Raw genomic sequence first — 57671 nt, 5'->3', positions numbered from 1 at the left:
ATCACGTCCCCAGAGAACGCGGGTCTCATCGCCAAAGATAACGTTGGTCTGTTTTTTGTTCACGTTCTGGCAGATGCTCGCCACATGCGGAATGGCTTCACGGATACTGCCAATCCATTCGTCTTTGTACGGAATGTCTCGACCATTCGTAACCAGAACAAGCATCATCTCGCCTGTACGGAACGCCTTCTTCACAACCACATGGCGCAGCAGGCCGCGACCTGTCTCTTCGTTATAGGCACTGATTCCAAAATGACTGCCGATCTCTTTCACCTTCGCAACCACTTCGTCATTGTGCTCATGCTGAATAAGACAGCTCTCCATATCGATGATCCGATGGCTTCCTTTAGCGTAAAATCCACCTACCAAGCCACCCTCGGCTGCACCGATAGGTACCTGTGCCTTATTCCGATAGCGCCATGGCTCGTCCATGCCCATTGTTGGCAGTACACGAATGCCCTGCTCCGTATCTTCTTCGTTCATGACACCTTCGAGCCGAAGGCGAATACGATTGCTGCCAATCATTTGCACTTCAGAAGTAGCCTGTCCAGTTGTTTGATTCGCATCACCAACTGAAGCGTCATCCTGCACCCGTTGTTCGGCGCCCTCTTTATCATCCTGCTTGTTGGATGCCAACGTCTCCGCATCCTCCACCATCACATTCAACTTGCCAATCCGCTGCAAATTATCGACCACCAACTGGCGTTTCCACGCAAGCTGTCCAGCATAGCTCATATGCTGGATCTGACAGCCGCCGCACTGATCGTAGATTGGGCATGGCGCAGACACACGATCCGGGCTTGCCTTCACGATCTCCAGCATTTTGGCATAGCCATACTGCTTCTTGGTCTTCAATACGCGCACACGTACGGTTTCACCTGGAAGCGCACCCTGCACAAAGAGCGTGTATCCATTCGCACGACCTACACCCTCACCGTCATGGTTCATGCCAATGATGTCGATGACGGTCTCTTCATTTTTGCTAACGGGCAGACCTTCGATTGGTGCAGATTCACGCGCTCTCCCCTTAGGACGAACGGCAGAAAGAGATGCGCCTTGTGGCCGCACCTCTTTTCCTTGCTGACGTGGTGATGGACGAGATGATTGACTTGGCTGACGGGACGCTGAAGCGTTCCCTTGCCCCTGAGAGGCAGCCGAATTCCGGCGGTTTTTTCCACGACCGCTGCGGTTCGTATTAGACAACGTACATTCACTTCTTTCTTCTTATATGGTATCACATCAAAAATAACGTTCCGAATTTCTAATGAACTTCAGAAACGTTATAACATCCTCGGATGGTGTTTTACGACCTTATTAGATCATTTCCTCCAAAATAACGACGTTGAAATTCGTTAGATTCGCAGCTTAGGCGATTTAGCCACATTAAGGCTTCCTGAGTTCGTTAAGCTCAGACGCATGTTGCCACATGAGATTATACGCGATCCCACCATACACGGCAACTGGAAAATCCACTTCCATCTCACCTTACCGCAGAGCTGAATCCAACTCTCCTCAACAGTTATGCGATACTGTGCAACCACCGCTGCAGCATCATAGCTTTTCTGAAGCGATCAACATTGCTTTTCGCAAGCGACCCACACTGCCCCCAGCACCCACATTTTCAACGATACAATTGCAGATGATGCTTGAGGTTCGTAAATGTGGCTGGCAGCGTGCCGCCCAACTCTCCATCAAGGTTCAGTTGCACATAGCCTGGCGAGGTAACTTCCATATGACTCGTCTGGAAATGAACCACTTTCTTGTCGTTCAGATGCTCCCCACGCAGCGCGAGCGTTACGAGTCGGATCATGTCAGCCAGATTACATTTGCGGACACCGATCACATCGAACAGACCATCGTCAATGGTTGCACCTGGAGCCAACTTCTCAAAGCCTCCAACTGAATTGGTATTGGCGATGAGGAATAACATGAATTCATCATGAATCTCTTCCTGACCGTCGGCGCGAATAATCAGCTCCTGAGGAGACAGGCTCGCCATTTTCTCAATACCCTTCATATAATAGGCCAGTTGCCCAATCATCGTTTTCAGACGACTCGGTACTTCGTAGGTCAGTTCAGTTAATGATCCGCCACCGGCGATGTTGATAAAATATTTATCATTCGCTTTGCCCAGATCGAGCGGACGAAGCTGCTGGTTAATGACCAGATCCACGTAATCTTCCCACTGTCTCGGAATGCCGAGTGCACGCGCAAAATCATTCGTTGTTCCCAAAGGAAACACACCCAGCGGAGGACGGTTCTCCCGTTCGGCCATACCGTTGATCACTTCGTACAACGTACCATCGCCACCAGCAGCAATAATCATGTCATAGCCGCGTTCAATCGCGAGTTCAGCTTCGCGGGTTGCATCACCTTCACCTGTTGTTGCATGACATGAAGCTTCAATACCACCTTGATCCAAACGCTGCAAAATATCAGCCAGACGTTTCTTCATTTCTTCCCGGCCTGAGGTCGGATTATATATTAAGCGAGCTTTTTTCATCTCATACGCCACCTATTCCACATTATCCATGAGTCTATATGACCTCATAATCTTACCTTGCATCAGTCCACCAAAGGGCATATTTTTAACACAACAATGAACTTCCGTTCATTCTGCTCTAATCTTTCGTCTTACTTATATCTATGCATCAGGAATTCCGTCTCATTCCAAAGCCTTTATCTCCTATCATATCATCAAATGTAAAGATGTCCTAGCCTTTGACACTCCCATCCCTAAAGGGGCAAGATCACTAAAGTGATTGGGATTCTTAGCTAAGCTTAACGTCCTCATTTCATTTCTGCTTTGGACAGATGCTAAGATTAGGGTATGCCATTACCCCTCCTAAGACAGTGCATATAGCACCTTAGGCTGATTGACTGTTACCGCCAATCACAGTTGCGTAGCGAATATTCATCGCCCCAACGATATCACGATGTTTTTTGAATCCACATGGGCACTTATATCTTCTATCTTGCGCCTTGTTCTTTTTTGAACATTCTGGACAGGTTTGACTTGAATATGCAGGGTTCACATATTCCACTTTGATCCCTGCCATATTTGCTTTGTATTCAATGAATTGTGCCAAACGGTAGAATGACCAACTGTGTAGATTCTTTTCGTTTTTACGACTTGTTCTTGTCGTCTGCCTTATATTCGTTAGTTGCTCTAAGCGAATGACAGAAGTCTTATTTTCGACTGCGAAATTAACGATTTCACGACTGACTTTGTGGTCTTTGTCTTTCATCCATCGTTGTTCTTTATCATCTAACTTGCGAATAGCGTCCACTTTCTTTTGTTTTCCTAGCTTTTGACGAACACTACGAAACTTCCGTTTCTTGTATTTGTTTTCTCGCCCATTCCCAAAGAAGCGAGCGTGATCATTATCTGTGATGGCTACGGCAGGGACTTTCAGCCCTAAATCAACGCCCAAAATCCGCATACCCGTTTTTTCAGTTGTTGGCATGGTGACAGCAATTTGGGCTATCCACTTACCTGAGCTTTTCGTGACACGGAGCGTACCAAGTTTATGCTTCAAAAGGTCAACGTTTCGATGATCTTTGTCGATGAACAATGCACGAATTTTTAAACGCTTAGATTTTCCCTCTACCATGAATGGAATGGAAATGTGCGTGAAGTCAAGAGAATAGTTTTGGTTATTCCATACGCAAATCGGTTTCTTTAGGATCGGTATGATTGCGTATTTACTTTTCTTAACTTTGTTAGAGAAGACACTATTCGCATCTTTAATCGCTTGATTTTTTACTGCACTTGGTAGATTAGCAGGAATGTCTTTTGTTGTCTTCTTCAACCTTTTCTTTTCTTCTACCATCTCGGCTACGAGTGTATTAACAACTCGGATATATTCATGACTACTTTGTTGCAATAGTTGGATCTGCTCTTTAGTCGGCAGCAGCTTTACCTTAACCGTTAGGGTCTGAGACATATACTTCACCCCCTTGTCTTTTGTTGTTCAACATAACGCTTAATGGTCTCACTTGATACATTTCCAGCGGTAGAAACAAAATAGGAACGTGTCCACAAACTGGGCAAATGCAGAAGGTGTGGAAACTCTTCTCGTAGTTTTTTTGATGTGACTCCTTTTATTTTTGCCATGATATCAGCAGGGCTTAATGTTGGAAGTGCATTGAGAAACATATGTGTATGGTCTTTGTCGCACTCCATGGCAACAATCACAATTTTAAGCTCTGCACATACCTCATGCACCAGTTCCTTGAAGCGCTGTTCTACCTCTAATTTGAGAAATATCTTTCTTCTGTATCGTGGGCAGAACACAAAATGATAGTTCAACAAAGATACGGTTGTGTTTGTTCTTCTATATTCATTCATATCTATATTGTATCAGTTCAATAGATGAATTGAAACAAGCTGAAAAAATTAAGAACGCAGACATTTCGGATACTTGAAGCATCACAATAGTGATACTCCGTATCCGACCTCACTTTCATCCCACATCTAAAGAATTGGGCTTTCTCGTTCGGGAATTCTGTAATCTATAAGTATATTTTTTCATATATGTATTCACTAAACCATCCATTACCCAATAAACCTCACGCACCGATCCTGAATCTTCCCCACTACCTTTTATGTAAAATAGTCTCATTAATCAACCATTCTGCCCGCTTGGACAGGAATTAGTCTTCGATTTTGATGATCTTCATATGATTATGACATAGATATGCTACAAATTTACAAATCTTAAGATGAAAAGATAATTAACATAAACCTTTTTCCAATATAGTTTTAGTGAACCCTCAACTTAGCACCACATCATACCCTTGAAGGAGAAGTGTAAATGAAAAAAATCGTGTTAATGCTCCTGGTCTTTCTTATGGCATGTATTCCTTGGGTCACCGTTGTTGAAGCAGCAGAAATTAACCATGATCAGGTTGTCGGATTTCAGGAAGTCTCCCCAGTTACCGTGACACAACAAGCAACCAAGCGTTTTCAGCCTTTTCTAAAAGTCTATCATGGTTGTGTGCCTTTCCCCGCAGTGGATCAACAGGGCAATACCAGTGCTGGCTTGAATACGTCCGGGTCATCGAATGGAAACTGTAGCTCAAGTACAGGGCAGATTTACTCCCGTTCCGCCTGGCACAATGGGGTGTGGGCTATCATGTATTCGTGGTATTTCCCCAAAGACTCCCCTTCCTCTGGACTCGGCCATCGTCATGATTGGGAAGGAATCGTCGTGTGGGTCGATAATCCGGCAGCTGTCAATTCCAAAATCCTCTCTATCGCATATTCCGGTCACGGCCAGTTCACCAACGTCACGCCGAGCAATACCAATACACAAGGTAACCATCCGTTGATCTCCTATAATAGTACCTGGCCGCTAAACCATGAGCTTAGCGTTACCAGCGCTGTTGGCGGAACTCAGCCTTTGATCGGATGGGACGATCTGACTTCTGCGGCACGAAATGCACTCAACACGACAAACTTCGGTAGCGCCAACGTGCCTTTCAACGATAACAATTTCACCAACAATTTAAATAAGGCCTGGTTCAGATAAAGAAAATCCCCTTCAAGTGAACAACTCACTTGAGGGGGATTTCGTTATAAAGTTATCGTAGTATCCCGGATACCTGTATCACTTCTTCAGCCAACCTCAAAATCCGATTTTTCTGCCTGCACGCATCTGTTTGTACCAGAAATAGACGGTACAGCCTACACAATAACCCAGCAGTGCCGCGCTTGCAGCCGCGAGAAGCATAACGGAGAATACATAACCTGCGGCTACCCAGCCAAGCGAGAACGAGATGAGTGCCAGAGTCAGGAAGAGCACCGCCAGAATATTGTTGAATCGCTGCAGCTCCACCGCCTGCGTCAATGTCCCTTTACCAGTCAACACAGCTTTCCCAATCTGCACAAACAGATTAAGCTTGCCACCAGAAGCCAGCCCAACTACCTGAATGATCCACAGCAAGCCCAGAACTACCAGCGGATTGAACACAAACGAGAGTAAAACAAACAATACAATACCGACCTGATTCGCTTTCACATAACGCATGGGCACTTCCCGCATCTGTATATCTCCTTATCCCCATTTTATTAGTTGGTTTTATTGTAGTCGGTATTGGGTTAATGAGCAACACTTCATTTAAGGATAGTAAAATCTCTTTTCAGCACGTCCCAATGGGGAGTCGGGATGCCTGTTGTCTTTTTCCAATCCGTGAATGCGTTACTTAGGGCTTCAATTTCACCAAAAGAACCCGCGACCAGCTTATGAACCGGAAGCATGCTATAGATTTTTAACAGGAGGTACAACGTCCGTTGATGCTTGCGAATCATTTTAGCCTGAATCTCCGGTATAATCGTTATGCCCATAGCCTCAAGCACGCTGAAGCCCTCATCCATTGCCCTAATCATATGTTGGATTTGCTTTCTGTTCCCGTCCAACTTGATCAATTCACGCTTCTCATTAAAACTCACTGCATTAAGCATCAGAATGGGGATGATATGGCTTTTCAGCCAGGCATCAATATCACTCAGAACATTTAACTTGTATTTCACATGTTGGAAAGCTTGATCCAGCAAAGGTTTAAAGCCTATTTCACCGTCCAGACTACCGATCACCATTTGTCCGTTGCCTCCACCGACCGATAACATGCGGTCCTTTTCCCGCTTCCCTGCACTCACATGGAATCCAAACGCGACCTGTTTTGCTACCCTGCTGTTTTCCTCCAAAAAGTTTTGCATGCTTCGCGCATCTGCGTTGTTTCCCACAATCACAATATTGCTACTCTGATTCTCTGCCAGAATAGGTAACACTGAAGAAAAATCGTTATATTTCATGACAACAAAAATCAGATCATATTGGTCATCCACTTCCAACGTTCTGGCTACCCGAACCTGATCAACTGTCGTTTTGAATTGAAAAAAATGCCGGATGACGATTCCATCCTTCTCCAGCTCCTCTGCCCGCTTCCCTCTAGCCAGAATAGTAACATCATTGCCGCCGCGCACCAGAATGTGCGCCAGTTGACTGCCCAAAACCCCCGCACCATACACTAATATCTTCATTGGTTATCCCTCAATTTCATAGTTTATAAAAAATCGTTGTTTTATCAACATTTGTTGATAAAATAAGATTAACAAAGCACCTACTGTGCTTTCAATCGTTAAAATATCCGTTTTTGTTGAATAATCAACGAATGATTCCTTATTGTTGAAAACCATCATAGGAGGGGCCATGGACAGACGAGTACTCAAGACACGAAAGGCAATAATTGAAGCTTTTGTGGGGTTACTGGAGGAACAGAATTTCGAGCAAATTACGATAAACGATATTGCTGATCGGGCTAATGTAAACCGAGGAACAATCTATTTGCATTACGCTGACAAGTTCGACCTGTTGGATCAATGCATTGAGACCTATTTGCAGCGGTTGTTGGATGCCTGTATGATCGAAAGCCCTACTACAACACCCGTTACGGCCAAGGATGCGTTGCTCCGAACCTTCTGCTATCTGGAACAACATGCCTCTACCTATACCACACTTCTTACTAAAAAAGGTATTCCGGCATTCCGTAGTAAGTTGATGACATTGTTGGTCCAGGGAGTACAGGATCAAATGGATGCTTGTGGAATCCAGGAAGGTATGAAAAAAGAGATTACCATACAGTTTCTTGCTTCCGCTGCAGTCGGAATCCTGGAGTGGTGGATTATGAATTCCATGCCTTATCCGGCCGAGGAGATCGTTGACCAATTAATAGGTTTACTGCAGCTACATCTGCAATTGCACGCACCCATTAATGGATAAACTAATCCTCGCTCAAGTGATCTACAACAAACAAAAACCACGTCCTGAGGACGTGGCTTCGTTTTTTTGGCAAACCGATCAGATCGCTCCGCGAACACGCATCGCGGCCAGTGAAGAGAGTTATTATAGGTTAACAGAAATACATATTCTTCAGGCTCTAATTATGCAACGAAGCTTTCTTGGGTCTAAAAATGATAAAACTGATCGCGGCCAAAATCCAGACTCCGATACCGCCATAGAGCATCACCAAACCAAAGCCATGCACAAGAGCTGCATGGACGATTGCTCCGGCTGTATCCAGAGAGGTAATATTTAGTGAATCCAACTGGAGAGATGATGTGTTGCCGCCAGCTATTTTTTCCGCCAAAGACCTCAATTGCACTTCATCAATGGTCCCAGATAGCACATCCTTCAGATAAGACAAGATACCTTCCTGCAAAATATATCCCATCAATGCGATATTGATAGCTAGGCTGATTAATCTGGCACTCGTGTCTATGCCGGAAGCCATGCCTGAACGAGTGCTCGGAACCGAGCCGGTGGTCGTGTTGGTTACAGGCGTGTTGGTTAAGCCAAGCCCTATACCAGCCAATAGGGAACCGGGGAGCATGGTCAACCAACTAGCATGATCGCTGCTGCTGCCTAATTTCATCCATAAGAAGCCGGTTCCGATAATAAACAGACCCATTGGGATGATTATGCGCGACTGATAGCGAAGCGAAAGACGCTCTGCTAGTGGAGGGATTACCAAGGTGGGCAGTGTATAAGCCAAGAGAGACAACCCTGCTGGCACAATGCCGTAACCAAGACCACTCTGGAAATAAATCGGCAGATAGATCATGAATGGCCAGAAACTGAAATTCATTCCGATGGAGCCTAAAAGAGCGCCAGAAAAATTTCGTATCCTGAATACGGAAAAATCGAACATCGGATGGGTGCTGAGTTTTTCTGCAAACCAAAAAATAGTGAAGCATATTGCGGTTGCAACAAGGATACTGATGGCCGTCGCGCTGGTAAAGCCGAGTTCAGGCCCTTGCGTGATAAAGTATACTAGCCCAAAAACCGTCAACGATAGCGTGATGATGCCGATGATGTCCAGCTTTTTCGCCTGCCGATCTCTGGAATCCTCCACACCGGCTATAACCAAGATCAACGTGAGGATGGTCAGTGGGACGTGGACTAGGAAAACCCAATGCCAGTTCGAAAACGACACGATCATCCCCCCGATGATGGGTCCAAAACCAAGACCGATGCCGAACACGATACCCCATACGCCAAAAGCTTTACTCCGTTCTTTTCCTTCCCGAAACTGTTGCGAAAGAATTGCTATCTGGCAGATGAGCATCGCGCCAGCACCCACGCCTTGAAGAAATCGGCTGACGATCAGAACTATCGTGCTTTGCGCCAAGCCACAAATCAAGGATGTAATACCGAACAAGATGAGACTGACAATAAAAATACGCTTCCTTCCATACCGGTCAGCCAGCGTTCCAACAGCCATCAGAACAGTTGTACTAGCAATGGTGTAGGCACTCATAATCCATTGCATATCCTTGAGATTTCCATGCAATACCTTTTCCAGTGTTGGCAGTATCACTGGCACACTGGAAATTTCGAGTCCGAACATTAGCGTGGACAAACATATAGCAGCTAATGCGATTATATTTTTGACCTTATCCATTCGTGCCTTAAAATCTTCTGTACCTACCTTATTGGAGTCGTATTTACTCAATGATGCCATCCTCTCTCTCCCTTTTCATATATAATCATTTTATTGCTGTAGATTATTTTATAATTAAAGTCATTGATTTTACATATCACATTCAAACGCATATAATGAAAATGCAAATTAATTAAAGAAGTTTTGTACAAAACGCCTTAAATTTAAAGGAGGAAATTGAAAGTGGATCATGTAGACAAACAAATCCTCTTATATCTTCAAAATCAGGCAAGGATTTCAATGACTGAGCTGGGTAAAAGCGTGGGGTTATCTCAACCTGCTGTAACGGAACGAGTTAAAAGAATGGAAGAAAGCGGAGTTATTCAGGAGTATCGCACCGTCATCTCTCCTGAAAAAATCGGAAAGCATACGGCAGCCTATATGTTGTTTCGGACTAGAGACTGTCTGGCATTTCTTGATTTTGTCCATGCATCTCCCCATGTTGCCGAGTGTCACCGTATAAGCGGCGAACACAGTTACTTATTAAAGATTGTTACCGAATCCACACGAGCTCTCGAAGAGTTTAGTAATCAGTGTGACAAGTATGGAACCTATACGAGCCTGATTGTCATGTCTTCACCGATCGATCACAGACTTCTCATTCATTCTCTCCCTAATTAACTCAGATAAAAGAAAAATATAGATTCCCTCTCCCCTCATATACATATACAAAAAGGAATTTGCCTTCAGGCTAATGAATAGCCTTAGGGAAAATTCCTTTGATGTGGGATGACTCATTCAACTTTCAGAGATCGTAGAAAATTTAATCATTATCCGAATCAATTTGGATGAGCTTGCGCGGTTCTTGTTCTTTTCCACCGTACCAGACCAAAACAGCGGCGAACAAATTCAGTGTACTTGGGCGTACACCTCAATGAATACCACGGACTAAGCCAAGGTTCGTTAAATGAGCCCCTCCATAACGAAAAAAGCCATCACATGAGGTGATGACTTTTTTCGTTATGGAGCCTAAGCGGATCGAACCCCTGACCGCATCGCTACCAGCGATGCGCTCAGCCATGAGCGCTAAGGCCCTTTTCAAGAAGAAGCTTCAACTTCGGCCTTATCTTCATTGCATCTTTCCAGCAAAAACTGGATCTGGCGCTCCATCCACTGCCCTAACAACGGATGTGGAAGAAACGTCTCACCGCTATACGCGTAATTCAATTCCTTAAGTCGACCCGGGATAACGTTCCTCGTGAAATAACCGGCACTCAAAAACAGCGGCGCCACAATGACTCGGTTCCCCCGCACTTCGCTCCAGTACTTCACTTTGTCGTACACACTCTCCGGATTCAGCAATGCATAATCCGTATGGGCTACACCACTAACTTCCTGCACACGCTCTGTAAGAGAAGAAATTCCAGCTTCCCAACGCTCGCGAAAACCGTCATGAATACTACCATGGCCCACCAGCAGAATCGTTTCCTTCTCTGGTTGCTGCGACAACAATCGGACTTTGTCCCACACCATCACGGCAATATCCGGATCGTTATCCACTGGATAACCGAAGTGAACCCGAGCCTTCACATCGAACGGTTCCAGATCCGTTTCGCGATCAGGTGTTTCCTTTGCACCAATGGCATATTCAATTTCATCCACATGTGTACTCCCGGACGAAACAAATAGAGGTACGACCAGAATATCGGTTACGCCTTGTGCTTCCAGTCGGTCGATACCGTCCTGGATCAGGCGTCCTTCCACAAGTTCAAGAAAACCGGCTTCAACCGATAATGGAACAGGCAGATTCAACCGGGAGATCGCGTCATCGACGGATTCCACCCAGGTCTGCTCCTGTGAACCGTGACTGATGATGAGTACACCCGGCTTCTTCATGTTAGCGTCCCAGGCGTTCCAGCGTCATTTTATAACCATCATTGCCGTAATTCAGACAGCGTTTCACACGTGAAATTGTAGCTGTACTCGCACCTGTCTCTGCTTCAATCTGGTTATACGTATTGCCTTTACCCAACATACGAGCCACTTCCAGCCGCTGGGACATGGATTGGATCTCGTTTACGGTGCAGAGGTCATCAAAGAAAACATAACACTCTTCAATATCTTTTAGCGTCAAAATAGCCTCGAATAGTTGTTCAATGCTTTTATCATTTAGCTTTTTCAGCTGCATTTCATCATCATCCCCTAGCGGTTACTGTGTACCTACATTGTACTCACCCTGAGTTGGTATTTCAAGCGTTACCGATTTCACGCACTACAGAATAAAAATACATGTTACCGCTTACAAAAGGTACTATTGTCCTCCCCTCACGCACATCGGGCGAAATTCCCGCGCTTTTTCCCAGTTTTCACCTGTATATATCCGATTACTTATGTAGGATTTCAATCCTCTTAAATGTGACAATTTTGTGTCTAAACTGCATTTTACTCTTCGTGGACCTGCCATCTTACATGCGCCCAAATCCGCAAATATCCCGTTTTCCGGGATACCCGCCTACGCCGTCTCTCCGCGAATGACATACAGTATAACAAAAGGGAGTTCCACAAGGGTCTATGATGTACATCTGTCATGCAACTCATGGAACGCAATTCCGAAATCCAATAGAAGGAACGTGATTGTTCATGCCACAGCATTATTATCACCGCCAGCCAGCACCAGGGCAGCGTCCGTCTTCTCATGCTCATCGGCAGGCACATACTTCTGCCTATATGCCGCCCGGTGTGGTTCCGCGGTCTTTAAATGAAACCCAGATTCAACCGATGTATCCTGGCGTAGAACCACACTACCCGGGCTTTGGTGAAGTCGAAGCTTCTGCAGTCGTACCCTATGGGCAGGGTGTGGCTGGCGGGAACTTTTATGGAGGTGCAGCTCAGATTGTTCCCCCAGCTCCGGTACAGGTGCCTGCTGCTACAGGCAGTTCCGGGTTTTCGTTAGCCAACATCGGTGAGTTAAAAGGAATGATCGACCGCTTCGGCGGTATTGATGGAATCATGACTGGAATAGGCAAAATGCAAAAGGTCGTCGGTGGTATCCAGCAGATGGCTCCGATGATGAAGCTCGTTATGGGCATTCTGCCTTTTGGAAAAGGAAAATCGAATAACAGCGCGGCCGATGCAGACTATGAAGAATATAAGCCGTCCCGAAAACGTAAAAACAAACGCCGGAATAAAACAACGAATGTGCCACGTCGCCGCAATACAACTCCAGTCCGTCGCAAATCCAATTCCACAAAGCGCCGTCCCAAAAGTCGCAAAGGTTAAAAAAATTCAGGCACCCCCTTACAGAAGGTGGGTGCCTGAACACCGTTCACCCGTATACAAATAAATTTCAGGAACTTACGTTCTTATTTCTGTAATTTGAGGTATACTGGATAGTAACTAAAGGAGGCGGACCATGGAACTTTTCAAAGACAAATACACTCCCGCATTAATCGATCGGACCGGCGAACAGTTGCGTCAATTCTACCCTAAGCTGGATACACAGCAATTTCATGAATTGGTTTTCGCTGAAGGCTGGGAACAGTTGGAATTCAAAGCGCGCATTCGCAGAATCACACTGGCTTTGACCCAGGTACTGCCGGACAATTATGAGGAAGCATTACATATTATCGAACAAGCCGCCCCTACGATGAGAGGCGTTGAATATCTGTTTGTACCGGATTTTATCGAAGTGAACGGACTTGACCCGGAGGATTACGAGTTATCCATGAAGTATCTGACCCTCTTCACACCTTATTCCAGCTCGGAGTTCGCGGTACGCCCGTTTATTGAACATTATCCAATTCAAACGATGAAACATATGATGGCGTGGGCAGAGAGCAACAACGAGCATATCCGCAGACTTGCCAGTGAGGGCAGCCGGCCACGTTTGCCATGGGGTGCGAAACTCCAGAACTTTATCACTGATCCAACACCTGTACTTCCGATTCTGCATGCATTGAAACAGGACGAGTCCCTCTATGTTCGCAAAAGTGTCGCCAATCATCTGAATGACATCTCCAAGGACCACCCTGAACTGGTTATGGATCTGGCCACGACCTGGTACGGACAACATGCACACACAGACTGGATTGTCCGGCATGCCAGCAGGTCATTACTGAAGAAAGGACATAACAAAGCACTGAGTCTTTTTGGTTATAACGAGCAGGATTCGATTCACATTGAGCAGCTTCAGCTTGTCCAGGATACGATTAGCATTGGCGAGGATCTCCATTTTTCGTTCGATGTCGTTAATGAGAGCGGCGAGTCCCAGATGCTGCGAATTGAATATGAGATGGGTTATATGAAGGCAAACGGCAAGCAGGCCCCCAAACGGTTCAAATGCTCCGATAAAATGTACCCGACAGGCAGAACCAAGGTAGCCACCAAACAATCCTTCAAAGTCATCACAACGAGAAAATACTATGCCGGTCTGCATACGCTTACCATTCTTGTGAATGGCAAAGAAGCAGCTACAACTTCTTTTGTTCTTGAAATGGAGTAAAAGGAAGTCATCATAAGTTATACACAGCTTGTTGAAGCGGAATAGTTATTCACATGTGGATACATTTTTTCAAAACTTCTAATAGAAGAATCAGAAAGGCCACCTGGCAAACATCATCTCCCGACAGTTATTGCTGCCTGAGACCCTTGTCCAGTGGCCCTTTTCATATGTAACAAACGTTGCTTCAGCTATGCAATCTTCTTCTGATGATCTGCTCGCAAGAGCGTGCGCTTATCACCGAAAGATGGAACTGTATACGGAGCAGTAAGGCGTAACATTTTCTACTTAAACCAACCGCGCTTCACAAACCAGGCGACCATGCTTCCGCCAAGTACAAACATTAACAGCAGCACCGTACCATACCCAAACTTCCATTGAAGCTCAGGCATATAGGCAAAGTTCATGCCATAAATACCCGCGATTAGTGTGAGCGGCATAAATACAGTCGTAATCACCGTGAGTGTCTTCATGATCTGATTCATCCGGTTGGAGTTCAGGGAAATATAACTGTCGCGCAGGTCAGCGGTCATCTCCCGATCGGCTTCAATCATGTCCGTCAGCTTCAACAAGTGGTCATAGATATCGGTAAAATAAGCCGTATGTTCACCTGTTCGCTGCACATGCTGGGAGTTCACCACCCGATAGAGCAGATCCCGCATCGGTACTACGGTTCTTCTAAGCTTCAGCAATCGAGTCCGCAGATCAAACACCTGGTTCATCAAGTCTTCAACCGACTCTTGTCCACCCCGGTTCTCCAGTTCAGCCAGTTCATCCTCAATCGCAAATAGAGACGGGAAATAATGATCGACCAGCTTGTCCATCACCGTATAGGCTGCTGCCACCGGACCTCGCGCCCAGATGGTTCGTTCATGTGCATGGTGCAACAAGCGTTCCCACGCTTCATCCACTTCCTCCAATACGCCATGATGAAAAGACACTAGGAAGTTTGATCCGAGAAACAAGTCAACCTCCTCGGCTTCCAGTGTAGACGGGTTCAGTGCATGCAGCACAAGAAACTGCAGATTATCATAATAATCGAGCTTGGGCCGTTGCAATACATGCAGACAGTCCTCTATGGCTAATGGATGAAAATGAAAATATGTATCCAGCAAACGGCTTTCCTCTTCCGTTGGCTGGTTAAAATCGGCCCATACCCAGGCGTAATCGTTCAGATCCAGCTGTGTAAGTGGTACGTTAACGGAGACTTGATGTTCTCGTGTAATGGCGAGTGTACGAATCATAAATTAGACCACGTCCTTGTCCTGTATCTTTACGTCATTGTACAACTTTAACCATAGGTACGTCTCCCACGTGTCCAAAATATCCACAGACGCATTCAAACTCGACAACAAAAAAAGCCAACCCTGTTGGCTTCTCTCATTTCCCTATCCACAGTTCCCTGTATCCACAGGAATATCTTCTTTTGGTTTATCATTCCACGGATGGCTATCCACATATCCAGCCTGTCCACACGTTCATGCACAGGCGTCTCTTGATTTTGGTTGTATATTTATCCACATATCCCGATATTCACACAGTTATGAACAGATTGTCTGGTAACTCCGAATTCGTTCGGGATAACTTCTCTTTTTAGAAAATAATCCAGTACAATAATCCTGCCAGTGCCCCAGTAATCGGAATCGTAATGAACCACGTAATAATAATACGTCCAGCAAGTCCCCATTTCACCGCAGAGAAACGTTTCGCGGAGCCAACACCCAGAATAGCTGATGTGATCGCGTGCGTTGTACTCACTGGAAGGTGAAGCAACGTTGCTGTGAAAATAACGGATGCAGCTGACAGATCCGCGGCAAAACCGTTAATCGGTTCAATTTTAAAGATTTTGGTACCCATCGTTTTGATGATTTTCCAACCACCAATGGATGTACCCAGAGCCATCGCCGTTGCTGCTGAGATTTTAACCCACAGCGGAACATCCAGATTATCCTGCACACCTGCTGCAACCAAAGCAAACGTAATAATACCCATCGCTTTCTGTGCATCATTCGTACCATGCGTGAATGCTTGCAGTGCTGCCGTGAAAATCTGTACCGTACGGAAACCTTTGTTCACGTTATGCGGACTGCGTTTGGCGAAAATATATTTGAGAATCGTCATGACCACATAACCGATGGCAAACGCGATCAGAGGTGATAATAGCAAACCTCCGACGATATCAATGAATCCGCTCCATTTCACTTTATCAGATCCTGCGCCAACGAGCACGGCACCTGCAAGGGCTCCAATAAGTGCATGTGAGGAAGAAGACGGAATACCAAACCACCATGTAACCAGGTTCCAGATAATCGCTGATATCAAGGTGACTATGACGACCTCTATCCCGTTATCCAGCGTGGTGGGGTCGGTCACACTCCCCCCAATCGTCTTCGCAACGCCTGTGAACATCATCGCACCGACAAAGTTCATCACCGCTGCCATAAGAATAGCTCGACGCGGCGTCAGTGCTCGGGTTGAGACCGAAGTCGCAATGGCATTGGCCGTGTCGTGAAAACCGTTGATGAAGTCAAACGCCAGTGCAAGGAAGACGACTATACCCAATACCCAAATCGTTGTTTCCATTATTCTCTGGCTCCTTAAGAATTACGCATAATGATGGATTCAAGCACGTTCGCCACGTCTTCACAAGCATCCGTTGTTGTCTCAAGACGTTCGTAAATTTCCTTACGCTTGATCAGTTCAATCGGATCAGACACGGTAGCGAAGAGATGTTTGATACACATGCGCAGCACTTCGTCGCCTTGGTTTTCCAGATCATTCAAACGAATGGTGTACTCACGGATCGCGAGCAATTTTTTCTGGGACAGCAGATGGATCGCCTTCTGAATTTCGTAAGCCGATTGGCGCAAAATTTCAGCAAACTGTATGACGAACTCATCATCTGGATCTGTCAGTTGGTACATATAGAAACGGGAAGCCGTTGCTTCGAGTCCGTCCAATACGTCATCAAGTGTTGTTGTCAGCTCCATAATATCATCGCGTTCGATCGGCGTGATAAATGTTTTGTTGAGTTCTGTAATGATCGTATGCACATAATCATCACATTTCGACTCGTACTTCTTCATTTCATTAGCAAAAAGAGTCACATCCTGAAGGTTGGAAACATGCTGGGAGAAATAATCTGCCGCTTGAACAACCGTATCTGCCATATTCTCCAGTGTCTCAAAAAATATATCCTTCTTCTTCTTAAGCTTCATAGCTCTATCCCCTTTACGAGAAAAATTGCCGACAACCGATGAAACATGAAATGACAACCTTTGATATCTTATCATATTTGTTTCATGGTTTGTACAAAAGGTGTGATCCTTTTTTATATTCTTATCACATTAATCTGAAATGAATCTTAATTATTTGGAATAATGGTAAATTCAAGTCAAGATTTTACACTGCGTTTACAATTCGACATCAAAATTCAAAATCGACACGATTCTACTTTTCACGCTAAAGACAAATATAATGCCATTTCGACGACAAAATGAGTACATGTTTCATTGTTTTCTTTCATTACATCCTTTTATTGCTGCACAGCCAGCTTCACATGACTGGAAAATTCAGGTTGGTTAGGAACAATGCTGATAAAGGTTTTACCCGGCACAAGAGCAACTTCACTGCCACCCTGAACAAACCGTATAATGTCCCCCTGCTTCTTCACCCACTGCCCACGAATCATCTTGCCCTTTTGAAAAAGCATGGCTTCCCCGCCCTGTTCCAAATTAACGGACAACCGACCTACACTATCGAGCACCTTGTGATCTGCACCTGCCACAATGATGTTCGCTGCACCAAGTTGAGTCCCATTATCCAGATCCTGATCTGCCTTGCCATTCACCATTCTCATATATCGTCCGCTAACTTCATCATAATCATACGTCACCCGGTAACTATCCAATAAATAATGGATATCGAATTGCTTCACTGCCTCTCCTGCGGATGTCGCGCCTTCTTCGTTATAGTTGTATACCGGCGACTTGAAATCATGGCTATAACCCTTGATGTCTGACCCTTCTCTCAGCTTGTCCGCTGAAGTATACAGATTATGTGGGGCTTTACGATCCGAGGAACGCCAGAAGTAAGGTCCACCATTCGAGATTTCATCCATATGCTGTTTCTGCTGCCTTTGCAAAATGGAATACGCCTCCGGACTGCCTCCGGCGTGAACAAGTACCCCATCATAACTCTCGCCGAGCTCAATTAGATATGGACGTATACTGCGAACGGGTCCAACCGTCTCCGCACCGCCTCCACTCTGGAAGATGGCTATGAAACGGGTAATGCCTCCCTCAGCGAGAACTTCAAGAATGATATCGGCTGAACTTAGACCCGATTGGGGCCGAGCTGCGGGTGCATTATTAATCATTACGGCGAGTGGTCGACGCGTAATCGCTTCATCTACAGGCAGACCCGTCAGAGGTGCTGTATAGAGAGACGTGTTGGATTCCTCCACGTGTTCTTCTTGTACAGGTGCAGGTGTCGGTTCTGGCTGAACTGGCATCTGTGCCACCTCCTGGTTTTGGCAGGCAACAAGACTTAATGAGAGAATAAACAGAGATGCAGCCGATGCTGCTTTGTTCCATTTAAAAAGCTTCAATATAGGACCTCCTGAACGATATGGCCTGGTTCTAAGTTGTGATATATGTCTCATGTGGGCAACCATTTCACGTATTTCTTTCCATTTAATCACACCCTATCCGATTTGTCTCCGCCTAGAAGGCCTTGATACAGCTTGAAATTCACATTTGAAACAGCATATAGCTAGAAAAATATGTCCTAAATGTGAACTTCTCAAACCTTACTTAAAATTTGAACTAGATTGTGATTTTAATCACAAACAAAACGACTTTTGAACTATACAATAAAGACATCAAAGGTGATCACTTAGAAAAAACAAAAACAACACACACTAGATTCCATGAAGGAGTGGTTCATATGTTCAGCACAAACCAATGGCTTAGAGAAAACAAAGTAGCAATGTGGATTTTGACAGTACTTCGGGTGTATATCGGTTATGATTGGATGACTCACGGATGGAGCAAATTGACTGGCGGATTCGAAGCTGGCGGGTTCCTTGCAGGGGCATTGGAAAAAACAACGGGTGATCATCCAGCAGTTCAAGCATGGTGGGGAACGTTCCTTGAGAAATTCGCAGTACCAAACGCAGGACTCTTCGACTTCGTTATCCCATTGGGTGAATTCCTTGTAGGTTTGGGTCTCATCCTCGGTTGCTTCACTACACTAGCAGCACTGATGGCTATGGTCATGAACTTCGCGTTCCTCTTCTCGGGGACAGTAAGCACGAATGCTCAACTGGTTGTAATGGAAATCTTCCTTGTCGTTGCTGGTGCAAATGCAGGTAAAATCGGTCTGGATCACTGGGTACTGCCTTACCTTCGCGGATTGTTCACTCGTAACAACAAAGGAAATCTTCCTAAAGACACACCAACGATTAGCCCTACTCAAAAAACAGCTTAAACAATCATTCATAGAATTCTCGGCCCTGCTCCCAATCCCCCTGGAGAGCAGGGCTTTTTACTTTTCAAAATCAGCCCGAATGCCCGACTGACTTGCCCATCCACAGAAAATCGTATTATGATGAAATAAAGTTGAACTTCAAAGGAGTACACGATATGCCGACCCAGCGACGTCTCGAGACCGATGCGGACTTCCAGGAAGCCATGAATATGAAGTATAAGGTTCGAGTTTTTAAAGATAATCACCAGATTGACTCCGGTGGCATCATTATCCGTTTTGACAGCAACACCGTAGTAGTACAATCCAGTGTCAGTGAGCTCGCTTATCATTCGCGTACAGACTGTGAATTGTTCGAAATCCGCAAATAAAGATCTATTGCATGAATAAGTCCTCATATTGAAAAAAGGTTACTGTAGCCCTTCAAGGGTGTACAGTAACCTTCTTTTGTTTATATATTGTAATTGTATGCATTAATACACGTTATGTTATGCGTACCAAACTGGCTTCAAGCACCATAATCAGGCTGTTGTCTGTTCCAAGTTACACGCCGTCTCCAAACTGCCAGCAGTTCAAACTGAGCGTTCCGTAAGGGTAAGACTGGAATAGACGCTTCGCTGATCGGGACATATCCGCTGTACCCATGGCGTAGAACAAAGGTGCAATGTGTTCTGTACCATACGACGGAACTGCCGTGCGTGCATGAGGGGCTTTTTTCTCATATTGAAACAGTTCTCTTGTGTTCCAATGCTGCAAGCGCTCCCCGATCCAGTTATCAAATTCCACCGCCCACTCTTGCGGTTCATCCGTATTGCCCAGCAATCGCAAATTGTGAACCGTTCCACCGCTGCCAATGATTAACACATCATCATGCCGCAGCTGTTCCAGCATTCGGCCAATATCATACTGTTCCTGCGGCGTACGCAGCGAGTCTACAGATACAGCAATCACAGGGATATTAGCCTCGGGATACATATGGAGCAACGGTACCCATACGCCATGATCCAACCCTCGGCCACGAATCGGCTGATGTGCCAGATTGCTGCGGGTGAACAAAGCACATATCTCGTTCGCTAAATCTGGCTGCCCAGATGCAGAGTATTCCATCGTATACATCGTAGAAGGAAATCCGTAAAAATCATGCAAGGTCTGATGTGTATCATCCATCGTCACGGACGGTTCAGGACAATCCCAATGCGCCGTAAATACGACAATGGCTTTCGGAGCCGGCAGCCTGTCTCCAAGCTGGTTCAAGAAGTGAGTGTAGTCATTGCTCTCCACCGCCAGAGCGGGAGAACCATGCGCAATGAAAAGTGCGGGTAATGTCATTGCTGCCAACCTCCAGACACGAATAGAATGCTTACTCCTCTATTTTACCCTTAAGAAGGCGCTTTTCCAAGCTGACATCCCCAAACAGTTGTAATCCTGCCACTTATATCATCCAGTGCTGCCAATCCTGCTCGATCTTCTGACGTTCGCCCAGCCACTCTCTGGTACGCGTAATTAGCTGTTCCCGCTCTTTACCTGAAGAGAAGGTGTGATCGCCCTGGAAGATGATCTCCTTGTCACAGCGGCCCTCTTGGCGCATCCAGAATACCTTTTGATACAGGAATGCGTAGTCTACAGGAATAATCTCATCTGACGTGCCATGCACGACGAGTACATCTCCGCTAAACTTAACTGCTTCCTGGAATGGCTGTTGTTCAGCAAGAGACTCGAAGAACGTCGGTGTGAATTTGTATCCCAGATAATCAGCCGCACCCAGCTTCACGCCTTCATCGTATACTTCCCGTCCCGTAATCTTCACGATATCATTGAATGGATAACCCACGGAGGACCACATAACCAGGTTTTTGACACGTTTGTCACGTACAGCAGTTAGCAATGCAACGGCACCACCCAGACTATGACCAATCAGCGTAACACGCGTAGGATCTACATCACTGCAATTCACCGCGTAGTCCAGCACCGAACGGGTCTGCAGCACCATGGACTCCAGTCCCTCCGCTCCGTACTCCCCGCTGCTCTCTCCGCAACCGATATAATCGAAACGCAGGACCAGATAACCGTCTTCAGCCAGCTCCCGTGCAGTCTTTACAAACAAACGGTCCACGCCGATCCGGCTACCAACGAAGCCGTGGCAGATGACTGCCAGAGGTACTCGCTGCTGACTCTTCTCCTCCTTGATATCTTTCACGACCGGATAATGAATCGTGGCTGTTAATTCTTCCTGTCCATGACGGATACTGATCTGACGTTCCATACCGATTTCCCCTTTCCACGCTTAGCCTGTTAACTTCCATTTATTAAATATATATAATCCGATAAGTTTAGTGTGTATTAAGATGTTATTCATATATTATCATCCCGTAACCTTCAAGTCAACGTAAGTAAGAACCCTTTCTACGTCGACTACCAATCTACATTTTATCGGATAATAAGCACAAAAAAATGAGCCACGCTGATGACAGCTGGCCCGGATATCATTTGGAATTCAAACCAAGTGTTGCAGGATCGTTATTCGTAGCTTCTACGGAACATCTCGTGGGTCTCCACCCGTCCATTCCACTCATGCTCATGACCCGAATCACTATTGTCCCAGAAACTTCTTCCCTTCAAATTGCCATCTGTCAGTTCTTCTGCATACTCCGTATCCTCCAGGTTCTCTTCAAAGGATACAACCTCGTCCACGACTCCACGGGAGTTGCTGTTCAGTAACAGCTTCCGCGTCAATTCTGTTTGTTTATCCATAACAAGCACACTCCAATCTTGGATTTCTGTTGGAAATGCTACTATTGTGATGGAATCGGCTGCTCTTTATGCATACTTCACACAATCGTTAGATCTGGGAGGCGTGAGGGTATTTTTTCACATGAACGGGGGAAAATAAACGAACAAACATAGGTAGCATATGCCTCGGAATCCTTCTGCCGAAAGGAATGAATTCATGGAACATCTACTGGAATGGATTCAACATCACGGTAAACTGGTGCTGTTATGCACCTGTGTTATACTGGCCTGTGTATGGATATGGGTCCACCATGAGCAGCTTTTTTATAAGGAATGACTTTGCGAAACGAGAGCCCTTCCCGTATACTAAAATACCGTCAGGGTCTTCAGTCAATTGGAAGATCAGAACGTGTGTAGACAGGGGGAGCAATCATTGGGGATTTCCTATAAGAAGCTTAAAGAAATACAGAATCGGCAAATAACTGAGATGAGTCGAATGACACCTGAACATGTGAAACTGTATGACGAGATCAGCACAATTGCACGTCATGCGCCAGCGGACGAGAGAACACAGGAAGAGTGGATACTCTCCGCAGGAAGAGCGATCGTACAGGCTCAGCGGGATAACAAATCTGCTCGCGAGTTATACGGACCTGATCTGGAACAAGACATCCATGCACAGCTCGGGATTACAAATACAGCACCGGAGAAGACGGCTGCCGTTGAGGTGGGTAAATCAAGCCCAACCCGTGGTAATAGTTCAACAGCTTCATCGAAAAAGAATGCCAACGCTGTAGAACCACAGCTAACTGAGAATCCAGAGCCTGTGAAACGGACACCAAAGTGGTATGCCATGATCGCTTGGGCGGCTTTGTCTTTTGTCATGTTGATTCAAGGATGTGTGGGATTGTTCGTGGGCTGGACTGGCGGAGATACGGAGCCGTTCCAACACATCAGTCTGTTCTCTCTGCTCGTTGCGGCAGTTGGCGGGATTGCATTGGTGGAGATGCTGCGCCGCCTTGCTGAGCGACCGGACGATGAAGGAGCGGACAAGAACACCGTACCTAAAGTTAACCTTAAGGGAATCATCATCTACATCGTCATCGTGGTCCTTGTGCTGTTTGTAGGGTATCCACTGCGTGATAAACTTCCGGTATTTGCACTGGCTCCGTGGGTGAGTGCAGTGATCGGAGTTGTGGGACTTGCAACGGTAAGGCCTTTATTTGGACAAAAGAAAACTGCATAACACGTTATAAAATCGATTAAGGGGCCTTGAGGGTCCCTTTTTCATGTTCTGACGAATTTAAACCCTTCTGATATTAGGTACACGTGACATGGGCACAGGAACGCTCACGAATTCGTGAGGTCTTTTTCCATTTGGAGCTGGTTCCGATGTTTGATTCCTTTACCCGGTGTCTCTCCAAACTCCCGCTTGAACATCCGGATAAAATAGTTCACTTCCATCCCTACGGTCTCTGCCGCCTCTCGCACACTTGCTCGTGGATGCTTGTCCATCCAGTCCGAAGCCTTCTGCAAACGTAATCGTTGCATATATTGATGTCCTGTCACGCCATAATGATGATGAAATAATCGATTGAGATGCTGAACCGAATAGCCCACTGCGTCAGCAACATGCTTCAATAACAGGTCATCCTGGTAGTGCGTATGCATCAATGCTACTGCTCGGACGAGTGCATCCTTGCTCGGATCGGACTCCCGATTAGAGTGTTTTACAGTGCCATCCTGTGCCCTAGATGATCCAATACCTCCTATGCCGACATCAGATGAAATTTTCAATTGTGCTATATCCAAAATGAGCTGGTAGATCAGGGTTGATGTGTTCCACATCTCCGTTGCTCCTTGATCCAGCGCGTGCCAGAGATTGGTCATGCGTGACCAGATGATTTCAAAACCCGAGATATGGTACGGCTCTTTCTGAAGCAAACCCGCGGATTGTAGTACCGATCCAGCCGATGCACCGCCAATACCGATATAACCCAGTTCCCCTTTGGATTTGGAATGAGGCACATACTCATGCGCAACCTCGGGTTCCACGATGAATAACTGCCCTGCTCCCATCGTCCATGTCCCTTTTCCCGTTACCTTGAACTGCCCTTCACCATCGCGTGACAAAAACAACTGATACACCGGAAATCCATCCGGTCTATGCAGAACTTTCTCTTCCTGCGTCCCCACACAATACAGGTACAGTGGCAACCGGGAATCCGGCAGGCCCGTCAAACGAAACGCAAGCATTCCATCATTCCTTTCGGCTCATAGGCTTTTACATAAGGTAACCTAAAGATATTTACACTGTCCACTCCGTTTCATGTAAATATTTAGTTCAATCTATATAGCCAACTTCCCTTTATTATCCATTATTTGTTCCCGATGTAACAATGGTCTTAGGAACCTTTTTGACGACAAGATTTTCAAAAAGCGAGTTTGAAATTCACGCCAGACGATTGTCGTTCATACATAACTCGAACACCCTTTCCGAATGGAAAGGGTGTTCGAGTTTGTTTCAGTGTAAATTTTTACATTCACTCCTGTGGAGGTGTTTGCCCCTCACTTGAGGCTGGTGGATTGGTAGTAGACGTCTGCTCCTGTGTAGGCGTAGGCTGAGCTTTTTCAAGCTTGAATGTATCCGATGGGCCTGAAAGTGTATGTTTATTCGTTGTTGTATTTGCAGCAACTGAAAGAATATACACCTTGTACTCGCCTCCTTCCACCAGATTGGCTCCAGTTGAATCTATAGCTGATTTCGTTAAAGTAACTTCAACCGCTGCAGGATTTCCAATTGGGTAGCTAGTGTTAGAGCTTGCTGTAGTAATATCCAAATTATCTGTTCCTTTAACAATAAAGAGTCGGTATGCAGAAATCCCAGTTTCAGAAGTTGGTTTAGTAAAGCTAAGCTTATAACTCGCTTCGGTTACAGTACTTGTATTTTGAAGGCCTGTAATAGTAGCAGTTTGAACCGCAGTTGCTTGTGTAAAGATATTAAACTCATTGGAAGCAGAGGACAGATTGGAAACACGTGATGTACTGTCCGAAACGGACAAGACAAATACTCTGTATTTCTGTCCAGCTACAAGGACACTACCATTAATATCTCGATGTCCACCGTTTAGTACTACCGGACTGCCTGCATTGTTTTTGTTGATTTCAATAAAAGAATTAATTCCAAGAGCAGAACTTGTATTGAATCCACTCACTTGGTTAGCAGGCACAATCAAGATACGATAATTGGAGATATTGGTTTCGTTAGTTGCCTTATTAAAGGTTATTGTTACATCCGAAGGCGTTCCAGACTGTCCTTGATCTTTAACGGTTGCATTCACATTACTGGCCACTGCTACAGCGGAATTTGAAGTCAGTGTGGCTATACCGGAGGCTGACGATATCGCATTCGCTAAAGACGTGTTATTATTAACAGCCATCACGTACACTCGATAGCCTACATCATTACGGATCAAGTCACCATCCACTGTTCTCGAACCATTAGATAAAGTAATCGTCTGGTTGCTTCCAGTTCTACTTACATACGTATAATTCGAGCTATTCACTGTATTGGCTACGTTCAGATTGAAGCTGCCTGCATTTGCATTTTTCACTACAAACACCCGATAGTGATTCACATTTGTCTCATCTGCGGATTTAGTGAACGTTACACGCAGATCACGTCCATCTCCAGTATCCCCAATATCAGTTGCAACCACATTGCTCGGAACCGTTACAGCTGCATTCTGTGCCAACGTAATTTGGGAAGAGTAACCAGACAAAGCATTTTGACTGGAGTTTCCGTTGTTATTCACTGACAGCACGAATACCCGATAAGCAACGTTATTGGTAATGGTGTAACCATTGGTATCTACCGCATAGTTTGGAAGCGTAACGGACAGGTTACCACCCGTTTTGCTCACCTGCGTATAGTTGTTTGACGCATTAGCTGCGCTTAGTGTGAAGCTGCCCACATTAGCGGAACGAACTACATATACTCGGTAGGCAGAGATTCTGGATTCATCCGCGGCCTTGTTGAAAGAAATCCGTAGATCACGTCCATCACCGTAGTCACTAATATCAGCAACAGCCAGGTTACTAATGACTCCCGCGTTACCGGTCGTTGTAAGTCTCAGCACAGTGGAGGAAGCTGACAGCGCATTGGTGTATCCATTTTGCTGGTTGCCCACCGCCATCACAAAGATGCGATAATCTTGCAGATTCGTTACATTATAACCGCTTGTGTCCTTCATGGATGAAGGCAAAGTCGTTGTAATGTTGTTACCTGTTTTATTTACCGTATAGTACAGACTGGAGGACAGGTTACTTGCCGTTGTCAGATTGAAGTTGCTGGCAACCGAGTTACGCACCACGAAGACGCGATAATTCGCCACCTTGGACTCATCCGATGAACGGTTGAAGCTCACCTGAATATCACGACCATCTCCATAATCCGAGTTATCCTTCACCTGCGTAATTACTGGAGACGTTGCTGTGTTCACGGACAGCGTAAGTGAAGAGGATGCCGCGGACAGCTTGCTGTCTGTTGTTGTATTAGTGCTTACCGACAAGATGTAGACCACATACGCGGTGCCGCTTTTAATCATCTCGCCAGACGTATCCCGTGTCGAAGAAGTCAGCTGGCTTTTCACTGCGGTACTGTTTCCTTTGTATATGATCGTGGAGTTTGCACTGGACACTTTGTTCGCTGCAGCCAGATTGAACGCAGAAGAGTCCTTCGCTTTAACAACAAAAGCACGATAATACGTAATGTTCGATGTTGTGCTCGGCTGCGTGAAGTTAATCTCCAGATCGCGGCCATCGCCATAGTCACTAATATCTGCGGCACGCAGACTTGTAACTGCCTGTACTGTGGATTTCACATTATTGAGCTTCAATGCTTGGGAAGACCAGTTCAATGCATTTTTATAATTATTACTGCTGTTACCAACAGTCAGTACATACAGGCGATACGTTTCATTGCTGTTAAGCAGATCCCCGTTTACGTCACGCGTCTGTGCATTAAGTGTCAGTTTCGGGTTACTGCCATTTGGTGTAACGGATGTATAGTTCGCAGAAGGTACGGCAGTTGCTGAGGACTCCGTGAAGCTATTCACATCACGAGTTTTCACCAGCATAATCCGGTAAGCTGATACCGCCTTCTCTGAAGTTGGACGTGTGAAGCTCACGGTCAAGTCACGACCATCTCCGTTACTTCCGGATACCGAACCATAGATGTTCCATGCAGCATATTGTGTCTCATCTACTGGAGGTGTTGCTGTTGTCTTGATATCTACACGCTGATTGCGTGAGTTCCAGAATACTTTTTCTCCAAAAGCTTCACTGACAAAACGAATCGGAACCATCGTGTTGCCCTTAATCGTGTTCGCAGGTACATCCAGCGATATCGCTTCCCCGTTGATGTATGCCGTTTTGGAACCAAGTGTCAAAGTAACTTCCTGATCGTCGCGAGTTGCAACAATCGTTTTGGTTCTGTTCGTGTACTGTACCTTCGCATCCAATCCTTCAAATATCGACCGAAGCGGAACCAGTACGCGTCCACCTTTCATCACAGGTGCCTGAGCAGATGATAACTCTGCATCATTAATATATATACTGATCCTCGCAGCTGCATCCATAACCGACGTTGGAAGTGCGGACATCAGCATGGCTGATACAGCTAGCGCTGACATTACCTTCTTCACTTGTTTTCCTCCCGCTTTCCTCATATCCCATATCCCCATTCTCGCATTTAGTTAACATCGAAGTAGATTCGCTGTTCTTTTCATTAATTCCTGTATTTACCTATGCACAAATAAGACGTTCCGATCAGCTCAAAAGTTTCCAGTTGTACAAAAAATATTTTCTCAGAAATCTCCCTCTATCTTCCACCCTCCAAAAGTTAAAAATAACAGAAGAATTTGTCACCATTCCGCAACCACATCCAGCACCAATTGGGTTAATGTATAGTGACTAGTGAACAACACCTATCATTTTCTCAACTACGGGAGGTTCATATCTATGACATCATTGCTCCAATCTGCCAAACGTAAAGGCATGCGCACCTTCATTACAGCCACCGCCATCCTCATGCTGCTCCAAACGGCTGTCGCTCCATTATCTGGAGTCGCTGCTGCCGCTTCTTCCAGTACAGATACCAAAGTCACAACTGCCAGTTCAACAACGATATATAAAACATTTCAGTCCATGCTCTACAAAAAGAACGGCTTGCCTGCCGCGGATATTTAACTCGAATCTCATATCGATCAAGTTACGACTCATCATGCAACCCTGATGGTCTTACAGCTGGAGAATGCCCGCAACAAGGCGTTAACAGCCATGACGGACCGCCTGCTCGTTCCTAACGTTCAGGACAAAATGATCAAGGCTTACAAGTTGAATGATAGCTTCACCACACTCATGTCCCGTACCAACGACACCAGTCTGTGTGCACTGCTCCAGCAAGCACGGGATAGCGGTTATCGCCTGGTTATGCTGGAAGGTTCCCTCTATCCGATCATGAATTATATGGCTTTTCAGAAATATATCTCGTACGTGAAACCAGACATCAAACAATACATTAATATCATGGCAGTTGAAACCAGCAACCTTGCCGCCGATGATGGTGCACTGGTCATTGGCTATCAGGAGATACTCAATCGCGCTTTGAATCAGGAACGATTCCTGAACGAATATCCGAAGTCCAATCGGGTACAACAGGTTAAGAACCTGATGAATAACTATACCTTGTATACCTTTTATGGCCTGAATAATACGCCTTTATTTGACTATGAAACGAACAAAATGACAGCCAATGCCCAGAAAGGTTACAAAGCTGTCTTACAACGTAACTCATCCGAAGACAGTGCCTTCCTGACCAAACTTGAAAAGTTCATGGACATCGTAACCGAAGCCAAATTCGAGAAAACGGCTGCTGTCGAGAAATGGCTGGAGCAGAATGTGCCGGTCAGCGACTATGCGAATTATTAAGTTAATCTGTCCCCAAGGTTAACATCCGTTTCAAATTCAGGCTAAATTCCAACAGATAACCACGACAAAAACCGCCACAGGACTCACCCCTGTGGCGGTTTCTTCTTGTTTCTATAGTCACAGCTAACTCAATCCGTCAGCTCCCTGCACTATTGAATCGGTTTGACCATATGATTATACTCATGTCCTGCGATGACAATCACGTCATCTTTGACATATCCCTGCCGTTCGTACAGCATTAGCGCACGGCCGTTGTCTCGTTCTACAATCAGGGATACCTGCGAGTGACCCAGATCTCTGCCCTGCTGCTCAAAAGCAGCCATCAGTGCCCGGCCGATGCCCTGCCCCTGATAAGCTTCACTTACCGAGAGAGTATCCAGATAATACTCCCCCGGACGGGTTTCTTTGACCAATGCATACTTCTCATCCCGGCTTCGTCCAGGTCGATCCAGAATCGGCTGGTCCAGACGATCTGCTTCTCCGCCATCATAGGCGACCAGAATCCCCGCAATCAGCCCATCCTGCTCCATCACTGTCACATGACGATAGCTAATCCGGTTGTTTTCCTGTACATAGAACTCCTGCAAAATCTGCATCGCCTTCTCATGATCCGCCTCACCCGCAAGCGCGTATGCAATGTCTCCTATCGCCTGATACAGCAAAGGAATAACCTGATCAGCATCTTCTATGCGTGCAGGTCTGATCAGAGGAGATGTTTCTTGGTGATTTAATTGCATTTTGGAATTATTCATCAGATTAACATGTTGAACAGATTTAGATTTTTGTTCAGTTCGGTATAGGCGATACCTTTGCGGTTCATGCGTTCAATGAGCGGGTGGTAATCTTCCTTGTACATCAGCTCGATGCCCACCAAGGCAGGGCCATTTTCCTTATCATGCTTTTTCGTATATTCAAACCGGGTGATATCATCATTCTTCCCTAGAACTTCCTCCAGGAATTCACGTAAAGCTCCTGCACGCTGCGGGAAATTAACCATGAAATAATACTTCAGACCTTCATAGATCAGGGAACGTTCCTTGATCTCCTGCATCCGGTCGATATCGTTGTTTCCGCCACTAATAACACAGACCACCGTCTTGCCCACGATTTGCTCACGATATTGCTCAAGCGCCGCAACAGCCAAGGAACCGGCAGGCTCAACCACGATCGCATTTTCATTATAGAGTTCCAGAATAGTTGTGCAGGCTTTGCCTTCCGGCACTTTCACAATGTCATCAAGTATACTGTTGCAGATATCAAAGGTGAGATCGCCAACCCGTTTCACCGCTGCACCATCCACGAATTTATCAATATCATCCAACGTCACAACCTGTTTGCGGAACATCGCCTCACTCATGGAAGCTGCCCCAAGTGGCTCAACTCCAATGATGCGTGTCTCTGGACTCACGGTCTTCATGTAGGTTCCCACTCCGGCTGCCAACCCTCCGCCACCAATCGTCACGAATACATAGTCGGCATTCTCGTCGAGACTTTCCATGATTTCCATCGCTACCGTACCATTACCTGCAATAATCTTCGGTTGATCAAAAGGATGGATGAACGTCATGCCCTGTTCGTCACATGCACGCATTGCTTCTGCGTATGCATCGTCATACGTATCTCCGATCAGCACCACTTCAACGTTGCTGCCGCCAAAACGTCTCACTTGCTTCACCTTCTGGTTCGGCGTTGTACTCGGCATGAAGATTTTGCCGTTAATTCCGAGCGCATTACAGCTAAAAGCAACACCCTGAGCGTGGTTGCCCGCACTTGCACAGACAATACCCTTCTCCATCTCGGCTGGTGTCAGACTGCGAATCATATTATAGGCGCCCCGAATTTTGAACGAACGTACCACTTGAAGGTCTTCCCTTTTCAGATACACATTACAGTTATATTTGGCCGACAATACAGCATCCCGCTGTAACGGCGTTCTTACAATGACCTCACGCAGCACATGATGTGCGCGTACGATATCTTCCATGCCAACACTGGCACGACCGGGACTTGTGGTTCCCGTTGGTTCTTGTTCAACTGGTTTCATGTTGTCTCCACACTCCGCTTTTATGGTCTAGCAATGTCGCGCACTGCTTTTCTTTGTATTGTATCACTTTTGATCTATTCTTGCGCCTGAGCTCTCATCATTTATCATTCGTAAAATCTCATCAATAATGACCTGAGGGTCTGTATACATAACCATATGTCCCGATTGATCGGCCCCAATCCATCTCGCATTGGATAGCTGGCTCACCGTCTGGCGATGCGCCGTGATGAGGGCAGGTCTGATTTTCCCCTCTCCCTTGCCCGGGTTCGTACCCGAGATCACGCTAACTTCCAGATTACCCAGAGCCGGAGGATGTTCCAGCAACGTTGCCATGTCATCCAGAAACGTTTTGCCTTCTGCAAGCATCGTGCTGGCTGCCCGTACAGTGAAATCCTCCTTGAGGTGATCCGCTGCCACATCGTCAGGCTGAACACTTCCAGCTTTGCTGCCAAGCATCTTATATAAGCCAGTCCGCGCCATGATTGGAATAATGAAACCATTGATGGCAAAGCTCTTTTTAGTAAGCTTGGAAAAATACATTTTGCAATGCTCGTCTGATGGATCTACCAGAATAATGCCACGTAATCGAGATAGATGTGCAGCTGCCGCAGCCCGTACAATCGGACCGCCCCAGCTATGTCCAACCAGAATGAATGGGCCCGGGCTCAGAGCTGTCAGCAGTTCCCCAAGGTCCCCTGCAATGCGTTCAAGGCTGCGGGGAGCCGAGTCGACATCACTTCGTCCCGCCCCTGCCCTGTCATACACGACTGCACGTGCATGCTCAGCAATGGCTGGTGCAACCAGTCCCCAGGTTGATCTGGAGGCACCCATACCGGACTCAAATACAACCGTCAGCTCTCCTGTTCCCCTGGACATATAATGTAGTTTGCGACCATCGCGGGTCTGAACAAACGCACTTGAACCAAATGTATGTAAGCTAGGGTTAGGATTCATATTCCCCTCCTGATTACGTGCATATTCGTCTTTCACCGAATCTAATTGAAAATGATTATCAATTACTTCATTATAGAATAATCCATGCTTTACGACAACCATGTTGCTTCAGCAAGTTAGAGCAGTCCTGTCACCTCTGTCACGTTACTAGGATCATCCCCCATCCCACCGTTCCTTTCACCCCTTTTTCCTTATTCAAAAAGAAAACCCGATCCATGATCGGATCGGGTACTGTCCCAGCCACTATGCGGCTGGCCCTCATGCACTTTCTTATGGCTTCGTGCGCAGTTCCTGCACGTATCGCATAATCGTAATCGCTTAATCCAAGGATCGACGAATACTCGGTTTAAGAGCACAGCCCCTTATCCCCGAATACCATGATCCTTGTTGTTCAGCTGCTCCAGAAGTTCATTCATCGCTTCTTCCGTCATGGCCCCACCGCTAAACGCAACCAGTGCTCGCAGCGGCATATATTTCATCATCGCATCCATCATATCTGCATGATCCCCGGCATCATCACCGCCGAACCCACTGGCTTCCTGGAATTGTTGCAAAGCCTGGTCCAGTAGCTGTTTATGGGCCGGATCACGCTGGATATCACCCAATGTACTATTACGCGTATAGGTTGGAAGGAATGTCGCTGTAGACTCTACATTCACACGTGTGTGCACATGAATGTCCCGTGAGGAACTGCCTACCTGAATCTCGAACTCTCCGGTCTCCACATGCCAGTCCTTCATATCTACGTTGTAATAGGCGAATGAACGTTTGTTTAGTGTGAAGCTCACCACTTTGGACGCTCCAGGTTCAAGGGCCACCTTCGCAAATCCTTTTAATTCTCTTACAGGACGAATAACTGTGCTCTCTACATCGCTGACATACAACTGTACAATCTCTTTGCCCGCTCTGTCACCGGTATTGGTGACCCTTACTTGCACATTCACCTCATCCTGATCGGTCAATTCTGTGCGATCTACCTTCAGGTCAGCATATTCAAATGTCGTATAACTTAGTCCATAACCGAACGGAAACAGTGGCTCCAGCTCTTTTTTATACCTTCCCGGTAATCGACACGATCCCCTTCGCCCGGGAAATTCAGATAAGACGGATTATGGCTGAGTTTGGCAGGGAATGTCTCTGCCAGTTTACCGGACGGATTCACCTCCCCATACAACAGATCAGCTATCGCTCCACCAACGGCCTGTCCACCAAGATAAGCTTCAAGCACCGCTTGCACCTGCGGCAACCAAGGCATCTCCACTGGAGATCCGTTGCTCAGCACCACAACCACACGTGATTGTACTTTTGCAATCTCTTCGATCAGACGAATATGATTGTCAGGCAGACGCAAATGGGCACGATCATACCCTTCGGATTCATAACGATCCGGCAATCCAACAAACACAACAGCGGTATCCGCTGACTGTGCTGCCTGAACAGCCTCATGCATCAATGTCTCATCCACATCATCCGCTTCAATCCGATAACCTGGGGCATACGAGAAGGTTACACTTTCGCCAGCCACCTGTGTCATCTCTTCCACAATATCATCCACTTTGGTCGGATTAATATGGGAACTGCCGCCGCCCTGGAAGCGAGGTTTGCGCGCAAATGCCCCGATTAACGCCACTTCGCCTTCACGTCCCAGCGGCAGGAGACCTTCTTCATTTTTCAGCAAAACCATACTCTCGGCTGCCACCTTGCGCGCAAGTTGGTGATGCTCATCCTTGTTATATGTAGCCCCTTCTTGCTTTTGATCAACGGTATTAAAGATCAGCGTAAGCAGACGCTCCACCGCCCGATCCAGCTTGTCCAGCGGCAGTTGTCCGCTCTCTACGGCATCAATCACTTTACGCTCACCGATTCCACCGCTTGTTGGCATCTCCAGTTCCAGTCCTGCTGCAAGGGCGTCTGCACGTTCATTGACCGCACCCCAGTCTGATACCACAAAACCTTCGTGACCCCATTCGTCTTTCAGAATATCCGTAAGCAACCATTCATTCTCACCTGCATACGTACCGTTCACCTTATTGTAAGAACACATCACCGTCCACGGCTGTCCATCCTTCACTGCACCTTCGAAGCTCGCCAGATAGATCTCACGCAGCGTCCGTTCATCCACCACCGCATCAATCGACATGCGCCGTTCTTCCTGATTATTAACTGCAAAGTGTTTGAGAGACGTACCCACACCCTGGCTCTGCACACCCTGAATATGACCGGTAGCCATCTGCGTAGATAACAACGGATCTTCGGAAAAGTATTCAAAATTACGTCCGCCCAGCGGGGAACGTTTAATATTTACACCCGGTCCAAGTAATACCGCTACATCCTCGGCCTGACATTCCTCACCCAAAGCCACCCCGACCTGACGCGCCAGCTCCTTGTCCCATGAACTAGCCAATCCTGCCGCAGACGGGAAACAGGTTGCAGGCACACTCGACGTTAGCCCAAGATGATCCGCACTCCCATCCTGCTTGCGAAGCCCATGAGGTCCGTCCGTCACCATGATGGATGGAATGCCAAGACGCTCCACCCCTTTCAGATGCCAAAAGTCCAGTCCCGAACACATGCCCGCTTTTTCTTCCAGTGTCATCTGCTGTATCAGTTCCTTGATGTTACGTTCCACATTAACCCCTCCAGTTCATGATGTTGATACATAGCTATATCACTAAGCATACAAGGTTATCTACCACACATTCAAATGTTTACCCGGTTAGTAACGGTTACATAACACCAGTCAATCATTTCTTCTTCCTGACGATGATCAAAATAAAAAGGAAAAACAGCCCGATCTTCACGATCAGGCTGTCTCTATACGTTTCATAACCGTCTATCCACCCAATTTACGCCTGTGTCTTAAACCAAGCTACCGCGGCTTCTGCTTCGGTACCAGTCAATTGATGACCCTGACGCTCCCAATGTGTGTTTACATCGGCACCTGCACCGCTTAGCAGCGAAGCAAGTTCCTCCGTTTCACGTCTTGGTACAATCGGATCGTTCTCGCCCGCACCAATGAACACAGGCAGACCTTTCAGATCCGGCAGTTCCAGTCCGCGCAGCGGTACCATCGGGTGATGCAAGATTGCACCTTTGAATACATCTGCTTGATGGAAGATCAAGCTTGCCGCAATGTTGGCACCGTTAGAGTAACCCAGTGCATACACGTTGGACCGATCGAACCCATATTCCACCGCAGCTGCATCGACAAAAGATCCCAGCTCTGCCGTACGAGCAATCAGATCTTCTTCATCAAAAATACCTTCGGCCAGGCGGCGGAAGAAACGGGGCATCCCGTTCTCCGATACATTACCCCGCACCCCAAGTATGCAAGCTCCTGGTGCGATCATCTCCGCCAGACCGATCAGATCGTTCTCGGTTCCGCCTGTGCCATGAAGCAACAGGATTGTTGGCGCATCCGGCTGAGCACCTGCTTTATAGATATGTTTCATTGTATTGGTTGTGGTCATGATTTGGACTCTCCTTTCCATTCACGTACTTCAATTCGTGGCAACAATTGTTCAATCTGTTCACGCTGTGGTTCATACCATTCAGGCAACATCAGTTTCTCACCCATGCTCTCTGCTGGTTCATCCCGTGCAAATCCCGGAGGATCCGTAGCCAGTTCGAACAGTATACCACCCGGCTCCCGGAAATACACAGCGTTGAAGTATTGACGGTCAATGACTGGCGTTGGATGATATCCGGATTGTTCAAGATCCTGCTGAATTTGTTCATGCTCCACGTAATCTTTGGCACGCCATGCAATGTGGTGGACCGTTCCGGCTCCACCAATCCCGCGTTGGATACCTGTGGACTGAATATCGATGATCTGACCGATATCGCCGCTTGCCTGAAGACGAAGGAGTCCGTTCTCTTCACCGACTTGCTCCAGACCCAGTTTGCTCACCAAGACGTCCATGGTTTTCTCAGGAACGTGGCTGAACAATACGGCTCCGCCAAATCCTTTGATGGCATGCTCCGGTGTCACACCGTTGAAACTCCAGTTGCTTGGCTGACCACCTTCACGTTCAACCAGTTCAAGCAACAGACCGCCTTTGTCGAAGAAACGAATGTACTGCTCACCAAATCTGGTTTTATTTTCATATGGAATATCAAAGGAAGCAAGACGTTCTTTCCAGAAAGGCAGGCTTCCTACAGGAACCGCATATACGGTAACTCCAGTCTGACCTGACCCAATGACACCTCTTCTTGAATTTTGCTGTGGGAAAAAGGTAATGATTGTGCCCGGTGCACCCTGCTCATTCCCGTAATACAAGTGATACACGTCCGGTGCATCAAAGTTAATTGTTTTTTTCACCAGTCTGAGCGCCAACACACCTGCATAAAAATCAACGTTTTTCTGCGCATCGTCAACAAAAGCTGTAATATGATGAATTCCTGAAGTTCTGAACATAATCTCCACTCCCTTGGGTTTTAGTTGTATCATAGGTTGTTTTTGCTTCTTTTATTTATTGCTTTTCATTATTTATCTTTAATTTAAGATTCTTTAAATTTATATTAATCCATTGGACTACATTATGCAAGCTTTTATTTTAAAATTAAGATTTAATACAAAAAGCAGGCCCCGATCACATCGGGAACCTGCTTATCATTAGAACCATTGATTAGGTTGCTTCGTATACCTGTATTACTTTTGCATTACTGCTTCTTAAACCAGTTTCATTCTTTTTGGTGGATTCACCAAATCTTTATGCTCGTATTCATCCTTGATATCTCCGACAATCTCTTCAAGGATATCCTCCATCGTAACCATACCTACCGTAGCACCTGCCTCGTTTTTCACGGTTGCAATGTGTACACGGCTTTGCTGCATCTGGATCAGTACATCCTTGATTGGAGAACGCTCGGAGAAACTCGGCGTATTGTGAACAAATGTCTCCATATTGAAATCTCTGCCCGCAGCCACACTCGTCAGCATTTCTTTTGTATTAATAAAGCCAACAAAATGTGCCTGATCCCCATTTGCAATAACAGGGTATCGCGTGTATTCATGTCGATTCAGCGTCTCAATGATCTGATCAATCGGCATTTCCTTATTCAGAGTAACAATTTTATCTCGTGGAATCATAATCTCCTGAAGCAGACGCTCATCAAAAGCAAAAATGTTTTTGAGATAGTCCAGCTCCGTCTGGTTGATCTCGCCACTCTCGTAGCTCTGTGCCATAATCAGCTTCAGCTCTTCTTCGGAGTGAACGGTATCATGCCCGGCAGGTTTTACACCAAATATGCCAAGCAACAGACGAGCAGCTCCATTCAGCGCATAGATGAACGGATTCATGATTTTACCGAACCAGTACAGTGGTGGTGCCAACAACAGCGTCATTCTCTCTGCAAACTGAATCGCCAGCGTTTTCGGTGCCAATTCACCAATAACCACGTGCAGGAAGGTAATGATCGCTAGAGCAATACCATAGGAAAGCACGGTAGACAATGCCGCCGGCACTTCCATGCGCTCAAAGAGCGGATGCAGCATTTTCTCAACAGTAGGTTCACCCAAGGCTCCCAATACCAGCGCCGTGATGGTAATCCCCAATTGACATGCCGACAGATAATAATCCAGGTTGTGCGCCACTTTTTTGGCCAGTACTGCCTTTTTGTTGCCTTCCGAGATCAATTGATCGATTCGGGACATCCGTACTTTAAGAATTGCAAATTCGGCTCCAACGAAAAAGGCTGTCAGACCTATAAATACGGCTACTAAAAATAAATTCAAGGCTATTATTCCGTCCAATGATTTCCCTCAACCTGAGGGATTCACCTCCATTAAAATTTAAAATAAGGTTTGCACGAGTGACGTTCCGGTGACGGCTCGTTCTTCCGATCGCCATTGCCTCCAAATTTTCCTGATTGTTGTTTTCAAAGGTTTAAAATTGGTTTGCAAACGCGAACGCTACGCTTCTTCAGAATCGGTTCCGTCCCCTACACTGTTACGTTGCCAAAACGTTTTAAATTCTGAGGGCAGTAGCCAAATAGGCAGTCAAAGCCTAGATTACAGTCAGATCGAACCAACCAAGATCACGCCAGATCGCTAGTCGCTTCCTCAACCTGTGCGCCGCTCACTCGTTCCAGAAGAACTTGTTTGATGTGATAGTTCTCGGTATCGACAACGGTCCAGACATAATCGCCGTGTTCTACCGTGTCTCCTTTTTCCACACCTACACCCTTCTGGTATTGAATCCATCCGGCCACGGTATCCATCTCTTCATTTCCTTCAAAGCTAAGTCCGAACTGCCGTTCCACTTCATCCAAAAGTACCCGACCATTAATGAGATATTGATTCTTTCCGGTTTCCTGGATATCAGCCACCTCATCGGCATCGAATTCATCGCGAATCTCACCGACAAGTTCCTCCAGAATATCCTCCATCGTAATGATACCCGAGGTACCCCCATATTCATCCACGACCACGGCCATGTGTACACGTTCCTGCTGCATTTTAATCATCGCATCCTGGATACTTGTAACTTCGGAAACGAACGGAATCTCACGAACGAACTCGCTCAGTTGATACGATCTTGCAGCAACCATGTCAGGCAAAATCTTTTTCACATTCACAACGCCGATAATGCGGTCCTTGTCCCCATCCTCGATGACAGGGTAACGTGAGTAGTTATGTTCATCCAATATAGGAATAATATCGTCATAGGTCATATCCTGATCTAATGTCACCAGTTCCGTACGCGGCACCATGATATCTTTGGCATCACGTTCGTCGAACACAAATACATTTTCCAGATATGAAAGCTTGGTCTTGTTGTTCTCGTCACCTTCATAACTCTGGTTCATGATGATTTTGATCTCGTCCTCCGAGTAGGCTTGATCATGTTTGGCAGGCTTTACACCGAATCCTCGCAGAAGAACACGTGAAGTTCCATTAAGCGCCCAGATGAACGGATACATGATTTTACCAAACCAGTATAGCGATGGGGCGAGCATTAATGTAAGTTTTTCTGAGAATTGAATCGCCAACGTTTTCGGTGCCATCTCACCAACAACCACGTGCAAGAACGTGACGAGGATAAAGGCGATCGCATAGGAAGCAATCGACGAGATTGAAGCAGGTACATCTAAATAATTGAATACCGGATATAACAATCTCTCAACCGTCGGTTTTCCGAGCGCTCCCAGTCCCAGTGCAGTGACCGTAATACCGAGCTGACAGGCTGACAGATAATAATCCAGGTCCGAGACAACTTTTTTAGCCAATACGGCCTTTTTATTGCCCTCCGCGACCAGTTGATCCACTCTTGATGTACGAATTTTGACTACAGCGAACTCCGATGCTACGAAAAATGCAGTCAATGCAATCAAGATAATAAGTAAAACGATATTCAATATGGTAATTATGTCCAATGATTTCCCCGGTTCTCAGGGATTCACCTCCAGAGATAGTTACAGCGTGATCCGTTAACTGTGTTAACCATTCATCAACTGTTAGTCTTTCAACACGACGTCTGCCTTATATAAAATTGATTTCAATGATATCTTTTGTATAAGTCTTACGTTTGACCTTGTAAAACCAAAACAGGAATTCAAGATGAAGTCAATGACATGCAGAAACTTCTTCATTCAAATCGGGTTACCCCTCATGCTGTCAATTGTTCCTCGCTTAACTCCACCTAGATTCGCCATTTGGACAATTTACAATATCGCCTACCCAATAGATATCCACCTCCCCTCGTACTCATTCCTGTTTCCGAAAAGTATACCATGTTTCCCGCTCAACCATCCAGTTGCACGTTATGGTTTGCCACAAGCTTACAGTATAATGTTCACAAATTAGTCTCTATGTATGTTACGTACTTTATATAATATGATTGATATTACCTCATAATGTGATATTGTTCACATGTTTAGTATAGTCTAATTTATAAAAATACTACCCCTTAATTTAGGGCATTAAACATGCCTGATTTCATCCTGTTTCGTATCTTTCCCATGTCTTTCCCATATAAAATAAGTCCGCTGTATGCACAAGATACATCTATATACGTAGCAAAGAGCCCGCAAGATGCAAATACCTTTCCGGTATACATCTTTACGGGCTCTTATATTCATTCTATACGAGTGCTTTAGCAGCAATATCCGTCCGCTGATGTTTACCATCAAAATGGATACGCTCCGCCTGTTCATAGGCTTTGTTTCTAGCTTCGGCAATATCCGCACCAAGGCCAACTACGCCCAGGATTCGTCCACCATTGGTGACCCAATCTCCCGCTTCACTACGCGCTGTACCTGCGTGGAATACCACGGCATCATCTACTTGATCCAGACCTTCAATGACTACGCCTTTGGCATAAGGACCCGGATAACCTCCTGAAGCAAGTACCACACATACTGCGGCTTCATCGCTCCATTCAATCTCAATGTCAGCCAGCTTGCCATGAACGGTTGCCCAGAAGATATCGAACAAGTCACTCTTCAAGCGTGGCAGTACGACCTGTGTTTCGGGATCACCAAAACGTGCGTTGAACTCAATCGTTTTGGGTTTACCATCTGGTGAAATCATCAGTCCGGCAAACAACACACCCTGGAATGGACGTCCCTCGGACACCATCGCTTTAGCCGTTGGTTTAATGATCGTCTCCACGGCTTGCTCAATAATAGAAGCAGGGATATGTGGCAATGGTGAATATGTACCCATACCGCCTGTGTTTGGCCCCTGATCATTGTCGAATACAGGTTTGTGATCCTGTGCTGCTGCCATCGGACGAACCGTCTCCCCATCGACAAAAGCCAGAATGGACATTTCCTGCCCTGCGAGGAATTCCTCGATGATCACTTTGGCTCCTGCTTCACCAAATACTTTGTCCACCATGATGCTGCGAAGTGCCTGATTAGCCTCTTCACGCGAATAAGCTACCGTCACACCTTTGCCCGCTGCCAGTCCATCTGCCTTGATGACAACCGGGATTGCTTGCTCATTCAGGTATGCTTGAGCCTGTTCGTAGTTGTCGAATTTTTCATAGGCTGCGGTTGGAATGTTATATTTGTGCAGCAGGTCCTTCATGAACGTTTTACTTCCTTCGATCTCTGCTGCATTACGACGGGGGCCGAATACCGGAATACCTGTCGAATCAAATGCATCCACGATCCCATCTGCAAGCGGATCATCCGGACCAATAACCACCAATCCCACTTTAAGCTCTACAGCAAGAGCCGTTAGTTTATCAAATTCATTTACCGCAATGGCATGACACTCAGCGAGCTGAGCAATACCTGCATTTCCCGGTGTACAGTGAATCTTGTCTACCTTTGGACTCTTCGCCAGAGCCCAAATGATTGCATGCTCCCGGCCACCGCCGCCTACTACCAGAATATCCATTCGTTCTGTTCCCCCTCCGTGCATAACTGGATTTGTTACGCTAATGCGTGTTGAAAAACCTAAAAAAGAGGGGGTGTACCATAAGTCATAAGTATGACTGGCGACACCCCTTATTAAACCTTTTTCGTTCTAGTGTTTGAAGTGACGAACGCCTGTGAAGACCATGGCAATTCCGTATTCATTGGCTACTTTGATGGATTCTTCGTCTTTGATCGAACCACCAGGTTGGATCACTGCTGTAATTCCGGCTTTTGCTGCCAGTTCCAGCGTATCACCCATTGGGAAGAACGCATCAGATGCCAGAATAGCACCTTTTGCTTGCTCGCCCGCTTGCTCAATCGCAATTTTGGCTGCACCCACACGATTCATTTGTCCAGCGCCCACTCCTACCGTCATATCATTCGCAGCAAGTACAATCGCATTGGATTTCACGTGTTTAACTACTTTCCAGCCAAACAACAGCTGTTTCAGTTCTTCTTCCGATGGCGCACGATCCGTTACCACGTTCAGTTCGCTCGCTTCGATGGAGTGTACATCGGACTGTTGCACAATCATACCACCGTCGATGGACGTTACCACGAATTGGCTCTCCCGTTTACGAGCAGCATTCAACTCACCCGTTTTGAGCAAACGAATGTTTTTCTTCTTCGTCAGGATATCGAGAGCCTCTTGTGTAAAGTCAGGAGCAAGTACGATTTCCAGGAAAATCTCGCTCAATTTGCCTGCTGTGTCGCTGTCGATAATGCGGTTTGCTGCCACAATGCCACCAAAAATAGACGTTGGATCTGCAGCATATGCCTTGCTGTAAGCTTCATAGATACTTGCGCCAATACCTACGCCGCATGGGTTCATATGTTTAACCGCGACAACGGCTGGTTCTTCAAATTCTTTGACGATCTGCAATGCTGCGTTCGCATCGTTGATGTTATTATAAGACAACTCTTTGCCATGCAATTGCTCGGCTGTTGTCAACGTATCTTGAGCAGCCAGCGGTTTGCGGTAGAATGCCGCCTGCTGATGTGGATTTTCGCCATAACGCAAATCCTGGAGTTTTTCGTAAGTAACCGTCAGACGCTCTGGCAGTGGATCGCCATTTACGTTGGACAGGTAGTCGGAGATGAGTGCATCGTAAGCCGCCGTATGACGGAAAACTTTTGCCGCAAGCCGTTTGCGAGTTTCGAGAGTGGTATCTCCATCGTTGCGCACTTCCTCCAGCACTTGGCTGTAATCAGATGCGTCTACAACGACACTGACAAAGGCATGGTTTTTGGCTGCCGAGCGAAGCATCGTTGGACCACCGATATCGATGTTCTCGATGGCATCTTCGTATGCCACGTCCGGTTTCGCAATAGTCTCTTGGAACGGATACAGGTTCACGACAACCAGATCGATATAGCCGAGACCGAGATCTTCCATCTGGCGTGTGTGCTCTTCGTTATCACGCACAGCCAACAACCCACTATGAACTGCCGGATGTAATGTTTTGACACGTCCGTCCATGATTTCCGGGAATCCGGTCACATCCGAAATTCCGATGACAGGTACGCCTTCCTTCGACAATAGGCTACTTGTACCTCCTGTCGAAATAATCTCCACACCCATTTGCGACAGCTCGCGGCAAAAGTCCACGATGCCAGTTTTATCCGATACGCTAACCAGCGCTCTTTTGATACTCACAATATGCTCCTCCTTTAATGTCCCATGGCTTCGCGTTTCATGACGAAACACAGCCGATTTATTTCCCGAGAAATATCACAAAATGCGTACCAATATTCGACTTCTGTTATACAGTTGATAAATGGATTTTCACACTAAAACACTACGAGTCCAGAATAATCTTTCGATCGCTGTTATTCCTAGATTTTTTTGAACAATTTCTCAATGGTAAAAAACCAGTAATAAAGGCGAGCGCTTTGCTTCTCCAGCTTATTTCTGTCCTCTTCGTTAATGTGTGAAACAGTTTAAAACTATATCAAACCGGTTTGTTAACAGTGACGTGACGTCCGTCTAACTGAACCAGACCTTGCGCGAACCAGGAAACAACTTCAGGGTATAACTGCTGTTCAGCCGCATGAATGGAACGGCTGATTGACTCAGGCGTATCCTCTGGCAAAATGGGAACGGGATGCTGGGCAATAATCGGTCCGGTATCCATGCCTCCGTCCACAAAGTGCACGGTCACACCCGTGACTTTCACACCGTATTCCAATGCCTGTCCAATCGCATCCTTGCCTGCAAATGCCGGTAGCAAGGAAGGATGAATGTTAATCAACCGCCCTGCGTAACGATCCACCACAACAGAAGTCAGCAATCTCATATATCCGGCAAGAACGACCAAGTCGATCTTTTTGGATTCAAGCACTTCCACGATCTCTGCCTCATAGGCTTCACGGGAAGCATAATTTTTCGGAGTAAACAGATGACAGTCCACGCCTGCGTCCTGTGCCCGCTGCACAACACGTGCAGATGGTTTATCACACACGAGCAGATCAACGGATGCATTCAGCCCACCATTCCGTACTGCATCGACCAATGACTGAAAGTTAGTCCCTTCACCCGAGGCAAATACAGCTATGCGGTAGTTCGCCATTAAACATCCGCTCCCGTGAAGGTTACTCGCGCATCTCCTTCAGTAACACGGCCAATGATGTACGCTTCTTCACCAGATGCTTTCAGTTGTTGCAGTGCTTCCCCTGCATCTGCTTCATTAACCACCAGTACAAGCCCAACACCCATGTTAAATGTGGTGAACATGTCACGGTTCGAGACAGCACCCTTTTCCTGTAACAGGTTGAAGATTGGCAGAATCGGCCAAGAGCCGTAGTCAATATCCACATTCACATTGCTCGGCAACATACGTGGGATATTCTCAATGAAGCCACCACCTGTAATGTGTGCCATGCCTTTCACTTTCACCTTTTCCAGCAGGGACAACAGGGGTTTAACATAGATCTTTGTAGGTTCCAGCAGGGAATCACCCAGCTTACCGCCCAGTTCCGCTACTTCATCATGCAGATCAAGTCCCGCATCTTCCAACAAAAGTCTGCGTACCAGCGAGAATCCGTTACTATGCACACCGCTGGACGCCAGTCCAATCACTGTGTCACCAGGGGCAATGGTTGTACCGTTGATGATCTTCGCTTTGTCCACGATGCCCACCGTGAATCCGGCAATATCGTATTCGCCTTCACTGTACATGCCCGGCATCTCCGCCGTCTCGCCACCGATCAGCGCACAACCAGATTGATGACAGCCTTCAGCGATTCCCGCAACAATAGCTTCAATCTTCTCAGGAATGACTTTGTCACATGCCAGATAGTCAAGGAAGAAGAGTGGTTCTGCACCCTGTACCACAATGTCGTTCACACACATCGCTACCGCGTCGATTCCGATGGTATCGTGACGGTCCATGGCAAATGCAATTTTCAGCTTGGTGCCTACGCCGTCTGTACCGGATACAAGCACCGGCTCATCGTATTTATCTTTGTTCAAACCGAACAGGGCGCCAAAGCCTCCCAGATCTGTCATCACTTCCGGACGGAAGGTACGCTTCACGTGTTTTTTCATCCGTTCAACCGCTTCATTACCTGCCGCGATATCAACGCCGGCCTTTTTGTATGCTTCAGACAAGTGGAATCATCTCCTTTTTTTTCGCCCCACCTAAATCCTCCCGCCCGGGAGGACCCCATAGGACCTTTGCAGGTCCTCTGGACACCCGCCAAAAAAAGCGGTGCAGAGGTGGCTGGTGTGATCTTGCTATGGTTGGTTCGTGCGTGATCTCGCGGGATTGTTCGCCGATTCCGTTGGCTGCAAGCCATCGGTCGGCGAACCCCGCTCAGCTGCGCTGCGGGGCAAGCCCGCTGGGCAGCTGCTTCGCCTGGCTGCCCTGGCCCCTGTTGCTCCGCAAAGCGGGGCTTAAGGGCTCGGGCTAAGCCCGTTGGCAGCTGCTTCGCTCGGCTGCCCTGGCCCCTGTTGCTCCGCAAGGCGGGGCTTAAGGGCTCGGGCTAGGCCCGGGGCAGCTGCTTCGCCTGTCTGCCTGGCCCCTGTTGCTCCGCAAGGCGGGGCTTAAGGGCTCGGGCTAGGCCCGGGGCAGCTGCTTCGCCTGGCTGCCTGGCCCCTGTTGCTCCGCAAGGCGGGGCTGAGGGCTCGGGCTAGGCCCGCTGGGCAGCTGCTTCGCCTGGCTGCCCTAGCCCCTGTTGCTCCGCAAGGCGGGGCTTAAGGGCTCGGGCTAGGCCCGGGGCGGAGAGATACGTTTGTCTCGCCACATAACAGCTAGCAACTGCAGCCGAATTTTTCTTCGCCGCCAAAGTCGAGGCGGGTTGGGTAATCATGATCAAAACATGCGAGACATAGTCCGCCTTTAGGATCATCCTGATTATCTCCCTGAATCGATGCAATCAGTCCATCGGGACTGAGGAACTCCAGGGAGTCCGCATTAATTTCACGGCAGATTTCTTCCACCGACAACTGTGAAGCAATTAATTCACGGCTGTCAGGCGTATCAATACCGTAGAAACACGGGTTTTTGAAAGGTGGTGATGTAATCCGTACATGTACTTCCGTTGCTCCTGCATCACGTAGCATGTTCACGATCCGACGAGAGGTTGTTCCCCGTACGATGGAGTCGTCAATCATGACCACACGTTTGCCTTCCACAACGCGACGCACAGCGCTGAGCTTCATCTTCACGCCCTGCTCCCGCAATTCCTGGCTTGGCTGGATAAACGTACGTCCAGTGTATTTATTCTTGATCATACCCATCTCATACGGAATACCTGTCTGTTCAGCATATCCAATGGCCGCCGAGATGCTGGAATCTGGTACTCCCGTAACCAAGTCCGCATCCACAAACGACTCAATCGCCATCCGGCTTCCCATCCGTTTACGGGCCGCATGCTGGTTCGTACCATTCATATCACTATCTGGACGAGCAAAGTAGATATACTCCATCGCGCATAATGCCTTGCGGTGTTTGTGATGATCAAAGCGATCCTCGTGTAGACCATCTGCATCCAGCACAAGCAATTCACCCGGCTCGATATCACGAATCAACTCTGCGCCGATCGTTTCGAGTGCACACGTCTCGGATGCAAACAGATACGCATCTCCCAACTTACCCATCGTCAGCGGACGAAGTCCGTGCGGATCGGAAGCCACGAGCAGCTTGTCATTGGTCATGATCAGAAATGCATAACCACCCACAATGCGCTGGAACGCCTCTTTTGCCGCTTCCACAAGCCCTTTGGAGGATCGTGCAATTAGATGCGCAATGACCTCAGTATCACTTGTTGTTTGGAAAATGGAACCGCTCTGCTCCAGCTCACGCCGGATCGTTGGTGCATTCACAATGTTTCCGTTGGTTGCTACTGCCAAATCGCCATCACGGTATTTAAATACCAATGGCTGTGCGTTCGTCAGTTTACTGTCACCACTCGTTGAATAACGGACATGTCCAATGGAAATATCCCCGGTCAGCGTCTGCATCAGGTCTTTGGTGAATACTTCCTTCACCAGACCCATGCCGCGATGATAGTTAAACTGGCTGCCATCACTCACACACATGCCTGCACTTTCTTCGCCCCGATGTTGTAGCGCATGCAGTCCATAATAGGAGAGAGAAGCCGCGTCAGGGTGTCTGAACACCCCGAACACCCCGCATTCTTCTTTCAATTTGTCGAGTCCTTCCTTGCCAGACCCTTCATTATAATAATCGCCTGTCCACAACGGTCCTGTCGTCAGTTCATGAGACATGGAATCGCATCCTCCCAGACCTGAGCCAAACCTCCTACAGGTTCGCTCACGGCTGATGTTCCGTTCAATTCAATCGTCAGGTTACTTCCTTCTACACGTCCAATCACAGCTACAGGTACACCACGCTCACGTACAAATGCTTCAAGTTTACCCGCTTGCTCTGGCGTAGCCGACAACAAGATACGGGATTGGCTCTCACTGAATAGGGCGTGATCTGCACGCAATGCAGTCTCCACATTCACCTGTGCTCCTACGTTACCACTGATGCAAGACTCTGCGAGTGCAACAGCCAAACCGCCTTCAGACAAGTCATGTGCCGAGCGAACGAGACCGGATTGAATAGCTTCCAGCACCGTGCTGAGCAACGCTTTTTCTGTTTGCAAGTTCAGTTCTGGTGGACGACCTTCCGTCTGACCATGAACCGCGTATTGCAGCTCGCTGCCACCCAGTTCAGCTTTTGTTTCGCCGAGGAGGATGATAACATCACCTTCGGATTTGAATGCTTGTGTCGTGATATGATCCGTGTCATGAACGAGACCTACCATACCGACAACTGGCGTTGGATAGATGGAGCCTTTGGCATTTTCGTTATACAAGCTTACGTTACCACCGATGACCGGCGTATCCAGCACACGACAAGCTTCCGCCATACCGTCTACCGCTTTCTCCATTTGCCAGAAAATATCCGGCTTCTCCGGGTTACCGAAGTTCAAGTTGTCCGTAATTGCCAGCGGCTCTGCACCGGAACATACAATGTTACGCGCTGCTTCACTTACGGCAATCCGTCCACCAACTTCAGGATCAAGGTACACATAACGTCCATTACAGTCCGTTGTCATCGCGAGACCTTTTCGTGTTCCACGAATCGTAACTACAGCTGCATCCGAACCTGGACGAACGGCAGTGCTTGTACGCACCATGTAGTCGTATTGGTCATAAATCCATTTTTTACTTGCTACTGTTGGTGATGCCAGCACTTGTTTCAGTGCTCCGCCGAGATCCGACACTTCGTCATAACGAAGCGTGTCGATGGAAGCACTTTGCTCGTAGTAGGCAGGTACAGAAGAAGGTTTGTCATACACTGGACATTCGTCAACCAAAGCCGTTACCGGCATATCTCCGACCACTTCGCCGTGGTGGATCAATTTCAGACGACCATCATCCGTTACTTTACCAACTTTGGCACAGATTACGCCCCAACGTTCAAAGATTTCCATCGCCTGTGCCTCATCCTTCGGCTCAACAACGAACAACATCCGTTCCTGGGACTCAGACAACATCATCTCGTAAGGAGTCATGCCTTCTTCACGCTGTGGTACCTGATCCAGATACAATTCCAGACCGTTACCCGCTTTACTTGCCATCTCTGCACTCGAACATGTCAGACCCGCAGCGCCCATATCCTGAATTCCGAGCACGATGCCAGTGTCGATCAATTCCAGACAGGATTCCATCACCAGTTTCTCCATAAATGGATCACCAACCTGAACAGCTGTCCGTTGGGATTCGGATTCTTCCGTCAATTCAACCGATGCAAAGGTTGCTCCATGAATACCATCCCGCCCTGTTGGTGGCCCAACATAATACACGGGGTTTCCTACACCTTTAGCTACGCCGCGCTGAATCTTGTCATGATCAATCAGACCCACACACATCGCGTTAACCAGCGGATTGCCTTCATAACTCTCATCAAACATCACTTCGCCACCAACGGTAGGAATACCGATACAGTTACCGTATCCAGCAATACCCGCTACCACATGTTCGAACAAATATTTAACGCGATCGCTCTCCAGCTTACCGAAACGAAGGGAGTTCAGTATGGCTACCGGTCTTGCACCCATGGAGAAAATATCACGGATAATACCGCCCACACCTGTTGCCGCACCTTGATAAGGCTCAACCGCGGAAGGATGGTTATGGCTTTCAATTTTGAATACAACGGCCTGGTTATCACCGATATCCACGATACCGGCACCTTCACCAGGTCCCATCAGGACACGTGGTCCAGTGGTTGGGAAACGGCGCAGCAATGGCTTGGAGTTTTTATAAGCACAATGCTCGGACCACATTACACTGAACACACCAATTTCCGTGTAGTTTGGCTTGCGCCCCATGAACTCACAGATCAGCGCATACTCGCTGTCAGATACGCCCATTTGTGCGTAAAGTTTATGTTCTGCGACCTGTTCTGCTGTTGGTTCCTTAGCGGATAGCTGCTGCGTCATGCCGATCCCTCCATGCTTTCAAAATAGATGTAAACATACGTTTGCCGTCTTCCGAACCAAACAGTGAATCCACTGCACGCTCTGGATGCGGCATCATGCCGACCACGTTTCCAGCCTCGTTACAGACTCCTGCAATATCACCCAGAGAGCCGTTCGGGTTGGTACCATACGTAAATACGATCTGGTTGTTCGCTTGCAGACTCGCCAGCGTCTCCTCGTCGCAATAATAGTTGCCTTCACCGTGAGCAATCGGGATGATAATCTCTTCGCCGGGTGCATAGTCACGTGTAAATGGTGTATCTGCGTTCGCCACTTTCAACACTGTATCGTGACAACGGAATTTCAGGGAAGTGTTGCGGATCAATGCACCTGGAAGCAATCCTGCTTCCGTCAGGATCTGGAATCCGTTGCAAATACCCAAAATATATTTACCTTGTTCAGCAGCTTTCGCTACCTCATTCATTACCGGTGCAAAGCGGGAAATCGCTCCGCAACGCAAATAGTCACCATAAGAGAAACCACCCGGAACTAAAATACAATCATAAGCCGATAGATCTGTAGCCGTGTGCCATACATAATCAACCTCTTGCCCAATGGCATCTTCCACTGCCTTATAACAGTCGATGTCGCAGTTGGAGCCAGGGAACACAAGAACTGCAAATTTCATGAGATTAACCCTCCAATTCGTAGCGGTAATCTTCAACAACGGTGTTGGCCAGCAGCTTTTCACACATGACTTTCAATCGTTTCTCCGCTTCCGCACGATCTGTTGTATCCAGGTTCAATTCCATGACTTTACCGATCCGTACACTTTCCACTTCGTTGAATCCCATAGAATGCAGGGCTCCTTGAACAGCTACGCCTTGCGGGTCGAGTACGCTTTGCTTAATAGTGACATATACGGTTGCTTTGATCATGATCCTTATGTTCCTCCTCAGTAATGAACGGGATAAATGCTTTACGCTGTTAAAAGGTGGGGCTTGGGGCGCTTGCTCCGGGGCGGATTGTTCTTCCGGTCGCTTGTTGTCCCCAGGTTTTTTGGATTGTTTTGGCCCGCTCTGCGGTCAAAACCCGGGGACAAAGGCGAACGCTATCGCTCCTTTAAGAACAATTCCGCCCCTCCGCTAGTCCATGCGACGTTTTTTAAAGGCCTAAACCTTTTACGTTGCACGGTGTGTAATGGTCTAGCCTGACCATTACGTGAAAACAATTAATGGTCTTTAAGTTACTTTAGTAATTAGTGAATTTAATTCTCTTAATTTTTCAGGCTTCCCCTACCTGTGGGAAGCCACCGCTCTTAATTGCCTCACCCACCAGTTTGAACACTGGCGGAGGGAAAGATTTGAGCTGGAGAAGCGGAGCGTTCGCCTTTGCAACCGGAATGTTTCCTTTTGAAAAAAGGAAACATTCCGGGGGCAACAGCGATCGAAAACCAAACTTTCCCATAGCTCGCTCAAACGTTAGCTTCCTCAAACTTTCCCGCAGCTTACTCAAACTTTATTATTTCGTTAAACGGTTATAAATATCGACGTATCTTGCGGTTGTTGTCTCAACTACCTCTTGTGGGAGTGGATCAGGTTTGCTGTTCTTGTCCCAATCGGTTCCGGCAAGGTAGGTTCGCACTGGCTCTTTATCCATGCTGTCGATCTCGATGTCGAGTTCGTAATTCTCTTTGGCCCAGAAGCGTGAAGCATCTGGAGTGAAGATTTCGTCAATCAGGATGACCTTGCCATCTACGATGCCGAACTCGAATTTGCAGTCTGCCAGAATGATGCCACGCTGATCACAGTAATCACGGGCGAATTCGTACAGGCGCAAGCTTTTTTCCTGAAGCTCAACTGCGAGTGCGTCTCCCACCAGTTCTTTCATGCGATCCATTGGGATGTCCTCATCGTGACCAACATCGTTTTTGGCTGCCGGTGTGAAAATGGGAACTTCGAGCTTGGCGTTTTTGCGAAGTCCATCAGGCAGTTTAATGCCATTCACTTCACCACTCGTCTCGTATTGTCTCCATCCCCCACCCGTGATGTATCCACGCACGACACATTCAATATCAATGCGTTCTGCTTTGCGGGTTACCATGATGCGGTCTTTGAGCAATTCTGGGTCTGTGATGAGATCACCCAGTTGATTCACATCGGTATGAACGACGTGATTCTCCATCATGTCACCCGTCAGTTCGAACCAAAAGCTGCTGAGTTTATTCAGTACGTTTCCTTTCTCGGGAACCGCCGGGTCCAGCACGTAATCAAATGCCGATATACGGTCCGTAACCACGATCAGAAAATGTTCACCCAGATCGTATAATTCACGTACTTTTCCTTTATATAACAGAGGTGCTTTAACGAGATCTGCCGCAGTGGACAGTGCCATGGGCTCACCTTCTTTCAGGAGATGTAAAGTATACGTCCAATTCCCCTCTTCACGCGGGGCCACTCCGAATGCAGAACAACCTTCCGATCGCTGTTATCCCCGGATTTTTTGATTCCACTTTTGCAAAGTGAAAATCCGGGGATAAAGGCGAGCGCTTTGCTTCTTCAGGTTTTTTCTGCCTTCTCCGTTCCAGCGTGAACACATAATCAACCTATACTTTTAGGGAGTAAAACTTGTTCTAAATTTGATAAAGGCGCAGCGTATGCTTCCGAAGTAGCTTTCTTTCATAATGTTTTTAGCTTTGCTTCTTCAGCTTATTTCTGTCCTCTGCGTTCAAGTGCTTACCCATCATTCTGCGCTATAGCCTTATGAAGTTATATATTAATCGTTCAAACCAAGCTTTTTGAAGATGGTGTCTACGTGCTTCAGGTGCCATGACGGGTTGAATGCATCTGCGATTTCTTCTTCGTTCAGCACTTCCGTGATTTCCGGTGTGGATTTCACGATATCCTGGAACTGACGTTGTTCTTCCCATGCTTGCATCGCACGTGGTTGAACGGTATCGTACGCTTGCTCGCGGCTGAAACCTTTGTCAATCAGTTTAGTCATGATGCGACCGGAGAATGGTACCCCGTAAGTGCGCTCCATGTTGCGTTTCATGTTCTCAGGGAACACTGTCAGGTTCTTCACGATGTTACCAAAACGGTTCAGCATGTAGTTCAGCAGCATCGTTGCATCCGGCAGAATGATACGTTCAACGGATGAATGCGAGATGTCGCGCTCATGCCAGAGCGTTACGTTCTCGTATGCCGATACCATATGTCCGCGAATAACGCGGGACAGACCGGAGATGTTTTCACTACCGATTGGGTTACGCTTGTGCGGCATCGCGGAAGATCCTTTTTGACCTTTTGCAAAAGCTTCTTCCACTTCACGGAATTCACTCTTCTGCAGTGCACGTACCTCTGTAGCGAACTTGTCCAGGGACGTTGCGATCAACGCCAGTGTAGCCATATATTCCGCGTGACGATCACGTTGCAATGTTTGAGTCGAGATCGGCGCAGGTTTCGTACCCAGCTTCTCGCAGACAAACTCTTCCACAAACGGATCGATGTTCGCGTACGTTCCTACTGCGCCTGAGATTTTGCCGTATTGTACATTGTCTGCTGCATGACGGAAACGCTCCAGGTTCCGTTTCATCTCTTCATGCCACAACGCCATTTTCAGTCCAAATGTCGTTGGCTCTGCATGTACGCCGTGCGTACGTCCCATCATTGGTGTGTGCTGATAAGCCAGTGCTTTTTCGCGAAGAATTTCAATGAAATTCACGATATCCTTTTCCAGAATCTCATTCGCTTGACGCAGTACATATCCCAAGGCCGTATCTACGACATCTGTGGAAGTCAGTCCGTAGTGCACCCATTTCCGCTCCGCACCCAGACTTTCAGATACCGTACGTGTAAATGCGATAACGTCATGACGTGTTTCCTGTTCAATCTCATAGATGCGGTCGATGTCAAAAGATGCGTTCTGACGAAGCAATGCTGCTTCTTCCTTAGGGATTACACCCAGTTCGGCCCATGCCTCACATGCACAAATTTCAACTTCCAGCCACGATTGGAATTTGTTTTCTTCGGTCCAGATGGCTCTCATTTCGGGTCTGCTATAACGTTCAATCATGAATTTGTATTCCTCCAGAGGTTAGTTTGTTCAATCCATTGTAATCCTTCTTCAACATCCTGACAGAGCAGATTCACATGCCCCATCTTCCGTCCTGTTTTCGCTTCGGTTTTACCATATATATGAAGCTTGGGAATCACACCGAGCTCTATCGCTTCAGCATCAGGTTGCCCTGTTCTGGCGATAATACCTTCCAGATGCTCTCCAAGCACATTGACCATAACAACCGGACTCAATAACGAAGTGTCCCCAAGTGGTAACCCGCAGATGGCACGGATATGTTGTTCAAATTGCGAAGTCGCGCAAGCTTCCATGGTATAGTGACCAGAATTGTGCGGTCTTGGTGCCAGTTCGTTGACGTACAGTCTTCCATCCGCCGCTACAAACAGTTCCACAGCCAGCAGTCCGATAGCCTTCATCGATTCTGCCACCGCGGCTGCCAGCTTTTGCGCTTCAATCTGGATGTCTGCAGCAACTCTAGCCGGTACGATTGACGCATGCAAAATGTTGTTCACATGAATGTTCTCCGCTGGCGGGAACGTCTTGATCTCCCCATTTGTACTACGCGCTACAACGACCGATATTTCGCATTCGAACTTGATGAATTGTTCCAACACCAGTTCCGCACCTGTAGCTGCAAGTTCTTCGTATGCGGCAACAGCCTGACTTGATTCCCGGATTACCCGTTGGCCTTTGCCATCGTAGCCGCCAGTCACCGTCTTCAGTACACATGGCACTCCAAGTTCGCTAACAGCAGCAAGCATCGTATCCGCACTTGTGATCTCACGATAAGGCGCGACTCTTACTCCAGCGGCTTCAATCGCACGTTTTTCACGCAAACGATGTTGTGTGGTGTACAGTAACGCACTTCCTTGCGGAACGTAAGACTCACGCTCGAGCAACCCAGCGACTTCTGCATCTACATTTTCAAACTCATACGTAATGACATCGCATTGCCGAGCCAGTTCAAGTGCAGCTTTGGCATCGTCATAACCAGCTTCAATCTGACGAGCAACTTGACCACAAGGTGCATCCGCAGCGGGATCAAGAGTAACGAATCGATACCCCATTGCCGTTCCTGCGAGCGTCATCATCCGTCCGAGCTGTCCGCCTCCAAGAATGCCGATGGTTGTTTTCCCGGGCAGCAGGACATTTTTCAACTCTCCTGCCGCACGCGACTGTAAACCTTCTCTAGTCATAGTTCTTCACTGCCTTCGAGTACTTCTTGTTTGATGCGCTCTCTGCGAGCTTCAGAGCGACGTTGGACATCCGGGTCAAAAGCACCGATCATTTGAGCTGCCAGCAATCCTGCATTGGTTGCCCCTGCCTTGCCAATCGCCACAGTTGCGACGGGAATACCGCCAGGCATCTGAACAATGGACAACAAGGAATCGAGACCGTTCAATGCTTTGGATTGAACCGGTACGCCAATGACTGGAAGCATCGTTTTGGCGGCAACCATACCGGGTAGATGTGCTGCCCCGCCTGCCCCTGCAATGATCACCTTGAATCCTCGATCAATTGCTTGCTCTGCGTATTCAAACATCAAATCCGGTGTACGATGGGCGGAGACCACCTTTTTCTCATACCCAATCTCCAGCTCGTCCAGCACCTCGCACGCATGTTTCATCGTTTCCCAATCCGACTTGCTGCCCATAATTACAGCGACTTGCAGTGACATGAATACATCCAACTCCCGTCTGCGCTTTTTTGATTACATCTGACTATTAAGGAACTCTTATTACAGTGTGAAATGAAAAAATCCGCTACCCGCGAAAACATCACATTTTCTCCGGACACCGGACTCCAAGAAATACGTATCCCTCATTTGGGCATGCCAAAAGGGGGCTTGCTGTCCGCATCTGGTTGCATGCGACTCTCAGCCGTATCTCCTCGTAGTCCGGAAATTTACGGTTCCCGGGTAGATACTTCCGGGCCCTATTCCCGGCGTTATACGAGCAAATATCTATCAAACTATCTTCGTTCATTTTTGTAATCTCTTATTACATATTTCGTTCCTACTCGACCTTATTCTTACCTGATCGACACATCTAACATTCTAACAATCCCCTACAGCTAATGTCAACTTAAAGACGAACATTTAACATATTGACAAATATAATGTTCGGGAATTGCTTCTTTAAATTCGTTTAACCAACCATTTCATCCCATAAAAGAAAGCCGGCTCCTCTTCAATCTCTCGAAGACAACCGGCTTCCTGCTTTTCAGTGCGTACACACTTCATCCATTATTTTACGATCAGTACTGGAACCCGCGCATGCTGCACTACATTGTGACTGACACTACCCAGAACAAATTCCCGAATACCACCCAGTCCACGGCTACCAATAATAATGATATCAGAATCATTTTCTTTGGCAAAATCAAGCAACACTTCCGCAGCTGCTCCTTGAATCAGATCCACATTGGCCGTTACACCCGCAGCCTGAATTCGTTCTTTCGCTTCATCTGTTGTCTGTACCGCCAGATTGTAATAGTCATTATTAAGTGAAGGTGGCAATGGAGCCAACCCCTCACCGATGAATACACGCGGGAAATCAAAAGCATGAATGACATCCAGTACTGCATTTGGGGACACTTTAGCTAGCTCAATCGCACGATCAAGTGCTTTATTTGAAGCTTTGGAACCATCATAAGCCACTAATATTTTGGAAAATAACATGTGAATCCCGTCCCTTCCTTTATATGTAGAGCACGCGAAGCAAGCTTCGGTCTGACATGTAATAAACTAACAGAACCATATAACTCCTTAAACGTTCCGGAACCACAATGAACCATTTATACGAATGAATTTACATATCAGACGAATTAATGATACACCTTTCACTTCAGCGTAAGTCTTGTTCGAATGGTTACGCATTTGTTCCATGTGTTCATTGAATAAAGTAACCATAGATTACCGCATTTAAGAACAACAACAACGGAATGCCAATGGTGAAGCTGGGATGTTTAGTCTTATGCCTTTTCCGATACATCGCGATCCAGACTCCCAAAGCACCGCCTATAAATGCTAATAAGAATAACGTCCGTTCGGGTGTACGGTCACGACGCTGTTGTGCACGCCTCTTATCATCCGACATAACCAGATAACCAACTACATTAATAAATAAAAACCACAATATAAGTCCGGTTTGCATATAATTCTAGCGATCCCCCTGTCCCGGGACATCTCCCTGTCTCCATTATAGTCCTCATCAGAGACATGTTCAACGCACCGGGTAGGGAACCATAATTTTGTGTAATAACGCTAACCTCGCTCTGACTTAGGACTCCTGCTTTGAAATACCGTTCAGGCTTGGTGCTCTTTTGGCTGCTTTGTCCGGGCGCACAGCGATACTCTCTTCCCGAATACTGTCTTTGTTTTGCTGATTATGGATTTTCTCTGGTTTGTTGTGCGGCATGTAGGTATCACCTCCTTGGCTTACGTTGCCTGAAAACGGAGGATCTTATACGACTTCAACTACCCTCAAGCGTGTTACTCTCCCTTTTTCTCCATAGCCGCCTTCAGCAGATCTCCAAGGTTAGACCCAATGGATTCCTGCTTCGCATATTGTTTCACCAGCTTTTGCTGATCGCGTTTGTTCACATGCTGTTTGTCCTTATCCAACGTTTCTGTAATACCACAAGGTAGACATTGTACGTATAACCCCGCCTTACCTTCTTTGATTTCCATCTTTTTGTGGCACTGCGCACAACGACGGTTGGACAGTCTCTTCTCTGCCGAACGACGATACCCGCAGTCTTCGGTGGGACATACGAGAAACTTACCGCGCTTGCCCTTCTTCTCCAGTAGTCGTGCGTTACAATCCGGGCAATGGCTATTGGACACATTATGCGGCTTGTACTCTGCTTTGCTGCCTTTTACCGTAGACACCAGCTCTTTCGCCATTGAACGGATACCATCTAGGAACGGTCCCGGTTTCCCTTGTCCACGGGCAATCCGCTCCAGTTCAGCTTCCCAGCGGGCGGTCAGATCCGGTGAACGAAGCTGCGGGGCAGCCAGTTCAATCAGCTGTTTTCCTTTACCGGTTGGATGCATGCTGTTGCCTTGACGATCTATTGTATCGGAACTGACCAGTTTCTCGATAATATCCGCACGTGTAGCCGGAGTGCCGAGTCCAT

Annotated in this window: 51 protein-coding genes, 1 tRNA gene, 1 pseudogene and 1 riboswitch (2 of these 54 running past the window's edge); of the genes and pseudogenes, 10 read left to right on the top strand and 43 right to left on the bottom strand. The window is 47.0% G+C overall.

What is annotated here, in order from left to right:
- The 4 genes from rlmD to tnpA all read right to left on the bottom strand — a co-directional run.
- Window positions 1–1203, bottom strand: partial view of a 23S rRNA (uracil(1939)-C(5))-methyltransferase RlmD gene (gene rlmD, locus BS614_RS07515; RefSeq protein WP_074093500.1) — the 5' portion only. It extends 573 nt beyond the left edge of the window; only the first 1203 of its 1776 coding nucleotides appear in the window; it begins with the start codon at window positions 1201–1203; its stop codon lies beyond the left edge, outside the window.
- Between the two features lie 418 nt (window positions 1204–1621).
- Complete coding sequence (locus tag BS614_RS07510; protein ID WP_074093499.1) at window positions 1622–2503, bottom strand: diacylglycerol kinase; 882 nt, start codon at window positions 2501–2503, stop codon at window positions 1622–1624.
- Window positions 2504–2867: 364 nt separating this feature from the next.
- A complete protein-coding gene (locus BS614_RS07505; protein WP_074093498.1) occupies window positions 2868–3947 on the bottom strand; it encodes an RNA-guided endonuclease InsQ/TnpB family protein in 1080 nt (359 codons plus the stop codon).
- 5 nt (window positions 3948–3952) lie between these two features.
- Window positions 3953–4351 (bottom strand): IS200/IS605 family transposase, encoded by a 399-nt coding sequence (tnpA, locus tag BS614_RS07500; protein WP_047840510.1) that lies wholly within the window; start codon window positions 4349–4351, stop codon window positions 3953–3955.
- 466 nt (window positions 4352–4817) lie between these two features.
- On the opposite strand from tnpA, the gene BS614_RS07495 reads away from it, so the two are divergent.
- On the top strand, window positions 4818–5534 hold the full coding sequence (locus BS614_RS07495; RefSeq protein ID WP_074093497.1) for an NPP1 family protein: 717 nt from the start codon (window positions 4818–4820) through the stop codon (window positions 5532–5534).
- Between the two features lie 96 nt (window positions 5535–5630).
- Here BS614_RS07495 and BS614_RS07490 read toward each other — a convergent pair whose 3' ends face one another.
- Complete coding sequence (locus BS614_RS07490) at window positions 5631–6047, bottom strand: DUF4395 domain-containing protein (RefSeq protein ID WP_074093496.1); 417 nt, start codon at window positions 6045–6047, stop codon at window positions 5631–5633.
- A gap of 71 nt (window positions 6048–6118) precedes the next feature.
- Window positions 6119–7045: a ketopantoate reductase family protein gene (locus BS614_RS07485; protein WP_074093495.1), complete on the bottom strand. Its 927-nt coding sequence runs from the start codon at window positions 7043–7045 to the stop codon at window positions 6119–6121.
- 169 nt (window positions 7046–7214) lie between these two features.
- On the opposite strand from BS614_RS07485, the gene BS614_RS07480 reads away from it, so the two are divergent.
- Window positions 7215–7784, top strand: coding sequence for a TetR/AcrR family transcriptional regulator (locus BS614_RS07480; RefSeq protein WP_074093494.1), 570 nt, complete (start codon window positions 7215–7217; stop codon window positions 7782–7784).
- A 157-nt stretch (window positions 7785–7941) separates the two neighbouring features.
- Here the strand turns inward: BS614_RS07480 and BS614_RS07475 are convergent, their stop codons facing one another.
- Window positions 7942–9525 carry an MFS transporter gene (locus BS614_RS07475; protein WP_244898282.1) on the bottom strand — a complete coding sequence of 528 codons (1584 nt, stop codon included), beginning with the start codon at window positions 9523–9525 and terminating at the stop codon, window positions 7942–7944.
- A 162-nt stretch (window positions 9526–9687) separates the two neighbouring features.
- Between BS614_RS07475 and BS614_RS07470 the strand changes: the two genes are divergently transcribed.
- Window positions 9688–10125: an Lrp/AsnC family transcriptional regulator gene (locus BS614_RS07470; protein ID WP_074093493.1), complete on the top strand. Its 438-nt coding sequence runs from the start codon at window positions 9688–9690 to the stop codon at window positions 10123–10125.
- Window positions 10126–10467: 342 nt separating this feature from the next.
- Here BS614_RS07470 and BS614_RS07465 read toward each other — a convergent pair.
- The 3 genes from BS614_RS07465 to BS614_RS07455 all read right to left on the bottom strand — a co-directional run bounded on the left by BS614_RS07465 (window position 10468) and on the right by BS614_RS07455 (window position 11632).
- Window positions 10468–10539, bottom strand: a tRNA-Thr gene (locus BS614_RS07465).
- A gap of 3 nt (window positions 10540–10542) precedes the next feature.
- Window positions 10543–11340, bottom strand: a complete 798-nt coding sequence (locus tag BS614_RS07460; protein WP_074093492.1) for a sirohydrochlorin chelatase — start codon at window positions 11338–11340, stop codon at window positions 10543–10545.
- 1 nt (window position 11341) lies between these two features.
- Entirely contained in the window at window positions 11342–11632 is a 291-nt protein-coding gene (locus BS614_RS07455; protein ID WP_017690665.1) for a YerC/YecD family TrpR-related protein, read from the bottom strand.
- 452 nt (window positions 11633–12084) lie between these two features.
- Here BS614_RS07455 and BS614_RS07450 point away from each other — a divergent pair, with 452 nt between their 5' ends.
- Window positions 12085–12723: a tyrosine protein kinase gene (locus BS614_RS07450; protein ID WP_157116041.1), complete on the top strand. Its 639-nt coding sequence runs from the start codon at window positions 12085–12087 to the stop codon at window positions 12721–12723.
- 133 nt (window positions 12724–12856) lie between these two features.
- Window positions 12857–13945, top strand: a complete 1089-nt coding sequence (locus tag BS614_RS07445; protein WP_074093491.1) for a DNA alkylation repair protein — start codon at window positions 12857–12859, stop codon at window positions 13943–13945.
- A gap of 281 nt (window positions 13946–14226) precedes the next feature.
- On the opposite strand, the gene corA is transcribed toward BS614_RS07445, so the two are convergent.
- The 4 genes from corA to BS614_RS07425 all read right to left on the bottom strand — a co-directional run bounded on the left by corA (window position 14227) and on the right by BS614_RS07425 (window position 18551).
- A complete protein-coding gene (corA, locus tag BS614_RS07440) occupies window positions 14227–15186 on the bottom strand; it encodes a magnesium/cobalt transporter CorA (RefSeq protein ID WP_074093490.1) in 960 nt (319 codons plus the stop codon).
- A 349-nt stretch (window positions 15187–15535) separates the two neighbouring features.
- Entirely contained in the window at window positions 15536–16525 is a 990-nt protein-coding gene (locus BS614_RS07435) for an inorganic phosphate transporter (RefSeq protein ID WP_036668387.1), read from the bottom strand.
- Window positions 16526–16539: 14 nt separating this feature from the next.
- Window positions 16540–17160 (bottom strand): DUF47 domain-containing protein, encoded by a 621-nt coding sequence (locus tag BS614_RS07430; protein ID WP_017690670.1) that lies wholly within the window; start codon window positions 17158–17160, stop codon window positions 16540–16542.
- Window positions 17161–17477: 317 nt separating this feature from the next.
- Window positions 17478–18551, bottom strand: coding sequence for a DUF3048 domain-containing protein (locus tag BS614_RS07425; RefSeq protein ID WP_084174442.1), 1074 nt, complete (start codon window positions 18549–18551; stop codon window positions 17478–17480).
- Window positions 18552–18889: 338 nt separating this feature from the next.
- Between BS614_RS07425 and BS614_RS07420 the strand changes: the two genes are divergently transcribed.
- Complete coding sequence (locus BS614_RS07420) at window positions 18890–19432, top strand: DoxX family protein (RefSeq protein WP_017690672.1); 543 nt, start codon at window positions 18890–18892, stop codon at window positions 19430–19432.
- Between the two features lie 155 nt (window positions 19433–19587).
- Window positions 19588–19800: a hypothetical protein gene (locus BS614_RS07415; protein WP_017690673.1), complete on the top strand. Its 213-nt coding sequence runs from the start codon at window positions 19588–19590 to the stop codon at window positions 19798–19800.
- A gap of 172 nt (window positions 19801–19972) precedes the next feature.
- Here the strand turns inward: BS614_RS07415 and BS614_RS07410 are convergent, their stop codons facing one another.
- The 3 genes from BS614_RS07410 to BS614_RS07400 form a co-directional block, all read right to left on the bottom strand.
- The gene (locus BS614_RS07410) at window positions 19973–20758 is read right to left on the bottom strand and encodes a DODA-type extradiol aromatic ring-opening family dioxygenase (RefSeq protein ID WP_074093489.1); all 786 of its coding nucleotides are present in this window, start codon (window positions 20756–20758) and stop codon (window positions 19973–19975) included.
- Window positions 20759–20861: 103 nt separating this feature from the next.
- A complete protein-coding gene (locus BS614_RS07405) occupies window positions 20862–21692 on the bottom strand; it encodes an alpha/beta hydrolase (protein WP_036606057.1) in 831 nt (276 codons plus the stop codon).
- A gap of 254 nt (window positions 21693–21946) precedes the next feature.
- A complete protein-coding gene (locus BS614_RS07400) occupies window positions 21947–22180 on the bottom strand; it encodes a hypothetical protein (RefSeq protein WP_047840502.1) in 234 nt (77 codons plus the stop codon).
- Window positions 22181–22592: 412 nt separating this feature from the next.
- Here BS614_RS07400 and BS614_RS31085 point away from each other — a divergent pair, with 412 nt between their 5' ends.
- Entirely contained in the window at window positions 22593–23405 is an 813-nt protein-coding gene (locus BS614_RS31085) for a DUF1129 family protein (protein WP_084174441.1), read from the top strand.
- Window positions 23406–23509: 104 nt separating this feature from the next.
- Here BS614_RS31085 and BS614_RS07390 read toward each other — a convergent pair whose 3' ends face one another.
- Window positions 23510–24415: an AraC family transcriptional regulator gene (locus BS614_RS07390; RefSeq protein WP_074093488.1), complete on the bottom strand. Its 906-nt coding sequence runs from the start codon at window positions 24413–24415 to the stop codon at window positions 23510–23512.
- Between the two features lie 287 nt (window positions 24416–24702).
- Entirely contained in the window at window positions 24703–27864 is a 3162-nt protein-coding gene (locus tag BS614_RS07385; protein WP_167544387.1) for a copper amine oxidase N-terminal domain-containing protein, read from the bottom strand.
- A 316-nt stretch (window positions 27865–28180) separates the two neighbouring features.
- Between BS614_RS07385 and BS614_RS07380 the strand changes: the two genes are divergently transcribed.
- Together BS614_RS07380 and BS614_RS07375 are read left to right on the top strand one after the other, a co-directional pair.
- A complete protein-coding gene (locus BS614_RS07380; RefSeq protein ID WP_074093487.1) occupies window positions 28181–28408 on the top strand; it encodes a hypothetical protein in 228 nt (75 codons plus the stop codon).
- A gap of 45 nt (window positions 28409–28453) precedes the next feature.
- Window positions 28454–29149 carry a hypothetical protein gene (locus tag BS614_RS07375; RefSeq protein ID WP_157116040.1) on the top strand — a complete coding sequence of 232 codons (696 nt, stop codon included), beginning with the start codon at window positions 28454–28456 and terminating at the stop codon, window positions 29147–29149.
- 149 nt (window positions 29150–29298) lie between these two features.
- On the opposite strand, the gene BS614_RS07370 is transcribed toward BS614_RS07375, so the two are convergent.
- The 24 genes and pseudogenes from BS614_RS07370 to BS614_RS07255 all read right to left on the bottom strand — a co-directional run.
- The gene (locus BS614_RS07370) at window positions 29299–29901 is read right to left on the bottom strand and encodes a GNAT family N-acetyltransferase (RefSeq protein ID WP_244898281.1); all 603 of its coding nucleotides are present in this window, start codon (window positions 29899–29901) and stop codon (window positions 29299–29301) included.
- Window positions 29901–31193: a threonine ammonia-lyase IlvA gene (gene ilvA / locus BS614_RS07365; protein ID WP_017690682.1), complete on the bottom strand. Its 1293-nt coding sequence runs from the start codon at window positions 31191–31193 to the stop codon at window positions 29901–29903. Before ilvA ends, BS614_RS07370 begins: the two co-directional genes overlap by 1 nt.
- A gap of 63 nt (window positions 31194–31256) precedes the next feature.
- On the bottom strand, window positions 31257–32147 hold the full coding sequence (locus tag BS614_RS07360; protein WP_074096726.1) for an alpha/beta fold hydrolase: 891 nt from the start codon (window positions 32145–32147) through the stop codon (window positions 31257–31259).
- A gap of 362 nt (window positions 32148–32509) precedes the next feature.
- Window positions 32510–34776 (bottom strand): annotated as a pseudogene (locus tag BS614_RS07355) (beta-glucosidase family protein).
- A gap of 217 nt (window positions 34777–34993) precedes the next feature.
- A complete protein-coding gene (locus tag BS614_RS07350) occupies window positions 34994–35599 on the bottom strand; it encodes an alpha/beta hydrolase (protein WP_074096725.1) in 606 nt (201 codons plus the stop codon).
- Window positions 35600–35613: 14 nt separating this feature from the next.
- On the bottom strand, window positions 35614–36564 hold the full coding sequence (locus tag BS614_RS07345; protein WP_074093485.1) for a ring-cleaving dioxygenase: 951 nt from the start codon (window positions 36562–36564) through the stop codon (window positions 35614–35616).
- Between the two features lie 255 nt (window positions 36565–36819).
- A complete protein-coding gene (locus BS614_RS07340; RefSeq protein WP_036606063.1) occupies window positions 36820–37902 on the bottom strand; it encodes a hemolysin family protein in 1083 nt (360 codons plus the stop codon).
- A gap of 284 nt (window positions 37903–38186) precedes the next feature.
- Window positions 38187–39524, bottom strand: a complete 1338-nt coding sequence (locus tag BS614_RS07335) for a hemolysin family protein (RefSeq protein ID WP_074093484.1) — start codon at window positions 39522–39524, stop codon at window positions 38187–38189.
- 706 nt (window positions 39525–40230) lie between these two features.
- On the bottom strand, window positions 40231–41496 hold the full coding sequence (purD, locus tag BS614_RS07330) for a phosphoribosylamine--glycine ligase (protein WP_074093483.1): 1266 nt from the start codon (window positions 41494–41496) through the stop codon (window positions 40231–40233).
- Window positions 41497–41625: 129 nt separating this feature from the next.
- Entirely contained in the window at window positions 41626–43173 is a 1548-nt protein-coding gene (gene purH / locus BS614_RS07325; RefSeq protein ID WP_074093482.1) for a bifunctional phosphoribosylaminoimidazolecarboxamide formyltransferase/IMP cyclohydrolase, read from the bottom strand.
- 295 nt (window positions 43174–43468) lie between these two features.
- Window positions 43469–44086, bottom strand: coding sequence for a phosphoribosylglycinamide formyltransferase (purN, locus tag BS614_RS07320; RefSeq protein ID WP_074093481.1), 618 nt, complete (start codon window positions 44084–44086; stop codon window positions 43469–43471).
- Window positions 44086–45126, bottom strand: a complete 1041-nt coding sequence (gene purM, locus BS614_RS07315; RefSeq protein ID WP_074093479.1) for a phosphoribosylformylglycinamidine cyclo-ligase — start codon at window positions 45124–45126, stop codon at window positions 44086–44088. Before purM ends, purN begins: the two co-directional genes overlap by 1 nt.
- Window positions 45127–45768: 642 nt before the next feature.
- A complete protein-coding gene (gene purF / locus BS614_RS07310; protein ID WP_036606069.1) occupies window positions 45769–47247 on the bottom strand; it encodes an amidophosphoribosyltransferase in 1479 nt (492 codons plus the stop codon).
- A complete protein-coding gene (gene purL, locus BS614_RS07305) occupies window positions 47232–49475 on the bottom strand; it encodes a phosphoribosylformylglycinamidine synthase subunit PurL (RefSeq protein WP_074093477.1) in 2244 nt (747 codons plus the stop codon). Before purL ends, purF begins: the two co-directional genes overlap by 16 nt.
- A complete protein-coding gene (purQ, locus tag BS614_RS07300; protein WP_036606071.1) occupies window positions 49453–50142 on the bottom strand; it encodes a phosphoribosylformylglycinamidine synthase subunit PurQ in 690 nt (229 codons plus the stop codon). The genes purL and purQ overlap by 23 nt, the downstream gene beginning before the upstream one ends.
- A gap of 4 nt (window positions 50143–50146) precedes the next feature.
- Window positions 50147–50392, bottom strand: a complete 246-nt coding sequence (gene purS / locus BS614_RS07295) for a phosphoribosylformylglycinamidine synthase subunit PurS (protein WP_017690695.1) — start codon at window positions 50390–50392, stop codon at window positions 50147–50149.
- A gap of 583 nt (window positions 50393–50975) precedes the next feature.
- On the bottom strand, window positions 50976–51848 hold the full coding sequence (locus tag BS614_RS07285) for a phosphoribosylaminoimidazolesuccinocarboxamide synthase (RefSeq protein ID WP_074093473.1): 873 nt from the start codon (window positions 51846–51848) through the stop codon (window positions 50976–50978).
- Window positions 51849–52229: 381 nt separating this feature from the next.
- Window positions 52230–53528 (bottom strand): adenylosuccinate lyase, encoded by a 1299-nt coding sequence (gene purB, locus BS614_RS07280; protein WP_047840491.1) that lies wholly within the window; start codon window positions 53526–53528, stop codon window positions 52230–52232.
- The gene (gene purK, locus BS614_RS07275; RefSeq protein WP_074093471.1) at window positions 53525–54727 is read right to left on the bottom strand and encodes a 5-(carboxyamino)imidazole ribonucleotide synthase; all 1203 of its coding nucleotides are present in this window, start codon (window positions 54725–54727) and stop codon (window positions 53525–53527) included. The genes purB and purK overlap by 4 nt, the downstream gene beginning before the upstream one ends.
- Window positions 54724–55209 carry a 5-(carboxyamino)imidazole ribonucleotide mutase gene (purE, locus tag BS614_RS07270; RefSeq protein ID WP_074093469.1) on the bottom strand — a complete coding sequence of 162 codons (486 nt, stop codon included), beginning with the start codon at window positions 55207–55209 and terminating at the stop codon, window positions 54724–54726. The genes purK and purE overlap by 4 nt, the downstream gene beginning before the upstream one ends.
- 195 nt (window positions 55210–55404) lie before the next feature.
- A riboswitch (purine riboswitch) is annotated at window positions 55405–55506 on the bottom strand.
- Between the two features lie 270 nt (window positions 55507–55776).
- Entirely contained in the window at window positions 55777–56211 is a 435-nt protein-coding gene (locus tag BS614_RS07265; protein ID WP_017690701.1) for a universal stress protein, read from the bottom strand.
- A gap of 211 nt (window positions 56212–56422) precedes the next feature.
- Window positions 56423–56686, bottom strand: a complete 264-nt coding sequence (locus BS614_RS07260; protein ID WP_017690702.1) for a DUF1294 domain-containing protein — start codon at window positions 56684–56686, stop codon at window positions 56423–56425.
- A 126-nt stretch (window positions 56687–56812) separates the two neighbouring features.
- Window positions 56813–56950, bottom strand: coding sequence for a hypothetical protein (locus tag BS614_RS31780; RefSeq protein WP_167544386.1), 138 nt, complete (start codon window positions 56948–56950; stop codon window positions 56813–56815).
- A 74-nt stretch (window positions 56951–57024) separates the two neighbouring features.
- Window positions 57025–57671: the 3' end of a DNA topoisomerase III gene (locus BS614_RS07255; RefSeq protein ID WP_074093468.1), read on the bottom strand. Its footprint extends 1483 nt past the window's final position; the window shows 647 of its 2130 coding nt (coding positions 1484–2130); its start codon lies beyond the right edge, outside the window; it ends in the stop codon at window positions 57025–57027.

Source organism: Paenibacillus xylanexedens (genome assembly GCF_001908275.1).
Lineage (GTDB): Bacteria > Bacillota > Bacilli > Paenibacillales > Paenibacillaceae > Paenibacillus > Paenibacillus xylanexedens_A.
Note: the sequence above shows the minus strand (reverse complement) of the source record. Positions and strands in the feature narration are given on the sequence as shown.

Bases quoted from the DNA above. Each gene is read 5' to 3' on its own strand.
- BS614_RS07510 (WP_074093499.1), bottom strand. From the start codon at position 2,503: ATGAAAAAAGCTCGCTTAATATATAATCCGACCTCAGGCCGGGAAGAA.
- BS614_RS07505 (WP_074093498.1), bottom strand. From the start codon at position 3,947: ATGTCTCAGACCCTAACGGTTAAGGTAAAGCTGCTGCCGACTAAAGAG.
- tnpA (WP_047840510.1), bottom strand. From the start codon at position 4,351: ATGAATGAATATAGAAGAACAAACACAACCGTATCTTTGTTGAACTAT.
- BS614_RS07495 (WP_074093497.1), top strand. From the start codon at position 4,818: ATGAAAAAAATCGTGTTAATGCTCCTGGTCTTTCTTATGGCATGTATT.
- BS614_RS07490 (WP_074093496.1), bottom strand. From the start codon at position 6,047: ATGCGGGAAGTGCCCATGCGTTATGTGAAAGCGAATCAGGTCGGTATT.
- BS614_RS07485 (WP_074093495.1), bottom strand. From the start codon at position 7,045: ATGAAGATATTAGTGTATGGTGCGGGGGTTTTGGGCAGTCAACTGGCG.
- BS614_RS07480 (WP_074093494.1), top strand. From the start codon at position 7,215: ATGGACAGACGAGTACTCAAGACACGAAAGGCAATAATTGAAGCTTTT.
- BS614_RS07475 (WP_244898282.1), bottom strand. From the start codon at position 9,525: ATGGCATCATTGAGTAAATACGACTCCAATAAGGTAGGTACAGAAGAT.
- BS614_RS07460 (WP_074093492.1), bottom strand. From the start codon at position 11,340: ATGAAGAAGCCGGGTGTACTCATCATCAGTCACGGTTCACAGGAGCAG.
- BS614_RS07455 (WP_017690665.1), bottom strand. From the start codon at position 11,632: ATGCAGCTGAAAAAGCTAAATGATAAAAGCATTGAACAACTATTCGAG.
- BS614_RS07450 (WP_157116041.1), top strand. From the start codon at position 12,085: ATGCCACAGCATTATTATCACCGCCAGCCAGCACCAGGGCAGCGTCCG.
- BS614_RS07445 (WP_074093491.1), top strand. From the start codon at position 12,857: ATGGAACTTTTCAAAGACAAATACACTCCCGCATTAATCGATCGGACC.
- corA (WP_074093490.1), bottom strand. From the start codon at position 15,186: ATGATTCGTACACTCGCCATTACACGAGAACATCAAGTCTCCGTTAAC.
- BS614_RS07435 (WP_036668387.1), bottom strand. From the start codon at position 16,525: ATGGAAACAACGATTTGGGTATTGGGTATAGTCGTCTTCCTTGCACTG.
- BS614_RS07430 (WP_017690670.1), bottom strand. From the start codon at position 17,160: ATGAAGCTTAAGAAGAAGAAGGATATATTTTTTGAGACACTGGAGAAT.
- BS614_RS07420 (WP_017690672.1), top strand. From the start codon at position 18,890: ATGTTCAGCACAAACCAATGGCTTAGAGAAAACAAAGTAGCAATGTGG.
- BS614_RS07415 (WP_017690673.1), top strand. From the start codon at position 19,588: ATGCCGACCCAGCGACGTCTCGAGACCGATGCGGACTTCCAGGAAGCC.
- BS614_RS07410 (WP_074093489.1), bottom strand. From the start codon at position 20,758: ATGACATTACCCGCACTTTTCATTGCGCATGGTTCTCCCGCTCTGGCG.
- BS614_RS07405 (WP_036606057.1), bottom strand. From the start codon at position 21,692: ATGGAACGTCAGATCAGTATCCGTCATGGACAGGAAGAATTAACAGCC.
- BS614_RS07400 (WP_047840502.1), bottom strand. From the start codon at position 22,180: ATGGATAAACAAACAGAATTGACGCGGAAGCTGTTACTGAACAGCAAC.
- BS614_RS07390 (WP_074093488.1), bottom strand. From the start codon at position 24,415: ATGCTTGCGTTTCGTTTGACGGGCCTGCCGGATTCCCGGTTGCCACTG.
- BS614_RS07380 (WP_074093487.1), top strand. From the start codon at position 28,181: ATGACATCATTGCTCCAATCTGCCAAACGTAAAGGCATGCGCACCTTC.
- BS614_RS07375 (WP_157116040.1), top strand. From the start codon at position 28,454: ATGGTCTTACAGCTGGAGAATGCCCGCAACAAGGCGTTAACAGCCATG.
- BS614_RS07370 (WP_244898281.1), bottom strand. From the start codon at position 29,901: ATGAATAATTCCAAAATGCAATTAAATCACCAAGAAACATCTCCTCTG.
- ilvA (WP_017690682.1), bottom strand. From the start codon at position 31,193: ATGAAACCAGTTGAACAAGAACCAACGGGAACCACAAGTCCCGGTCGT.
- BS614_RS07360 (WP_074096726.1), bottom strand. From the start codon at position 32,147: ATGAATCCTAACCCTAGCTTACATACATTTGGTTCAAGTGCGTTTGTT.
- BS614_RS07350 (WP_074096725.1), bottom strand. From the start codon at position 35,599: ATGAAACATATCTATAAAGCAGGTGCTCAGCCGGATGCGCCAACAATC.
- BS614_RS07345 (WP_074093485.1), bottom strand. From the start codon at position 36,564: ATGTTCAGAACTTCAGGAATTCATCATATTACAGCTTTTGTTGACGAT.
- purD (WP_074093483.1), bottom strand. From the start codon at position 41,496: ATGGATATTCTGGTAGTAGGCGGCGGTGGCCGGGAGCATGCAATCATT.
- purN (WP_074093481.1), bottom strand. From the start codon at position 44,086: ATGGCGAACTACCGCATAGCTGTATTTGCCTCGGGTGAAGGGACTAAC.
- purF (WP_036606069.1), bottom strand. From the start codon at position 47,247: ATGTCTCATGAACTGACGACAGGACCGTTGTGGACAGGCGATTATTAT.
- purL (WP_074093477.1), bottom strand. From the start codon at position 49,475: ATGACGCAGCAGCTATCCGCTAAGGAACCAACAGCAGAACAGGTCGCA.
- purQ (WP_036606071.1), bottom strand. From the start codon at position 50,142: ATGAAATTTGCAGTTCTTGTGTTCCCTGGCTCCAACTGCGACATCGAC.
- purS (WP_017690695.1), bottom strand. From the start codon at position 50,392: ATGATCAAAGCAACCGTATATGTCACTATTAAGCAAAGCGTACTCGAC.
- BS614_RS07285 (WP_074093473.1), bottom strand. From the start codon at position 51,848: ATGGCACTGTCCACTGCGGCAGATCTCGTTAAAGCACCTCTGTTATAT.
- purB (WP_047840491.1), bottom strand. From the start codon at position 53,528: ATGATTGAACGTTATAGCAGACCCGAAATGAGAGCCATCTGGACCGAA.
- purK (WP_074093471.1), bottom strand. From the start codon at position 54,727: ATGACTAGAGAAGGTTTACAGTCGCGTGCGGCAGGAGAGTTGAAAAAT.
- purE (WP_074093469.1), bottom strand. From the start codon at position 55,209: ATGTCACTGCAAGTCGCTGTAATTATGGGCAGCAAGTCGGATTGGGAA.
- BS614_RS07265 (WP_017690701.1), bottom strand. From the start codon at position 56,211: ATGTTATTTTCCAAAATATTAGTGGCTTATGATGGTTCCAAAGCTTCA.
- BS614_RS07260 (WP_017690702.1), bottom strand. From the start codon at position 56,686: ATGCAAACCGGACTTATATTGTGGTTTTTATTTATTAATGTAGTTGGT.
- BS614_RS31780 (WP_167544386.1), bottom strand. From the start codon at position 56,950: ATGCCGCACAACAAACCAGAGAAAATCCATAATCAGCAAAACAAAGAC.